Below are 52459 nucleotides of genomic sequence, written 5' to 3'. Positions count from 1 at the left end.
GCCACCCATTGGGTGGCGCGCCTTTTTTTGTGCCTGGAATTCCGAGTGATTCCCTCAGGCTCTTGTTTTGATTCTCAATATCATTTAATAATAAATATCATTACCGAATGAGTGTGGATCATGAGTTCTGTCCTGCATGAGGATCCCTACCTGGAAAGCTGGCGTTGGATGAGTCGTCAGATTCGTTGCGGCCTTGCTCCCGACGAGCCCCGCCTGATCGAACATTATCTGGCCGAAGGCCGGTACCTCGCCTGTTGCACTGCGACCCACCCGTGGACCATCGGCGAAACCTCATTCCGCCTGCTGCTGGACACCGCCTCCGACATCGCCTTGCCCTGGCACTGGCGGTCCATGTGCCTGGACCAGGCTTGGCGCCCGTTGCGCGACCTGGAAAAACTTTCCCACTGTGCCTGCCGCCTCAAGCGCTGGCAGACCTTTGCCTGGCAATTGGCGACCTGCGAATTGCTGCCATCGATTTCTCACTCTGACCTGGTGCAAGGATCTTCCGATGAGTAACACCCGTATCGAACGCGACAGCATGGGCGAACTGCAAGTGCCCGCCGAGGCCCTGTATGGCGCACAAACCCAGCGTGCGGTGAACAACTTTCCCATCAGCCACCAGCGCATGCCGGCGCAGTTTATTCGTGCGTTGATCCTGGCCAAGGCTGCCGCCGCTAAAGCCAACGTCGAGCTGAAACAACTGAGCGAAGCCCAGGGCAAGGCCATCGTTGATGCCGCCCAAGGCTTGCTGGAAGGCGATTTCATGCAGCATTTCCCGGTGGATATCTTCCAGACCGGTTCCGGCACCAGCTCCAACATGAACGCCAACGAAGTGATTGCGACCCTCGCCAGCCGCTTGCTGGGCGAGCCGGTCAACCCTAACGATCACGTCAACTGCGGCCAGAGCAGCAATGACATCATCCCGACCACCATTCACGTCAGTGCGGCGCTGGTGCTGCATGAGCAAACCCTGCCGGCGCTGCTGCACCTGGTCCAGGTGATCGAGCACAAGGCCGAGGAGGTGCACCGTTTCGTCAAGACCGGTCGGACGCATCTGATGGACGCCATGCCGGTGCGCATGAGCCAGGTGCTCAATGGCTGGGCGCAGCAGCTCAAGGCCAATATCGGCCATCTGCAAGACCTGCTGCCGAGCTTGCAGGCGCTGGCCCAGGGTGGCACTGCAGTCGGCACCGGGATCAATGCGCATCCGGAGTTTGCAGCGCGCTTCAGCCAGCAACTGAGCAGCCTGACCCACGTCCAGTTCACCCCAGGCAAGAACCTGTTCGCGCTGATCGGCTCCCAGGACACGGCCGTCGCGGTCTCCGGACAGCTCAAGACCACCGCCGTGTCCCTGATGAAAATCGCCAACGACCTGCGCTGGATGAACTCCGGCCCATTGGCGGGCCTTGGTGAAATCGAGCTGGAAGGCCTGCAGCCGGGCTCTTCGATCATGCCCGGCAAGGTCAACCCGGTGATCCCGGAAGCCACCGCCATGGTTGCCGCACAAGTCATCGGCAACGACACGGTGATTACCATCGCCGGCCAGTCCGGCAACTTCGAACTCAACGTGATGCTGCCGATCATTGCCCAGAACCTGCTCGGCAGCCTGGAGTTGCTGGCCAACTCCAGCCGCCTGCTGGCCGACAAGGCCATCGCCAGCTTCAAGGTCAACGAAGCCAAGCTCAAGGAAGCGCTGTCGCGCAATCCGATCCTGGTGACCGCACTCAACCCGATCATCGGTTACCAAAAGGCCGCCGAAATCGCCAAGAAGGCCTATCAACAAGGCCGTCCGGTGATTGATGTGGCGCTCGAACATACCGACTTGCCCCGCAGCCAACTGGAAATCCTGCTGGATCCGGAAAAGCTCACGGCTGGCGGCGTGTAATCACCGACCCTGCTTTGGAGGCTCACCATGGAGCACTGGAAACGCACGATCGAACGGGCCAATCGCTGCTTTATGGCGGGCGAGCTGGTAGATGCCCGCGAGGCCTACCTGCAAGCCCTGGCCCTGGCTCAAGTGTTGTTTGAGCGCTGGGCGGATGCCGACGAAGCGGTGGCGGCTTGCGTCATTTCCCATCACAACCTGGCCGACCTGCACTTGCGCCTGAACCAGCCGGAAGAAAGCGCGGAATACCTCTGCGCCATTCACCAGCGCCTGTTGCAGACCATGCAAGACACCCGTCTTAACCCGCTATTGCGGGAAGCGGCCCTGCGCCAGAGCAGCAAGACCTACGTCGAACTGCTGAATTTCATCAGCGATCACGGTGAGTACCCACGTACCCACCGCCTGCTGGGCAGCAACGTGGCGCCATCGGATGCGTCGACCCGCAACAGCCCTTTTTATGGAGCTCATTGATATGTCCTACACCTTGCCGGCCTTGCCTTACGCCTACGATGCCCTTGAACCGCATATCGACGCGCAAACCATGGAGATCCACTACACCAAGCACCACCAGACCTACATCAACAACCTCAACGCAGCCGTCGAAGGCACCGAGTTTGCCGCTTGGCCGGTGGAGAAACTGGTGTCCAGCGTCCAGCAACTGCCGGAAAAACTCCGGGCGGCGGTGATCAACCAGGGCGGCGGCCACGCCAACCACTCGTTGTTCTGGGCTGTCATGTCGCCCAAGGGCGGCGGCAAGCCAGACGGCGCGCTGGGTGACGCCATCGACGAGCAGTTGGGCGGTTTCGACGCCTTCAAGGAGGCCTTCACCAAAGCTGCCTTGACCCGTTTCGGCAGCGGCTGGGCGTGGTTGAGCGTGACGCCGCAAAAGACCCTGGTGGTGGAAAGCAGCGGCAACCAGGACAGCCCGTTGATGAACGGCAATACGCCAATCCTCGGCCTGGACGTCTGGGAACACGCTTATTACCTGCTGTACCAGAACCGTCGTCCGGAATACATCAATGCGTTCTACAGCGTCATCAACTGGCCGGAAGTTGCCGGCCGCTACCAGGCTGCGCTGGGCTGAAACTCCTCTATAACAAGATCTAAGGCCGACTATGGGCACTGAAACACTGGCGATCAGCAGCGTGCGAATGTTTCGTTATGCGTTTGGCTCGCTGCTGCTATTGGCAGGAACTGCATTGCTGGTGGCCCAAGGGCTGGCCTGGCTTGACCTGGAACCGCGCATCCTGCGTGCCTTGCAGGGCGGGGCCATCTGCGCGCTCGGCACCGCCCTGGGTGCCGTGCCGGTACTGGTGATCCGCCGGATGCCATTGGCGGTGAGCGACACGCTGCTGGGCTTCGGTGCCGGGGTGATGTTGGCCGCTACGGCATTTTCGCTGATCGTGCCGGGTATTGCGGCTGCCCAAAGCCTGGGGCTGACGCCATGGGGCGCCAGTGGATTGATCAGTTTCGGCATCATGCTGGGCGCGTTCGGGCTGTATCTGGTGGACCGCAAGGTCTCCGGCGCCACCCCGGAAATGCTGGTGGGCAGTCCGGATCATCCGGTGATACCGCCGCGTATCTGGCTGTTTGTGTTCGCCATCATTGCCCACAACATTCCCGAAGGTATGGCCGTGGGTGTCTCGGCAGGCGGCGGCATGCCGGATGCCGACAGCCTCGCCATGGGTATTGCCTTGCAGGATGTGCCGGAGGGACTGGTGATTGCGTTGGTGCTGGCCGGGGCAGGGATGTCGCGGGTCAAGGCGTTCCTGATCGGCGCAGCGTCAGGGCTGGTGGAGCCGGTGTTTGCGGTACTGTGTGCCTGGCTGGTGAGCCTGGCTCAGGTGCTGTTGCCGCTGGGGCTGGCGCTGGCGGCCGGGGCAATGCTGCTGGTGGTGACTCACGAAGTCATTCCCGAGTCGCGGCGCAATGGCCATGACAAGCTCGCCAGCCTGGGGCTGTGTATCGGGTTTTGCTTGATGATGGTGATGGATACGGCGTTGGGCTGAGGCTGTCGCACTTCTACAAGAAGCGCTTGCGGTAGTCGCTGGGGGTAACGCCCAGGCGGCGAACGAAGGCGCGCCGGAACCCATCAACATTGGCATAGCCGACCTGATCGGCCAGGCGTTTGAGCGAGACATTCGAGCCTTCGATCAGCCGCCGTGCCTGGTCGATACGTGCCAGCTCCACGAACTCGGCAGGGGTGAATCCACCCTCGGCCTTGAATACCCGGGCAAAGTTGCGTTCGCTCATGTCAGCGCGCTGGGCCAGCAATGCCACGCTCAGGTCTGCGGCCAGGTTGTCGACGATATAGGTCTGTATCTGGCGAATGTTCGTGCGTTCTGCGGTCTGTGCCGCCAGTTGGGCGCTGAACTGTGACTGGCCGCCCGGCCGTTTGAAGTACATCACCATTTCCCTGGCCACACTGAGCGCCAAATCACGGCCGTGGTCCTCCTCGACTAACGCGAGCGCCAGATCCATACCGGCCGTCACACCGGCGGAGGTGTACAGGTTACCGTCGCGGATAAAAATGCTGTCCGGTTCGACCACGGCATCGGGGTATTGCCTGGCCAGCAATGCACTGGAATTCCAGTGCGTGGTGACGCGTCGCCCGACCAGCAAGCCAGCAGCCCCCAGCACAAAAGCGCCACTGCAAACCGAGCCTATCCGCCGCACGCGCGTGGCCTGGTAGCGCACCCAGTCCCGCAGGTGGGCGTCGTGTGTCACGTCATTCACGCTGGGGCTTCCTGCGATCAGCAGCGTATCGATAGCCCCCTTGAACGTATCGATAGAGTCATCCGTGGCCAGGCGAAGCCCATTGGTTCCCTTGATCTGCCCCGCGACGGTACCGATGACCGAGATCCGGTATGCACGGGAATTGCCCAATTGCCTGGCCGCTTCAGCGAACACATCGGCAGGGCCCACGACATCCAGCATTTGCACACGGGGAAACGCCAGGAGGGCAATTCGCATGGTGTCTGTCTCCGTAGTGGAAATGGCTGAAATCGTCGTTAAGCGACACTATAGGACAGAGGGGAGGTAGGCGACACTGTCCGTCACGTGCTTTATCGTCAACCGGAGACCCGCATGAGCATCTGTAACGCGCCACTTCCCCCCTTCGCTGTCGAATCGAGCGAGCGGTCGGGGTCCATCAAGAACCTTCCCATCAATTTGTTTGGCGCCGTGATGGGGTTGGCCGGCCTGAGCCTGGCCTGGCAGTCCGCCAGTGAATATGTGGCTTACGCGCAAATGATCGGAGCGGTCATTGGTGGGTTTGCCATTCTGGTGTTTATCGCACTGGTGGCGGGGTATCTCACCAAATGGGTTAAATACCCTGCGGCGGTCAAAGCCGAGTTCAATCACCCGATATCAGGAAATTTCTTTGGCACGGTGACGATCGCGTTGCTGCTGCTGTCGGCAGTCGTAGGTTCAGCTAGCACCCTGATCAGCCAGGGGCTTTGGATGTTGGGTAGCCTGCTGACCATGATCCTGGCGGCAATTGTGCTCTCGCGACTGTTGTCCGGTAATCAGGAGTCGCAATATGCGGTGCCTGCCTGGCTGATCCCGGGGGTGGCGGCGCTCGACATCGCGGTGACAGGTGCCCACATGCCCATGGCGTGGGCATACGAGTTCAATCTGTTCGCGATGGCGGTAGGGAGTGTGATTGCGCTGGTGTTCTTCACGCGAATTTTTTCACGTCTGGTTCACGAGCCGGTGATGGCCAAAGGTATGACACCTTCGCTGATGATACTTATCGCCCCCTTTGAAGTCGGCTTTCTGGCTTACACCAACTTCTTTGGCAGCGTCGACTATTTTGCCAGCGTGCTCTTCTACTTTGGCCTGTTCCTGTTTGGGGTGCTGGCATTCAAAGTATTCCGTCAGGCCGCGCCTTTTTCTCCTGCCTGGTGGGCAATCAGCTTTCCGATTGCGGCATTGAGCAACGCTGCGTTGAAATATGCCGATGCCAAAGGAAGCGTGATCCTGGAAGCGATTGCCTATCTGATCCTGGCTTTCCTGACGATCGCGCTGGCCGTACTGACGGTCAAGACGTTGAAGATTCTGTTCAACGGCAAACTGCTGTCCAACTGACGCAGGGGAGGGGCGATTACCTACTCGCCCTCATCAAAGAAATTATTGATCAACGCTACCAGGGCATCCATCGCTTCCTGCTCTTGCTCGCCTTCGGTCTTCAAATGAATCTTCGTGCCCTTGCCCGCAGCCAGCATCATCATGGCCATGATGCTTTTGCCGTCGACCATGGATTCCGGGGTGCGCCCGGCGCGGATCTGGCAAGGGAACTGCCCGGCGACGCCGACGAACTTGGCCGAGGCCCGGGCGTGCAGGCCCAGCTTGTTGATGATTTCAATTTCCAGAGCGGGCATCGCGGGGGTGTTCCTTTCAGCTGAGGTCGCGGTGGCGAACCTGGACGTTCTTGAGGGTTTGTTGCAGCACCTTGCCCAGGCGTTCGGTCAGGTAGACGGATCGGTGGTGGCCGCCGGTGCAGCCAATGGCGATGGTGACATAAGCCCGATTGCTGGCCGCAAAACGCGGCAGCCATTTGAGCAGGTAGCTGGAGATGTCCTGGTACATTTCCTCGACATCCGGTTGCGCCGCCAGGTACTCGGCCACAGGTTGGTCCAGCCCCGACTGATCGCGCAGTTCCGGCTTCCAGTACGGGTTGGGCAGGCAGCGCACATCGAACACCAGGTCGGCATCTACCGGCATGCCGCGCTTGAAACCGAACGACTCGACAAGGAACGCCGTGCCTGGCTCCGGCTGGTTCAGCAGACGCAGCTTGATCGCATCCCGCAGTTGATACAGGTTCAGGCTGGTGGTGTTGATCTTGAGGTCGGCCAGGTCAATGATCGGCCCCAGCAGTTTGGTCTCGTCCTCGATGGCTTCGGCCAGGGAACGATGAGGGCTGCTCAACGGGTGGCGGCGACGGGTTTCAGAGAAGCGCTTGAGCAGGGTCTCTTCGTCGGCGTCCAGGTACAGCACATCGCAATGGATATGCTTGGCCCGCACTTCTTCGAGCAGTTCAGGAAAGCGTGTGAGGTGGCTGGGCAGGTTGCGGGCGTCGATCGACACGGCGACCAGCGGTTGCGCCAACTCGGTATGAATCAGCGCGCGTTCCGCCAGTTCCGGTAGCAGGCCGGCGGGCAGGTTGTCGATGCAATAGAAGCCGTTGTCCTCAAGAACATTGAGGGCCGTGCTTTTACCTGAGCCGGAACGGCCGCTGACGATGATCAAACGCATGATTAATGCCCGTTTTGTTCATCCAGGACAACCTGGTAGAGCGCCTCATTGCTTGAGGCACTACGCAGTTTGTCGCGTACGTCCTTGCGGTCGAGCATGCTGGCGATCTGCCGAAGCAGTTCCAGGTGCGCATCGGTGGCAGCTTGCGGGACCAGCAGCACGAACAGCAGGTCGACCGGCGCGCCGTCGATGGCGTCGAAATCGATAGGGGCGTCCAGGTGCAGCAGGGCGCTGACTGGAGACTCACAGCCTTGCAGGCGGCAGTGAGGAATGGCGATGCCGTTGCCAAAGCCGGTGGAGCCGAGCTTTTCACGGGCGATCAGGGCCTCGTACACAGCTTGCGTATCCAGTTCGGGCACTTCGCGGCCGATCAGGTTGGCAATTTGTTCGAGGGCGCGCTTTTTACTGCCGCCCGGCACGTTCACGAGGGAACGGCCGGGGGTCAGGATGGTTTCAAGTCGGATCATGGGTGGGGAGTGTTAGCGGCCAGTGCCTTGAAGAAGGCTCTGCTGCTTTTCCTTATGCTTTTTAAGTTGGCGGTCAAGCTTGTCTGTGAGCAAGTCGATTGATGCATACATGTCTTCATGTTCGGCATTGGCGACCACTTCGCCACCGGGTATCTGAAGTGTCGCTTCGATTTTCTGCTGAAGCTTGTCGACCTTCATGATGACCTGCACGTTGGTGATCTTGTCGAAATGGCCCTCAAGCTTCTTCAGCTTCAGCTCGACGTATTCGCGCAATGGAGGGGTGACTTCTACATGGTGTCCACTGATGTTGACTTGCATACAGCTTCTCCTTCGTTGCCAGTGCATAAAGCGGCGGGTAGGAATACCCGCCACTGGAACGCTATGGCCCGCCCGTCACATCAAACGCTTACGCTCGCTGGAAGGCGCGATCCCTAGGGACTCGCGGTACTTGGCGACGGTTCGACGGGCGACCTGAATGCCTTGTGCCTCCAGTAAACCAGCGATCTTGCTGTCACTCAACGGCTTTTTCTGATTTTCCGCGGCAACCAGTTTTTTGATGATCGCGCGGATCGCCGTGGACGAGCATTCGCCGCCTTCGGAGGTGCTGACGTGGCTGGAGAAAAAGTATTTCAGCTCATATATACCCCGTGGGGTATGCATGAATTTTTGCGTGGTCACCCGGGAAATCGTTGATTCGTGCATGCCCACCGCCTCGGCGATGTCGTGCAGTACCAGCGGCTTCATTGCTTCATCGCCGTATTCCAGGAAGCCGCGCTGGTGCTCGACGATCTGGGTGGCGACTTTCATCAGGGTTTCGTTGCGGCTTTGCAGGCTCTTGATGAACCAGCGGGCTTCCTGCAGTTGGTTACGCATGAAGGTGTTATCGGCGCTGGTGTCGGCGCGGCGCACAAAACCTGCGTATTGCGGATTGACCCGCAGGCGCGGCACCGATTCCTGGTTCAGCTCCACCAGCCAGCGTTCGTTGTCCTTGCGCACAATCACGTCGGGCACGACATATTCGGCTTCGCTGGACTCGATCTGCGAGCCCGGGCGTGGGTTGAGGCTCTGCACCAGCTCGATGATCTGGCGCAGGTCATCTTCCTTGAGCTTCATGCGGCGCATCAGCTGGCTGTAGTCGCGGCTGCCCAGCAGGTCGATGTAGTCGGTGACCAGGCGCTGCGCTTCGCTCAGCCAAGGCGTCTTGGCCGGCAATTGGCGCAGTTGCAGCAGCAGGCACTCGCTGAGGTTGCGGGCGCCGATGCCGGCCGGCTCGAATTGCTGGATGCGGTGCAGGACGGCTTCGATTTCGTCCAGTTCGATGTCCAGTTCCGGGTCGAACGCCTCGAGGATCTCCTCAAGGGTCTCGTCCAGGTAGCCCTGGTTGTTGATGCAATCGATCAGGGTCACGGCGATCAGGCGATCGGTATCGGACATCGGTGCCAGGTTCAGCTGCCAGAGCAAATGGCTTTGCAGGCTCTCGCCGGCTGATGTGCGGGTGGTGAAGTCCCACTCGTCGTCATCGTTGCTGGGCAGGCTGCTGGCGCTGGTCTGGTAGACGTCTTCCCAGGCGGTATCCACGGGAAGTTCGTTGGGAATGCGTTCGTTCCATTCGCCTTCCTCAAGGTTATCCACCGTGGGGGCGGTTTCCTGATAGGAGGGTTCCTGTACGTCGGGGTTGGGCTTTTGCTCGATGTTGTCGGCCAGCGGGTCTGCATTATCGAAGTCGTCGCCTTCTTCCTGGCGTTCGAGCATCGGATTGGACTCCAGGGCCTCCTGGATTTCCTGTTGCAGGTCCAGGGTCGACAATTGGAGCAGGCGGATGGCCTGTTGCAGCTGCGGTGTCATCGTCAGCTGCTGGCCCATTCTCAGGACTAGCGATGGTTTCATGGCAGGGGCTTAACACCTTATTCGCCGGCGCAATGCGCCATCCACGACAGGGCGCGTGAGCGCCAAACATAAGCAAATTATATGCCTGATATCGGGGGCTTTGCCTAGAGCGCGGTAACAATAAAAATACTGAGGTTTTTATTGACTACCGCGCTCCATGGCGAATGGCCTGATACCACCGTGTTTACAGGCGGAACTCGTGACCCAGATACACTTCCTTGACCAGTTCGTTGGCCAGGATAGTGGCAGAGTCACCTTCGGCAATCAGCTGTCCATCGTTGACGATGTAGGCGGTTTCGCAGATATCGAGTGTCTCACGGACGTTGTGGTCGGTGATCAATACACCGATGCCCTTGGCCTTGAGATGATGGATGATCTGCTTGATGTCGCCGACCGAGATCGGGTCGACACCGGCGAAAGGTTCGTCCAGCAGGATGAACTTGGGCGCCGTGGCCAGCGCACGGGCGATTTCCACACGACGACGCTCGCCGCCGGAAAGGCTCATGCCGAGGTTGTCGCGAATGTGGTTGATGTGGAATTCCTGCAGCAGGCTTTCCAGCTCTTTCTTGCGCCCGGCGCGGTCGAGTTCCTTGCGGGTCTCGAGGATGGCCATGATGTTGTCGGAAACCGACAGTTTGCGGAAGATCGATGCTTCCTGGGGAAGATAGCCGATACCCGCCTGCGCACGGCCGTGCATAGGCTGGTGGCTTACGTCCAGGTCGTCGATCAGGACGCGGCCTTGATCGGCCTGCACCAGGCCGACGATCATGTAGAAGCAGGTGGTCTTGCCGGCACCGTTGGGGCCGAGCAAGCCGACGATCTGGCCGCTGTCGATCGACAGGCTGACGTCACGCACGACCTGACGGCTTTTATAAGCCTTGGCCAGATGCTGGGCTTTCAGGGTTGCCATTAATTCGCCTTCTTCGCGTCGGGTTTCGGCGCCGGCTGGGCTGCGCCCGGTTTCTGCTTCGGCTGGATAACCATGTCGATACGCGGCTTCGGCGTGCTGATTTTCGAGCCGGTAGCACGGCCGGCCTGGGCGATCTGCTTCACCGTGTCGTAGACGATTTTTTCGCCGTCGGTGGTGTTGCCGTCATTGATGACCCGGGCCTGGTCGATCAGCACGATGCGGTTTTGCTGGGCGTGGTACTGGATCGTCTTGCCATAGCCTTTGACCGGCGTAGGGTCGCCCACTTTCTGCAGTTGTTCGAAATACGCCAGGTTGCCCACCGAAGTGACCACGTCGATATCGCCTGCCGGGGTACGAGTCAGTGTCACGGTGTTACCCGTCACTTTCATCGAGCCCTGGGTGATGATCACGCTGCCTGTGTAGGTCGCGATACCTTGCTTGTCATCCAGCTGCGCATCGTCAGCCTGAATGTGGATCGGTTGCTGGCTATCGTTCGGCAGAGCCCAGGCGCTCACGCTTCCCAGTGCTGCGCCCAGGCCGAGCAAAATAGGGAGGGTTTTAACGAGCCTCATACTGTCCTCTTACGTTCGATAGCAGGTGTATCCTGCTTTCTTTCAAATACGCTTTCATTCCCTTGCCAGTCGATACACCGCCAGCGCCGTCAATTCTAACGTCTTGCTCGGTCTGCGCATATTGCTTCTGTGGGAATACGGTCATGCGACTGCTGGTAATAATGGTGTCGCGGTTCTTGGCGTCAGTGCGGGCTACCCGCACCGAGTCAATCAGTTCCACTTGGGTGCCGTCCGGGTTGACCTCGCCACGCTCGCTGGTGACGTGCCACGGAAATTCGGCGCCGCGGTACAGGTTCATGTCCGGCTTGGTCAGCAAAGTGACCTCGGATGCCTTCAAGTGTTCGACCTTGTCGGAGGTCATTTCATACTGGACCTTGCCATCGGGCAGGTACTGGATGCTGTGGGCGTTGATGGCGTAATAGTCGATAGCACTCTCGTCAACCTGTGCAACCGGCTTGTCGAGGAAGCGCTCCGGGCTGATATTCCAGTAGCCGACCGCGAGGAAAACCGCGGCGATGACTGCAAGTATCAGGAAATTGCGAATCTTTTTACTCAGCATAAAACGCTCTATAGGTAGGCGGCGTGGGCCGCTTCAAGGCTGCCTTGGGCGCGCAGAATCAACTCGCAGAACTCGCGGGCGGCGCCTTCGCCGCCGCGGGCGGTGGTTACACCATGGGCGTGTTCGCGAACGAACGCCGCCGCATTGGCCACGGCCATGCCCAGGCCGACCCGGCGAATCACCGGCAGGTCGGGTAAATCGTCACCCAGGTACGCAACCTGCTCATAGCTTAGGTTGAGTTGGCCAAGAAGCTCGTCCAGAACCACCAGTTTATCCTCGCGGCCCTGATACAGGTGAGGAATACCCAGGTTTTGTGCGCGGCGTTCCACAACCGGGGTCTTGCGACCGCTGATGATGCCGGTTTGCACGCCCGCCGCCATCAGCATCTTGATGCCCTGGCCGTCGAGGGTGTTGAACGTCTTGAATTCGCTGCCGTCTTCCAGGAAGTACAGGCGGCCATCCGTCAGCACACCGTCGACGTCGAAAATCGCCAGCTTGATGTGCTTGCCCCGTTGCATCAGGTCGGTGGTCATCTACATCACTCCCGCACGCAGCAAGTCGTGCATGTTCAGGGCGCCAACCGGACGGTCGTCGCTGTCGACCACCACCAGCGCCAGGATCTTGTGGTCTTCCATGATCTTCAGTGCTTCGGCCGCGAGCATGTCAGGGCGTGCGGTCTTGCCGTGAGGCGTCATGACTTCGTCGATGGTGGCGGTCTGGATGTCGAGGTTGCGGTCCAGGGTGCGGCGCAGGTCGCCGTCGGTGAAGACCCCGGCCAGCCGCCCGTCGGACTCCAGGATTACGGTCATGCCCAGGCGCTTGAGGGTCATTTCCATCAAGGCATCTTTCAGCAAGGTGCCGCGTGGCACTTGTGGCAGCTCGTCGCCGGCGTGCATGACGTTTTCCACTTTCAGCAGCAGGCGACGGCCAAGGGCGCCGCCCGGGTGGGAAAACGCGAAGTCTTCGGCGGTAAACCCGCGGGCTTCCAGCAATGCCACGGCCAGCGCATCGCCCATGACCAGGGCGGCGGTGGTGGAGGAGGTCGGTGCCAGGTTCAGCGGGCAGGCCTCGTGGGCAACGTGCACGTTCAAATTCACTTCGGCGGCTTTTGCCAGCGTCGAGTCCGGGTTGCCGGTCACGCTGATCAGCTGGATACCCAGGCGCTTGATCAGCGGCAGCAGGGTCACGATTTCGTTGGTGGTGCCGGAGTTGGACAGTGCCAGGATGATGTCGTCCCGGGTGATCATGCCCATGTCGCCGTGGCTGGCTTCGGCCGGATGCACGAAGAACGCGGTGGTCCCGGTGCTCGCCAGGGTGGCGGCGATCTTGTTGCCGACATGCCCGGATTTGCCCATGCCGACCACCACTACGCGGCCCTTGCTGGCCAGAATCATCTCGCAGGCGCGCACGAAATCCGCGTCGATATGGGCCAGCAAGCCTTCTACGGCTTCAAGCTCGAGGCGGATGGTGCGTTGTGCGGATTGAATAAGGTCGCTGGATTGGCTCATGTCTGAAATCGTATAGCCTGACGAAAAGTCGGCGATTATAACGGTAATGATCAATTCCCTCACACAAGTTCGTCAGGCTTTATTCAATCCACCTGTGGTTGAGATTGAACCTCAGCCAGGATTTTTTAGCTGTCCTGTTTCTGAACAAGCTCTGTTCCGGCCTTGGGGGCGCTGTACCAGCAGTGATATAGTTCGCGGCCAGTTCGGTCCGCACGGCCTTTTTGTCTATTCGGCGCAAGCATTTGTCGAAAACAAAGTGTCTGATTGAAAGGCTGCATCCCAAGGAGTTTAGATGAGTGCCGATAACGCCTACGCGGTCGAGCTGAAGGGCCTTTCCTTCAAGCGCGGTACGCGCAGCATCTTCAATAATGTGGATATTCGCATTCCCCGCGGCAAAGTCACGGGCATCATGGGGCCTTCCGGCTGCGGCAAGACTACGCTGCTGCGCCTGATGGGCATGCAATTGCGCCCCTCCGCCGGTGAAGTCTGGGTCAATGGCCAGAACTTGCCGACCCTTTCGCGCAGTGATCTGTTCGATGCCCGCAAACACATGGGCGTCCTGTTCCAGAGCGGCGCGTTGTTTACCGATCTAGATGTTTTCGAAAACGTGGCGTTCCCGCTGCGGGTGCATACACAGCTGTCCGATGAAATGATTCGTGACATTGTGTTGCTGAAATTGCAGGCCGTCGGGCTGCGCGGTGCTATCGATTTGATGCCCGACGAGTTGTCCGGAGGCATGAAGCGTCGTGTCGCCCTGGCGCGTGCCATCGCCCTCGACCCGCAGATTCTCATGTACGACGAGCCTTTCGTTGGCCAGGACCCGATTGCCATGGGGGTGCTGGTACGCTTGATCCGCCTGCTCAATGATGCGTTGGGTATCACCAGTATCGTGGTTTCCCACGACCTGGCCGAGACCGCGAGCATTGCCGACTACCTATATGTAGTGGGCGATGGCCAGGTGCTGGGGCAGGGCACGCCTGAAGAACTGATGAACGCAGACAACCCGCGCATTCGCCAATTCATGACCGGCGATCCCGATGGCCCGGTGCCTTTTCACTTTCCGGCAGCGGACTACCGCTCAGATCTTCTGGGGAAGCGCTGATGCGCAAGACATCATTACTCGAAAAGGTTCGCCTTTTCGGTCGCTCCGGCATCGATATCATCGGTGTGCTGGGGCGTTCGACGATTTTCCTGTTTCATGCCTTGCTCGGCCGCGGCGGTATTGGCGGCGGTTTCGGCCTGCTGATCAAGCAATTGCACTCCGTGGGCGTGATGTCCCTGGTGATCATCGTGGTCTCCGGGGTGTTCATCGGCATGGTGTTGGCGCTGCAAGGCTTCAATATCCTCTCCAGCTACGGGTCCGAGCAGGCTGTTGGGCAGATGGTTGCCCTGACGCTGTTGCGTGAGTTGGGCCCGGTGGTGACCGCGCTGCTGTTTGCCGGGCGCGCCGGTTCTGCGCTGACGGCCGAAATCGGCAACATGAAGGCCACCGAGCAGCTGTCCAGCCTGGAAATGATCGGCGTCGATCCACTCAAGTACATTGTTGCCCCGCGCCTGTGGGCCGGCTTCATTTCCCTACCACTGCTGGCGATGGTGTTCAGCGTGGTCGGGATCTGGGGCGGTTCATGGGTGGCGGTTGACTGGTTGGGCGTCTACGACGGCTCCTACTGGGGCAACATGCAAAACAGCGTGACCTTCAGCGGCGACGTGCTCAACGGCATCATTAAAAGCATCGTCTTCGCCTTTGTAGTGACCTGGATCGCCGTATTCCAAGGCTATGACTGTGAGCCCACCTCAGAAGGGATCAGTCGCGCCACCACCAAGACCGTTGTGTACGCCTCGCTGGCGGTACTGGGCCTTGACTTCATTTTGACCGCCTTGATGTTTGGAGATTTCTGATGCAAAACCGCACTGTGGAAATCGGTGTCGGCCTTTTCTTGCTGGCTGGCATCCTGGCTTTACTGTTGCTCGCCCTGCGAGTCAGCGGCCTATCGGCCAGCCCCACCGCCGATACTTATAAACTTTACGCCTACTTCGACAATATCGCCGGTTTGACTGTCAGAGCTAAAGTGACCATGGCGGGTGTAACCATCGGCAAGGTCACGGCAATCGATCTGGACCGCGACAGCTTCACCGGCCGTGTGACCATGCAGGTGGACAAGAAGGTAGATAACCTGCCGACTGACTCCACTGCGTCTATCCTCACCGCTGGCCTGCTGGGCGAGAAGTACATCGGCATCAGCGTCGGCGGGGAATCTGCCCTGCTCAAGGATGGTTCGACCATTCATGACACACAGTCGTCGTTGGTGCTGGAGGACTTGATCGGTAAATTCCTGCTCAATACCGTCAATAAAGACGCCAAATGAGGAATGTGTTCATGATCTCTACTTTGCGACGTGGCCTGTTGGTACTGCTCGCGGCACTGCCGTTGATGGCTAACGCCGCTGCTGGCGGCTCTGCACATGACCTGGTGCAGGACACCACCAACAAGATGTTGGCTGACCTGAGTGCCAACAAGGAAAAGTACAAGCAGGACCCGAGTCAGTTCTATAACGCGCTGAACACGATTGTCGGGCCTGTTGTCGATGCTGAAGGTATTTCCAAAAGCATCATGACCGTCAAGTACTCGCGCAAGGCTACGCCTGCGCAGATGCAGACTTTCCAGGAAAACTTCAAGAAGGGCTTGTTCCAGTTCTACGGCAATGCCCTGCTGGAGTACAACAACCAGGGGATTACCGTCGCCCCTGCCGGGGATGAGTCGGGTGACCGCACCAGCGTCAACATGAGCGTCAAGGGCAACAACGGCGCGGTCTACCCTGTGCAGTACACGCTCGAGAAGGTCAACGGCGAGTGGAAACTGCGTAACGTGATCATCAACGGCATCAACATTGGCAAGCTGTTCCGTGACCAGTTCGCGGATGCCATGCAGCGCAATGGCAACGACCTGGACAAAACCATCAACGGTTGGGCTGGTGAAGTGGCCAAGGCCAAGGAAGAAACCGACAAAGCTGCCGGGAAGCCTGCCCAATGACCGAGTCGGCCATTCGCCTTGGCGAGTCCGGTGAGCTGTTGCTCAGCGGCGTGCTGGATTACAGCACTGGGCCCGCCCTGCGCAAGCAGGGCCAGGCGCTGATCAATGCCAGTACCGCTCCTGCGCTGGTGCTGGATTGCTCGGCGGTGGTGAAGTCCAGCAGCGTCGGCTTGTCGTTGCTGCTGTGTTTCATGCGCGATGCGCAGGCCGTCAAAAAGCCGGTGAGCATTCGTGCATTGCCCGAAGACATGCGTGAAATCGCTGAGGTTTCCGGTCTGACCGAGCTGTTGGCGCATCCTTAATACACATTATTAAAGAAGCCCCCCGTCAGAGTCCTGCTATGCGGGGTTCGCAGGCGCGGGGCTTTTTTGTATGATGTGCGACCCGCGCGCACTGGGCGCCCATAGAGGTTGATCATGCAGGCCCTAGAAGTTAAAAGCTTCCTTGAAGGAAAGCTGCCCGAAACTAATGTTGAAGTTGAGGGCGAAGGCTGCAATTTCCAGCTGAACGTGATTAGCGATGAACTGGCGGCATTGAGCCCGGTCAAGCGTCAGCAGCAGATCTATGCCCATTTGAACCCGTGGATCACCGATGGCAGCATCCATGCGGTCACTATGAAATTTTTCAGCCGCGCGGCCTGGGCCGAGCGCACCTGAGCCCCCAAGGCGTCGAGATTCTTATGGATAAATTGATTATTACCGGCGGTGCTCGTCTTGATGGCGAGATCCGTATTTCCGGGGCGAAGAACTCCGCCCTGCCGATCCTGGCAGCGACCTTGCTGTGCGATGGCCCGGTTACCGTGGCCAACCTGCCGCACCTGCATGACATCACCACCATGATCGAGTTGTTCGGTCGCATGGGCATCGAGCCGGTGATCGACGAGAAACTCAGCGTCGAAATCGACCCGCGCACCATCAAGACCCTGATCGCACCGTACGAGCTGGTGAAAACCATGCGCGCCTCGATCCTGGTACTGGGCCCGATGGTTGCCCGGTTCGGCGAAGCCGAAGTCGCACTGCCTGGCGGTTGCGCCATCGGTTCGCGTCCGGTGGACCTGCACATCCGTGGCCTCGAAGCCATGGGTGCAACCATTGACGTCGAAGGCGGCTACATCAAGGCCAAGGCGCCGGAAGGCGGCCTGCGTGGCGCAAACTTCTTCTTTGATACCGTCAGTGTGACCGGTACCGAGAACATCATGATGGCCGCTGCCCTGGCCAATGGCCGCAGCGTGCTGCAAAACGCCGCGCGCGAGCCGGAAGTGGTCGACCTGGCCAACTTCCTGATCGCCATGGGTGCCAACATCACCGGCGCCGGCACCGACACCATCACCATTGATGGCGTGAAACGCCTGCATTCGGCTACCTACAAGGTGATGCCGGACCGCATCGAGACCGGTACCTACCTGGTCGCGGCTGCCGTCACCGGTGGCCGTGTCAAGGTCAAGGACACTGATCCGACCATCCTCGAAGCCGTCCTGGAAAAACTCAAGGAAGCCGGCGCCGAGATCACCACCGGTGAAGACTGGATCGAGCTGAACATGCATGGCAAGCGGCCAAAAGCCGTTAACGTGCGTACCGCTCCGTACCCGGCGTTCCCGACCGACATGCAGGCGCAGTTCATTTCCCTGAACGCGATTGCCGAAGGCACCGGTGCCGTGATCGAGACCATCTTCGAAAACCGCTTCATGCACGTGTACGAGCTGCACCGCATGGGCGCCAAGATCCAGGTCGAAGGCAACACCGCCATCGTGACCGGTATCGAGAAGCTCAAGGGCGCGCCAGTGATGGCTACCGACCTGCGTGCCTCCGCCAGCCTGGTGATCTCGGCGTTGTGCGCTGACGGCGACACCCTCATCGACCGCATCTACCACATAGACCGTGGTTACGAGTGCATCGAAGAGAAGCTGCAGATGCTCGGCGCGAAAATCCGCCGCGTACCGGGCTAGTTCCAGGAACTGCAAACACGTTCATTGTGGCGAGGGAGCTTGCTCCCGCTGGACTGCGCAGCAGTCCCAGTCTTTTTAAACAAAGATCAGGGCCGCTTCGCGCCCCAGCGGGAGCAAGCTCCCTCGCCACATGACGATGTATGCTGTTAGCTGATTTGTTTCAAGTCGAGGCTGTAATGGCCTCGATCTGTGTCTGGCGCCGATTGCGACCGGACAGCAATAGCCTGATGAAGGACTGACGTTTCCCATGTTGACCATCGCACTGTCCAAGGGCCGCATCCTTGACGACACTTTGCCGCTTCTGGCTGAAGCGGGCATCGTGCCGACCGAGAATCCGGACAAGAGCCGCAAGCTGATCATCCCCACGACCCAGGACGACGTTCGCCTGCTGATCGTGCGTGCCACCGATGTGCCAACTTACGTTGAACATGGCGCGGCCGACCTCGGCGTCGCTGGCAAAGACGTGTTGATGGAATATGGCGGCCAGGGCCTGTACGAGCCGCTGGACCTGCGTATCGCCCTGTGCAAGCTGATGACCGCCGGCCGTGTCGGTGACGTCGAGCCTAAAGGCCGCCTGCGGGTGGCGACCAAGTTCGTCAACGTTGCCAAGCGTTACTACGCCGAGCAAGGCCGCCAGGTCGACATCATCAAGCTTTACGGCTCGATGGAGCTGGCACCGCTGATCGGCCTGGCCGACAAGATCATCGACGTGGTCGACACCGGCAACACCCTGCGCGCCAACGGCCTGGAGCCCCAGGACTTTATCGCCGACATCAGCTCCCGGCTGATCGTCAACAAAGCTTCGATGAAAATGCAGCACGCCCGTATCCAGGCGTTGATCGACACCCTGCGCAAGGCAGTGGAGTCTCGACACCGCGGTTGACTCACCCGCGCGGCCCCAAGCCGCGCCCGTCTATCCGCCTCATAGCCAGAATTCTCAGGTGCCCAAGCGGATCGACTGCTAACTTTCGGCGCCTGAGCATTTTTGCCATTCCTATGAGGCCCTCGCTATGACCACGTCCACTGCAATTGCCCGACTCAACGCTGCCGACCCGGATTTCGCCCATCATCTGGATCATCTGCTGAGCTGGGAAAGCGTGTCCGACGATTCGGTCAATCAGCGGGTGCTCGACATCATCAAGGCCGTGCGCGAGCGCGGTGACGCGGCGCTGGTTGATTTTACCCGGCAGTTCGATGGCCTGGATGTCGCCTCCATGGCCGACCTGATCCTGCCCCGCGAACGCCTGGAACTGGCCTTGACCCGCATCACCGCGCCCCAGCGCGAAGCCCTGGAAGTGGCGGCCGCGCGGGTGCGCAGCTACCACGAGAAACAGAAACAGGATTCCTGGAGCTACACCGAGGCCGACGGCACCGTACTGGGCCAGAAGGTCACGCCGCTGGACCGTGCTGGCCTGTACGTGCCGGGCGGCAAAGCGTCGTACCCGTCCTCGGTACTGATGAACGCGATTCCGGCCAAGGTGGCCGGCGTGACCGAAGTGGTCATGGTGGTGCCTACCCCGCGCGGCGAAATCAACGAACTGGTGCTGGCAGCGGCCTGCATCGCGGGCGTTGATCGCGTGTTCACCATCGGTGGCGCCCAAGCGGTAGCGGCCCTGGCCTACGGTACCGAAAGCGTGCCGAAGGTCGACAAGGTGGTTGGCCCGGGCAACATCTACGTGGCCACGGCCAAGCGCCATGTATTTGGCCAGGTCGGCATCGACATGATCGCCGGCCCTTCGGAAATCCTCGTGGTGTGTGACGGCCAGACCGACCCGGACTGGATCGCCATGGACCTGTTCTCCCAGGCCGAGCACGACGAAGACGCCCAGGCGATCCTCGTCAGCCCGGATGCCGAATTCCTGGACAAGGTCGCCGCCAGCATCGCCAAGCTGCTGCCGACCATGGAGCGCGCCGAGATCATCGAGAAGTCGATCAATGGCCGTGGCGCCCTGATCCTGGTCCGCGACATGGAGCAGGCCATCGAAGTGGCCAACCGTATCGCCCCGGAACACCTGGAGTTGTCCGTCGCCGACCCACAAGCCTGGCTGCCGCTGATTCGCCACGCCGGCGCGATCTTCATGGGCCGCCACACCAGCGAAGCCCTGGGCGACTACTGCGCAGGTCCCAATCACGTGCTGCCCACGTCGGGCACTGCGCGGTTCTCCTCGCCGCTGGGCGTATATGACTTCCAGAAGCGCTCGTCGATCATCTTCTGCTCGCCAGAGGGCGCGTCGGAGTTGGGCAAGACCGCTTCCGTGCTGGCCCGTGGCGAGTCGCTGACCGCCCACGCCCGCAGCGCCGAATACCGCATCGTTGACGATAAGCAGGGGAACTGAAACATGAGCAAATTCTGGAGCCCGCTCGTCAAGGATCTCGTGCCTTACGTGCCCGGTGAGCAACCGAAGCTGACCAAGCTGGTAAAACTCAACACCAATGAAAACCCCTACGGCCCATCGCCCAAGGCGCTGGCTGCCATGCAGGCCGAGCTGAACGACAATCTGCGTTTGTACCCGGACCCCAACAGCGACCTGCTCAAGCAGGCGGTGGCCAAGTACTACGGGATCGACGCGGGCAAGGTGTTCCTCGGCAACGGCTCCGATGAAGTCCTGGCGCACATCTTCCACGGTTTGTTCCAGCACGACCTGCCGCTGCTGTTCCCGGACATCAGCTACAGCTTCTACCCGGTGTACTGCGGCCTGTACCGCATTGCCTTCGACGCAGTGCCGCTGGATGAACAGTTCCAGATCCGCGTGTCGGACTACGCCAGGCCCAACGGCGGGATCATCTTCCCGAACCCGAACGCGCCGACCGGTTGCGTGATGGCGCTGGACGCCGTGGAGCAAATCCTCAAGGCCAGCCCGGACTCGGTGGTGGTGGTCGATGAAGCCTATATCGACTTCGGCGGCGAGACCGCCATCAGCCTGGTGGACCGTTACCCGAACCTGCTGGTGACCCAGACCCTCTCCAAGTCGCGCTCCCTGGCCGGTTTGCGGGTGGGCCTGGCCGTGGGCCACCCGGACCTGATCGAGGCGCTGGAGCGGGTCAAGAACAGCTTCAACTCCTACCCGCTGGACCGTCTGGCGATTGTCGGCGCGGCCGCCGCTTTTGAAGACCGCGAATACTTCCGGAACACCTGCAAGTTGGTGATCGATAGCCGTGAAAAACTGGTGGCGCAACTGCAGGCCAAGGGGTTTGAAGTACTGCCGTCGGCGGCCAACTTCATCTTTGCCCGGCATCCAGGGCACGACGCTGCCGGGCTGGCGGCCAAGGTGCGGGAGCAGGGGGTGATTGTGCGGCACTTCAAGCAGGAGCGGATTGCCCAGTTCCTGCGGATCAGTATTGGCACGCCTGAGCAGAACCAGGCGCTGATCGATGCGTTGGGCGAGCTGTAAGCCACACTGAAACTCAAAAAAATGTGGGAGCGGGCTTGCTCGCGAATGCGGTGGTTCAGTCACTGATGTGCTGAATGACACACTGCATTCGCGAGCAAGCCCGCTCCCACATTGGTTTTGCGTTGGCAGTTAGATCAGCGGCTCATCCGGCTTCTTGTTCTTCCAGCCGTCATTGCCCGGCAGCAGCAGATTCAACGCAATCGCTACCACCGCACACAGGGCGATGCCCTTCAGGCCAAAGTCATCCGGGCCAGTGCCGGTGCCTACCAGCACACCGCCAATCCCGAACACCAGGGTCACCGACACAATCACCAGGTTGCGCGCTTCGCCAAGGTCGATCTTGTGGCGGATCAGGGTGTTCATCCCCACTGCGGCAATCGAGCCGAACAGCAGGCACAGAATCCCGCCCATTACCGGGACTGGTATGCTTTGCAGCAGCGCGCCGAACTTGCCGATAAACGCCAGGCTGATGGCAAACACCGCCGCCCAGGTCATGATCTTCGGGTTGTAGTTCTTGGTCAGCATCACCGCGCCCGTCACTTCCGCGTAGGTCGTGTTGGGCGGGCCGCCGAACAGGCCGGCAGCGGTGGTGGCGATCCCGTCACCCAGCAGGGTGCGGTGCAGGCCAGGCTTCTTCAGGTAGTCGCGACCGGTCACGCTGCCCACCGCAATCACACCACCGATGTGTTCGATCGCCGGGGCCAGGGCCACCGGGACGATAAACAGGATCGCCTGCCAGTTGAATTCCGGCGCGGTGAAGTGGGGCAGGGCGAACCACGGTGCGGCGGCGATCTTCGCGGTGTCGACTACGCCGAAGTAGAACGACATGGCGAAACCCACCAGCACGCCGGAGATGATCGGCACCAGGCGGAAAATGCCTTTGCCGAACACCGCCACGATCAGCGTGGTCAGCAGCGCCGGCATCGAGATCAGCATGGCGGTCTGGTAGTGGATCAACTCACTGCCGTCACCGGCCTTGCCCATCGCCATATTGGCCGCAATCGGCGCCATGGCCAGGCCAATGGAAATGATCACCGGCCCGATCACCACCGGCGGCAGCAGCCGGTCGATGAAACCGGTGCCCTTGATCTTCACGGCCAGGCCCAGGAAGGTGTAAACGAAGCCGGCCGCCATCACGCCGCCCATGGTCGCCGCGAGGCCGAACTGGCCCTTGGCGAGAATGATCGGGGTGATAAACGCAAAGCTCGACGCCAGGAACACCGGTACCTGGCGCCCGGTAACCACCTGGAACAACAAGGTGCCCAAGCCTGCGGTAAACAGGGCGACGTTTGGATCGAGACCGGTGATCAGCGGCATCAACACCAGCGCGCCAAATGCTACGAAGAGCATCTGTGCGCCAGACAGGATCTGGCGCCAAAGCGGGTCGTTGAACTCATCCTGCATGGTCACGCGTCCTTCTGCTTGGTACCGAAGATCTTGTCGCCGGCATCGCCCAGGCCCGGGATGATGTAGCCATGTTCATTCAGGCGTTCATCGATGGATGCGGTGTAGATCAACACGTCCGGGTGGGCTTTCTCGACGGCGGCGATGCCTTCGGGAGCGGCCACCAGCACCATGGCGCGGATGTCCTTGCAACCGGCTTTTTTCAGCAGGTCGATGGTGGCAACCATGGAGCTGCCGGTGGCGAGCATCGGGTCGATGATCATCGCCAGGCGCTCGTCGATTTCCGGTACCAGTTTTTCCAGGTAGGTGTGGGCCTGCAGCGTCTCTTCGTTGCGGGCCACGCCTACGGCGCTGACCTTGGCACCCGGGATCAGGCTGAGCACGCCTTCGAGCATGCCGATACCGGCACGCAGGATCGGCACCACGGTAATCTTCTTGCCGGCGATTTTCTCGACCTGGACGGGACCACACCAACCGGCGATCTCATAGTTTTCCAGGGGCAGGTCTTTGGTCGCCTCGTAGGTGAGCAGCGCTCCGACTTCCTGAGCAAGCTCACGGAAGTTCTTCGTGCTAATGTCGGCGCGGCGCATAAGGCCGAGTTTATGTCGGATCAGCGGATGGCGGATCTCACGGATGGGCATGGGGAAAGGCTCCGGCGGCGGGCAAAAAAACCGGCCTAGATTAATCTATCCGAGGGTGTTGTCCTATAGACATCTAGTACGTTAGTCCATTAAGGCTTGAACGTTGCGCCTCACATGCGTACCTTTGCCCGCTTTTCTTGCCACAGCACCCCCTTGGAGAGCGCCATGTCCGCTGATCTCGAGCATATCCGTCAAATCATGCGCGAGGCTGACTGCCTGTACACCGAAGCGCAAGTCGAAGAGGCCATCGCCAAGGTCGGCGCGCACATCTCCCGTGAAATGGCCGACACCAACCCGGTGGTCTTTTGCGTGATGAACGGTGGCCTGATTTTCGCCGGTAAATTGCTCACCCACCTGCAATTCCCGCTGGAAGCGTCCTACCTGCACGCCACTCGCTATCGCAATGAAACCAGTGGCGGCGACCTGTTCTGGAAAGCCAAGCCGGAAGTCTCGTTCATCGACCGCGACGTGCTGATCATCGACGACATCCTCGACGAAGGTCACACCCTGGGCGCGATCATCGACTTCTGCAAACACGCCGGCGCGCGCAAGGTGCACACTGCCGTGCTGATCGACAAGGACCACGACCGCAAGGCCCGTCCGGACCTGAAAGCCGATTACGTGGGCCTGCCGTGCATTGACCGTTACATCTTCGGTTACGGCATGGACTACAAAGGCTACTGGCGCAACGCCAATGGGATCTACGCCGTCAAAGGGATGTAAGCGGGATTCAGGCGCAGGGTTGTCATGCTATCGTGCTTGGCCCCTGCGTCTGGAGCTGTTCATGAGCCTGTTGATTCGCACCTGCGCCGCCCTGGCGCTGACCCTCAGTTTGCCCCTGGCGGCTGCTCCGGCGCCGCTGCACAGCCAATTCCTGCCGCCCGACGACCTGACCCTGCGCGCCGAAACCCCGGACCAGCAGCAATTGCTGCAAGTCACCGAGTATTCGGTGGTGGTGGGTAACCAGCGCCAATCCACCCAGCAGCCGATCCCGGTGACCTCGCCGTTGATGATCCGCCTCAAGGGCAAGTCCCTGAACAAAGGCGCGACCATCGCCCAGGTGATCCTCAACTTTGATGCTGAAAGCAAAAGCCTGAAAAAGCCGGTGTTCGACGACAAAAGCAAAACCCTGACCTTGTCGTATCCGGTGACCCAGTATCGGGTGATCGTCGACTTGTTGCGCAATGACACGGTCTATGTGCAATTCCTCACTTACGCCAACGGCCATATCTGGGCCGATTTGCACACCGGGGCGGTGCGCGCCAAATAATCCAGCCGACGCGCATTCGGCGGTGTAAATACAGTCAATGTGGGAGCTGGCTTGCCTGCGATAGCGGTGGGTCCGTTGGCCCATCTGTTACTGATGCACCGCTATCGCAGGCAAGCCGGCTCCCACATTGGTTCGCGTAGCTTTCGAAGCCGCGGTGCCGCAGGTAAACTGCTTTTCCCGTGTAAATGTCTGCAGGCTGGAGTCGGTAATGCGTAAAGATAAGAAACAGGTGATTGGTGATGAAATCGGCGACGAGCAAATCAAGCTGTTCCTGGATTTCGAGCCGGTAGACGCCACTTCGCCGTCCCTGCACAAACTGATCAAGGCCTACCGCGGCCTGCGTATCGACGACTTCGAACGCTTCCTGGTTTTCTTCAAGGAAGCCGGCCTGGACCTCGATGGCAAGGACGAGCATGGCCTGACCTTCGTTGAAGTGATCAAGGACCAGCGCAACGCCGCCGAGTACATCGAGCTGATCGAACAAGCTCGCGGCTGATTGTTGCGGACGAAAAAAAACGCCCCGTTAGGGGCGTTTTTCGTTCCCACGCTCTGCGTGGGAATGCATCAACTGACGCTCTGCGTCACGACGCTCAAGCGTAGCTTTCGGTCTCGCTGCTCTGCTCAACCAGTTCCAGGCTGATGTTGTTCTGCGTGTTGATCTTGCGATACAGCTCGGCATCGGTCTCCAGGACCTTTTCCCGAGCCGGGAAGATCTCGTGCAGCTTGGCGGCCCACTCACCGGCGGCTTTCGTCGGGAAGCAGCGTTCGATCAGTTCCAGCATGATCGATACGGTCACCGAAGCACCTGGAGACGCGCCGAGCAGGGCGGCCAGCGAACCGTCCTTGGCCGCAACCAGTTCGGTACCGAATTGCAGCACGCCGCCTTTCTTCGGGTCTTTCTTGATGATCTGCACCCGTTGGCCGGCCACTTCCAGGCGCCAGTCTTCGGCTTTCGCCTCAGGGTAGAAGCGACGCAGGGATTCCAGGCGCTGCTCCATGGACTGGCGCACTTCGCTGACCAGGTACTTGGTCAGGTCCATGTTGTCCCGGGCCACGGCCAGCATCGGGCCGATGTTGCCGGCACGAATCGACATGGGCAGGTCAAGGAACGAGCCGTGCTTGAGGAACTTGGTGGTGAAACCGGCGTATGGCCCGAACAGCAGGGACTTCTTGCCATCCACCACGCGGGTGTCGAGGTGCGGCACCGACATCGGTGGCGAACCCACGGCTGCCTGGCTGTAGACCTTGGCCTGGTGGTGCTTGACCACTTCCGGGTTGTCGCAACGCAGCCACTGGCCGCTGACCGGGAAGCCGCCGAAGCCCTTGCTTTCCTCGATGCCCGAGGCTTGCAACAGCGGCAGGGCCGCGCCACCGGCGCCGAGGAACACGAACTTGGCGTCCACATCACGGGAATTGCCGCTGTTGACGTCCTTGATGCTCACGGTCCAGCCGGCGCCGTTGCGCTTGAGGCCGGTGACGCGCTTGCTGTACTTGACCTGGGCATCCGGGGCGCTGGTCAGGTGCGAGAGCAACTGGTTGGTCAGGGCGCCGAAGTTGACGTCGGTGCCGTTCATCACGCGGGTGGCGGCGATTTTTTCGTCCAGCGGGCGGCCGGGCATCATCAGCGGCATCCACTCGGCCATCTCGCTGCGGTCTTCGGTGTAGTGCATGTCCGAGAACGCGTGGTGCTGGCTGAGGGTTTCAAAGCGCTTCTTGAGGAACGACACGCCTTTATCGCCCTGTACGAAGCTCAGGTGCGGCACGGGGCTGATAAAGGATTTGGACGAGCCAAAGGTGCCTTTCTTGGTCAGGTACGCCCAGAACTGCTTCGACACCTCGAATTGGGTGTTGATGTGCACGGCTTTCTTGATGTCGATGGAGCCGTCGGCGGCCTGCGGTGTGTAGTTCAGCTCACACAGCCCGGCGTGGCCGGTACCGGCGTTGTTCCACGGGTTGGAACTTTCCGCGGCACCCGAATCCATCAGCTCAACGACTTCCAGCTTGAGGCCGGGGTCGAGCTCTTTGAGCAGTACGGCGAGGGTGGCACTCATGATGCCCGCACCTACCAGTACTACGTCGACTGCTTCGTTATGCGCCATTTAACGCGTCTCCAAAATCTGCAGCACCAAATTGACGGCATGGCTGCCAGGAGTGACGGGGCGGTTCACGTGATGCCCCAGGTTACCCATGGCCAGGATCGCCATGTCCGATTCTTCGCAATTTATCGCAAGCGGACGCTGCCGACCGGGCCTGATCTGCGTATGAACGCATTTAAGGGCGCCTGTGGCAATTCGACTTATGGTCAAGCTCGTCCGATCGTGCAACCAAATCCGTAGCGGACAGGCTTCAAGCTCCGGTTCTTGAGGAGTGCTCGGTCCTGTGTGGTGGGGCTGTTCCAGACGCTGATGGTGCTTGTACAAACGCAAAACTATTCATTTGCTCGCCACACTCTTGTGAAGTTGTGAAAACCCGTTTTTTTCACGCTCTTTTGAAGACGTGAACCTCAAAAAAGGGCTGCCCCAGCCTGGCACCTGGCCCGAAATCACTGCCGGCAAGCGGCAAAACGGGCAAACAACTCAAGTGGCCGAGCGCATGGCAGCTCTGGCAGATTCGGGTAAAGACGATGGTTTGCAGAGAAAACAGCAAGCTCGCCAGCTTCACACGATCTGTGTGGGCGGCTCTCTGTGGGCGGTGCGGGGGAGCTAATACAAGTGCATTAGCGATGCTGCGAGGCCCGATCAGGAGACGTCCTTATAATCGGGGGGAGATTGTAGCGAAGAAATGCGCGCAAATGGACGTGTTTAATGACTTTTATTAGCAGTCTGGTCAGGAGGCCAACGCGTGCCGCGCCTGTGGCTGCGAAACCCGAAGGCTGACGCGGGCGCTGGCGGGCAGCGGACGGTGCATCCAGCTCAGGCGGGTCTCTTCGACTTCGACCCAGCCTTCACCGACGGGCGGCAGGCTGCACTGCTTGAAAGCCTGGCAGCAGCCTTGGGCGTCGAGCAGGGCAAAGTGGCGATGGCTGGCGTGGGAAAAGAACAAAGATTTGAGAAGGCGCATGGCTGTGTACCCGGTTCGTTACATGCTGCGAAGGTTGGCAGTCTGGCATGACATTGAGGTGACGGTTCTGTGTGAAAATTGTAATTTCGCCGACAGTTCAGGCGCCGTTCAGGAATTCTGGTGAGTGGCGAGCGCTCACCGTTATACTGGCGCCCTGTTTGCATCTAGTCCTGGAGAAATGAGTATGTTGCAACGCCTGTTGTTCGGTTTGATCACTGTGACCAGTTTGACCCTGGTTGGCTGCGCCCACAGCCCGCAACAACTCAGCCCGCAACCGAAAATCACCACCCAGCTGGCGCCTGTCGGCCATGGCCAGCCGGTGTCGGTGCGTGTGGTTGACGGGCGTCCGTCGCCGACCCTCGGCACCCGTGGCGGCCTGTACCCGGAAACCAGCGCCATCACGGTGACCGGTGCGGACGTGCTGCCCAAGCTGCAAGCCCAGGCCGAAGCGGCCGTGCGCCTGTTGGGCTTCACCCCTTCCAACTCGCCAGGTGCGCCACAACTGACCATCACCCTGGCCGAGCTGAAGTATCAGTCGCCCAAAGAAGGCCTGTACGTGACTGAAGCCACCATCGGCGCGACCTTCAAGTCCGACGTGACTGCCGGTACCCGTCGCTACAGCGGCCGTTACGGCGCATCCCTGGACCAGCGCTTCGGCATGGCGCCGAACCAGGAAACCAACACCAAGCTGGTCAGCGACGTGTTGAGCGATGCCCTGACGCGCCTGTTCAAGGACCCGAGCATCGGTTCGCTGCTCAGCTCGCAGTAACCGTCAGGCGGGCGCGGAGCGCCCCAGTCGGCATTCCTTTGCGGCGCGTGGGAACGATCAAAAAACCGGGCTCATCACTGAGCCCGGTTTTTTTACGCCTGCCGTTTTCATGCAGCCGTTTCGACATAAAAGTCCAGCACACTCACGCCAGTGAGCAAGTCCAGCTCCGGCAGGTCGGCATGTTGATGCCCGCCGAGGGCGCAATACACCAGCCAGTGGCGGTCCTGCACATTGAACGCGAGGCCGCCCACCAGGGCCTCTTGCTCATCACTTGGGGCAATCAGATACAGCCGATCCTGGTTCTGCGCGTGCAACATGACAAGCTCCCGGGCTTTCGAAGGGCAACAGAGTGGCTTGTTAAGGTGACGTTCAGGTGACGCTGTAAATTACTGGATACATTAGCCGTCAATGGGGAAGGAGTAATGACGCGCAGGCGGCGCATATCATTCAGGTTTGTATCTGGATTGATACCAAGACACTGATACATCGAGGTTTGCGATGTCGCTGACCGCACTACTGCTCAATTCCCTTGCCCTGTTACTGGCCTGCCCGGCGGCATGGCTGCTGTTTGTCACGCGCCTGCATGAACAGCGCGCGATGGCCCGCCTTGCCGCGCAAAGCGAACTGCGTGCCATTGATCAGCCGATGCTGTATCTGGACGTGTTGACGCAGCGTACCTATCGCCTGTTCTACCGGTTGGGGTTTGCCTGTCTGGGGCTGGCGTTGCTGGTGTCCTTTCTTAGTACCCGATTGTAGGAACACCCTAAAAACAACTGTGGGAGCGGGCTTGCTCGCGAAAGCGCGGTGTCAGTCAATACATGATTGGCTGATCCACCGCCTTCGCGAGCAAGCCCGCTCCCACATTGGGTTTGCGCTGTTGCTGGTACCGGGTTACAGGGCAATCCCGGCCTTGACCCGGTACTGATTCCTCACCGGCGTCGCGTATTGCAATACCAGATACGGCCGATGCTCGGCCGGGCACGCATTCAAGCGCCGCTCCCACTCTGCCTTTGCCTTGGCCAACTCGTCCGCCGGGAATACCTCGGCTGCGGTCGGTACCTGCAATTGCGGATCGGCATCGCTCCATTGGGCGTACGCCAGGTAATGCACCGGGAACAACCGATACCCACCCAGGATCTGCCGGTCCATTTCGATCGCCAACAGCTTGGTGTCTTCGAACGCCTCGGTGATCGGCGGCGCGAAGTTGACGTGTACCCGGCCCTTGTAGCCGGTGATGCCCAGGGCGATGCTCACGTCATCTTCCCCCGGCGCCTTGCTGTAGGTGCCGGTGGTGGCGCGGATGTACAGCTCGCGGGCCTTGGCTGCGTCGCACGGGTCGTATTCGTAGCTGATGGACACCGGCGTCAGGTTCAGTGACTGGATGACTTCGGCGAACGGCTCGTCCTTGCGGCTCATGTGGAACATCTTGAGGATCGCCGACTCGGTGCGATCATCCCCATCCTTGGCGCGGCCTTCGGCCTGGGCGATCCAGATCGACTGGCAGTCGTCGCGAATCGAATGGTTGATGTAGGCCGACAGCAACTGGTAGGCCGCCATCTTCTCTTTGCGCCCGGTGATCGAGCGGTGCACGATGAAACTCTTGTTCAGGCGCATCAGGTCGCTGACAAACGGCTTTTGCAGCAGGTTGTCGCCGATGGCGATGCGTGGCGTCGGCAGGCCGGCGTGATACACGGCGTAGTTGACGAAGGCCGGGTCCATCACGATGTCGCGGTGGTTGGCCAGGAACAGGTAGGCGCTGCCGGACTTGAACTGCTCCACGCCGGTATAGGTCACGCCGTCGGTTGCCCGCTCGATGGTGTGGTCGACGTAAAACTCGACTTTGTCCTGCAGCGTGGCCACGGTAGTGACGCCGGCGAACTCACGGCGCAGTTTATGAGCGATCATCGGCTTGAGCAGCCAGCCGAAAGCGCCGGCAAAGCGCGGGAAGCGAAAGTGGGTCAGGATGTCCAGAAAGGCCTTGTCACTGAACAGTCGGGCCAGCACTGCCGGGACTTCGCTGTCGTTGTAAGGTCGGATGGTATCGAATTCGCCCATCATGCTCTCTTGTTAGAAACGGCTAGGGTAAGTAAAGGTTTGGAACAATAAATATCAGGGCGTGGTCCGGGCAATTGGCCGGGACGAAAAATAGCCCTGTAAATAGACCGGCGATTATACGCACAAGTCACCTTGGAGACCGCGATGGAAGAGGAGTCGTACGAATGTCCTTATTGTGGAGAGGTAGTCACGGCGCTACTGGATCTGTCGGCGGGCGATCAGGAATATATTGAGGACTGCCCGGTGTGCTGCCGGCCTATTGTTTTCGAGCTGCAGGTTCATGACGGCGAATGGATGCTCAACGTACGCAGCGAGAACGAATAAAGGTACGCCCATGCAGCGAATCTACGAGCCGGAAAACCTGATGGAAGGTGAGCTGCTGCGAGGCATGCTCGAAAGCGAGGGCATCACCGCGCACCTGGTGGGGCGCGATTTGCTCGGGGGTACCGGCGAACTGCCGATCTATGGCCTGCTGGCGCTGGCGGTGGAGAACGACCAGGCCGCCTACGCCCGCGAGCTGATCACCGCCTACAACGGTGCGCAACCACTGCCCGGTGATGAACCCGACAGCTTTCCCGACGTGCTGGTCTGTTAGGCTGTCGGCCAGTTTCTCCAAGAGTCGTGTTGCCCCATGTGTGGACGTTATGCCCTGTTTCGCTGGAACCCCGCGTTTGCTGCCTTGCCGGGCTTCCCGGCCGACCAGCAGGCCCAGTGGAACATCTCTCCCAATGACTCGGTGCTGATCCAGCGCCTGAGCGACGGCCAGCACACCCTGGCGCGGGCGCGCTGGGGCCTGACGCCGCCCTGGCTGACCGATCTCTCTCGTACACCGGCCCATGCCCGGGCGGAAACCCTTGCCGAACAGCCGATGTTTCGCGAAGCGTTTCGCCAGCGCCGCTGCCTGCTTCCGGCCAATGGTTTCTACGAATGGCGCGGCACCCAGCGCAAGCGCCCGTACTGGCTGACGCCGGGGGAGGGCAGCACGCTGTTCTTTGCGGCGATCTGGGAGGCGTATCCGGTGCAGGAGCAGGTTTGGTTGAGTACGGCGGTGGTGACCCAGGCGGCGCAGAGTCAGCGCCGACCGTTGATTCTGGATGCGGCGGGGCAGGCAGCCTGGCTGAACCCCGAGACCCCGCTGCACACCTTGCAGGCCTTGTTGGCCAGTGAACCCACCGCGTTGCGCGAGCGGGTGCTGGCCAATATGGTCAACGATCCGAAGCTGAATGGACCGGAGTGCCTGACGCCGGGTTGAGCGTTGTGTTGAATCGGCCGGCCTCTTCGCGAGCAAGCCCGCTCCCACATTTGATTGCATTTCAACTGAAGGAATGCGATCGAATGTGGGAGCGGGCTTGCTCGCGAAGGCGCCCGAAAGGGCGCCGCTTGACTCAAACCTTGAACTGATTGATCAACCGCCGCTGCTGTTCCGCCAGCTTGGTCAGGTCTGCGCTGGCCGCGCTCGACTCATCCGCTCCGCCTGCCACTTCATTGGCCACCTGTCCGATATTGATCACGTTACGGTTAATGTCCTCGGCCACCGCGCTCTGTTCCTCGGCGGCGCTGGCGATCTGGGTGTTCATGTCGTTGATCACCGACACCGCCCGGGTAATGGTCTCCAGCGCCTGAGCCGCCTTGGCCGCGTGCTGCACGCTTTCATCGGTGCGATTCTGGCTGTCTTCCATCACCCGCACCACGTCGCGGGTGCCCTGCTGCAGTTGCTGGATCATGGCCTGGATTTCTTCGGTAGCCTTCTGGGTCTTCTGCGCCAGGTTGCGCACCTCGTCGGCCACCACCGCAAACCCGCGCCCTTGCTCACCGGCCCGTGCTGCTTCGATTGCCGCGTTGAGCGCCAGCAGGTTGGTCTGCTCGGCAATCCCGCGAATCGCCGTGAGGATGGCATTGATGTTCTCGCTGTCCTTGGCCAGCGCCTGCACCACACCGACCGCCTTGCCGATTTCCTCGGCGAGGGCGCCGATGGAGGTGGAGGTGTCGCGCACAATCTGCATGCCCTGGCTCGCCGCTTGATCAGCGTGGCTGGCGGCCTGTGCGGCCTGGGTGGCGTTGCGCGCCACGTCCTGTGCGGTCGCGGTCATCTCGTGCACGGCGGTAGCCACCTGGTCGATCTCGACCATTTGCTTGTGCACGCCCTGGTTGGTACGAATCGCGATGTCGGCGGTGTGCTCCGACGAGTCGCTGACCTTCTGCACCGAACTCACCACCTGGGTAATCATCCCCTGCAACTTGGCCAGGAATGTATTGAAGCCGCTGGCAATCGCCCCCAGTTCGTCGGCGCGATCACTGGTCAGGCGCCGGGTCAGGTCGCCTTCGCCCTGGGCGATGTCATTGAGCATCGCCACCATTTGCTTGAGCGGCCGGGCAATGCCGTGGCCCACCAGCCAGATCACCAGCAAGCCGATGCCGGCGATCAGCAGCCCGGCCACGGCCATGCCGAAAATATCGGTTTTGCGCTGGGCGTCGAGGTCGTGCTGCATCGCCTGCAGGTCGGCCATTACCGCACTCAGGGGCAGTTGCAGGAGCAGGGTCCAGCGGGCGTCGGTCTGGCCGATGTTGAACGGCAGGAACAGCTCGATATGCCCGTGTTGCTTGTCCACGTCGTAGCGCACTTCGCCGATCTTCAGTTGGCCGAGGTTGGCCAGTTCGTTGCTGTCCAGCAGGTCGCTGGCCTTTTCCCCGAGCTTGCTGGCGTCCTTGGTGTAGGCCACCAGGCGACCGTTGCTGGAAATCAGCGCCAGTTCACCAGCACCGTTGTACAAATTCTGATCGGCCTTGGTGAGCATTTCCTGGATGAAGTTCACCGACAGGTCGGCGCCGACGATGCCCTGGAAGGTACCGTCGATCATGATTGGTTCGATAAACGAGGCGAGCATCACCATCGCATTCCCGACTTTATAAGGGGCCGGATCGATGGCGCAGGGCTTTTTGCTTTCCTTGGAACACAGGTAGTACTCACTGGCGCGCACGCCGGTGGACAGGATGGTCTGGTCGGCCACGTCAGCCAGTTTATCCAGGCCCAGGCTGCCGTCGGCATTGCGGAACCACCACGGCAGGAAGCGGCCGTTGGTTTCGATGCCCACCACCGGGCTGTTCACGTAGGCAGCATCGTTGTGGTCGATGGCGTTGGCTTCCCAGCCTATATAGGCGCCAAGAATCTTCGGGTTACGCACCACGGTTTCGTGGATCAGGTTGATCAGTTGTTCACGGGAGACCGCCAGTTGCGGGTTGCCGTTGGCGTCTTTCATGCCCATCAGGGCGTTGGCGGTGGCCAGGCCCTTGGCCGTCACCAGCGGTGCTTCGAGTTCGCGCTGGATCAGCGTCGCCTGGGTTTGCGCCAGGGCGGTCAGGCGCTGCTCGATGATTTGTTCGAATTGACCCTGGGTGCGTTCCTGCACCATCTCCTGGGTGCGCGCCCCGGCGAACAAGGCATACAGCACCAACACCGCCACCACGCTCAGGACAATGGCCCCGGCCAGTGCCGCGACAGAAAATTGAATCGACTTGAACTTCATGACGGCTCCGAACGCAGGGGGAGATTGGCTGCTTGTGTATATCGGCCGCGGGCGGGGGAGACATGAGGGCCATTACCTCAAAATGGCTGTGCCGGATGGGCGAATGTCGTAAATGGAATGGTTGCCAGCGTTTGTGAATTTTTTGCGGCAGTGTGGGATGTATCTGAAATCAGGTGGCTATACGTCTGTTGTATCTGGCGTCGATACAATTGGCCGACTACGATACGCGCCATGTTTTCAGGGAGCAGGTTGATGAAAAAGACAGTGGCGGTATGTGCGTTGGGCGCGGCTTTGTTGCTCGCCGGTTGTCAGTCGGTCAACACCACCAGCGGCGGCGCCGTGGGCGTTGAGCGCAAGCAGTACATGTTCAGCATGTTGTCGAGCCAGGAAGTCGACCAGATGTATGCGCAGTCCTACCAGCAGACCCTGGGTGAAGCCAGCGGCAAGGGCCTGGTGGACAAGACCAGCGCCAACGCCAAGCGCGTGCAGGCGATTGCCAACCGCCTGATCGCCCAGGCGCCCACCTTCCGCCCGGATGCGGCGCAGTGGAAGTGGGAAGTGAACCTGATCAAAAGTGACGAGATGAACGCCAACTGCGGGCCTGGCGGCAAGATCTTTGTCTACAGCGCGTTGATCGACAATCTCAAGTTGACCGACGACGAACTCGCCGCCGTGATGGGCCATGAAATTGCCCACGCCTTGCGTGAGCACGGCCGCGAAGCCATGTCCAAGGCCTACGGTATCGAAATGGCGAAGCAGGGGGCCGGTGCGTTGTTCGGCCTCGGTCAGGACAGCTTGGCGCTGGCCGATACCGTGGCCAACTACGGCATGACCTTGCCCAACAGCCGCAGCAATGAAAACGAAGCGGACCTGATCGGCCTGGAGTTGTCGGCGCGTGCCGGTTACAACCCGAACGCGGCGATTACCCTGTGGAACAAAATGGCCAAGGCTTCGGAAGGCTCGCCACCTGAATTCATGAGCACCCACCCTGCCTCCGACAGCCGGATCGCCTCGTTGCAGGCGGCGATTCCGAAGGTGATGCCGTTGTATCAGCAGGCGAAAAAATCCTGATTTATAAGGCTGAAATGCAAATCTGACTGTGGGGGCCCGGCTTGTGTGGGAGTCGGGCTTGCCCGCGATGCAGGCACCTCGGTGTGTCAGTTGCACCGAGGTGATGCTATCGCAGGCAAGCCAGCTCCCACCAAAGCCCAGCTCCCATATGGGGTTACGTTTAGATCCAGCCACTGCTCTGCATGGCCTTGTACACCGCAACAATGGCCAGGATGAAGAATGCCGTAGCCGCCAGTCGACGAATCAGCGTCAGCGGCAATTTGTCCGCGGCAAAATTACCCGCCAGCACCACCGGCACGTTGGCAATCAACATGCCCAGGGTGGTGCCGATAATTACCAGCCACAGTTCCGGGTATTGAGCCGCGAGCATCACGGTAGCGATCTGGGTCTTGTCGCCGATTTCAGCGAGGAAGAATGCGATCAGCGTGGTCAGGAAGGGCCCGAACTTGCGGGAAGTGCTGGCTTCGTCATCGTCGAGCTTGTCGGGCACCAGGGTCCACAGCGCCGTGGCGCAGAAGCTCGCCGCGAGTATCCAGTGCAGCACCGCATCCGAGAAGAAACTCCCGAACCAGGCCCCCACGGCACCGGCGGCCGCATGGTTGGCCAGGGTCGCGGCGACGATGCCGGCGATGATCGGCCAGGGTTTGCGAAAGCGTGCAGCGAGAATGAGCGCGAGCAGTTGCGTCTTGTCGCCAATTTCGGCCAAGGCAACGATTGCGGTAGGGACGAGCAGAGAATCCAGCATCAGGTAAGTTCCAGGGGCGGGTCGACACGGCTATGACACGTACAGCCTTCCCGCCCCGGGTAAGGTGTTCGTGTCATAGGTCTTGTCAAACCCCGGTCCGTCTGTGCGGACTCCTGGGTCGCATACGCCATGGCCTGTTGACCAAGTATGTTGACGTATGCCGGACGAGCGTGGCGCTCGTGGGAGACTACTCCCCTAGGACGGAGCGGATTCTGCCTAGGCAAAATCCATTCGGCAAGCCTTCTTTTGGAAAAAGACCTCAGCCGCGCTTGGCACGGTAAATGCGAAAACCCTGGCCTTCTGCCTTGATTGCGCACACCCCAAGATGCTCTTCAATCAGCGGCTGATACTTCAGGAAGCTGTTGGCGACCAAGCGAAGTTCGCCGCCTTTTGCCAGATGTTTGGCCGCTTTTCGCAGCAGGTTCTCGGTGGCGAAATAATCGGTGTGCACCCCGACGTGGAACGGCGGGTTGCTCAGAATCGCGTTCAGATTCATCGGAGCAGCGTCGATGCCATCACCGGTCAACACCTCGGCTTCCAGGCCATTGGCCGCCAGTGTCAGGCGACTGCTGGCAGCGGCAAAGGCATCCACGTCGAGCATTGTCACCGTGTTATGCGGGTAGCGACGCTTGACCGCTGCCCCGAGCACACCCGCGCCACAACCGAAATCCAGCAAGTGACCGCTCGGCAACTTGTCCAGATGCTCCAGCAGCAATGCGGTACCGCGATCCAGCCGACCGTGGCTGAACACGCCCGGCAGGCTCACCACCTTGAGCGGGCCCTCAGCCAGCGGCACCTCGAACACCTGCGCCAGGCTCTCCAGTTCTACCGGCTCGGGGGCGTTGGCCACCGTCACCAGCCACAACTGGCAGTGCCGCGCGTTGTCGAGCTTGCGCGGCTTGCCGAACGGATTCAGTTGCTTGGCCGCGCTTTCGATGCCGCCTTTCTTCTCCCCCACCAGGTACAACTCCTTGCCGGGCAAACGCGCCGCCACGGCATTGAGCAGGTAGTCGGTGAGGTCCTTGGACTTGGGCAGGAACACCACCGCGGTCTCGAACGAACGCTCGGGCACGTTCACACCGAACTGGCTGCGCTCGGCAAAACGTGCGTCCAGTGCGGCCTGGTCGCCGGCGTGCCAGCTCCAGCCATGGGCATTGGGCAGGCGGCCCAGCAGGTCGTCGGCGGGCAAGCCCACCAGCAGCACGTCGCCTTGAAAAAGTTCGGCCTGGCGAAGCAGTACTTCACTGCGCGGATCCATGGTCTGCTCCTTGAAAAGGGGCGCAGTTTATCAACTGACGACGCGCAGCGGGGCGCCGCTGAAAAAGCCCTCGGCGTTTTCGATCAATTGGCCAACGATCCGCTGCCGCGCTTCGCGACTGCCCCAGGCGTTGTGCGGGGTGACGATCAAGCGCGGGATGTCGCCGGCCAGCAGCGGGTTGCCGTTGACTGGGGGTTCGACACTCAACACATCGGTCGCCGCGCCGCCCAGATGACCGCTGCGCAGGGCATCGGCCAGGGCCTGTTCGTTGATCAAGCCACCACGGGCGGTGTTGACGATAAACGCGCCGGGCTTGAGCAAGGCGAGTTCACGGGCACCGATAAAGTCGCGGGTGTGTTCGTTGAGCGGGCAGTGCAGGGTCAGCGCGTCGACCTGCGCCAGCAACTCATCCAGCGGCACGCGATCGGCACGGGCCGGACGGCCTGGAATGGCGCCCAGGATCACGCGCATGCCAAAGGCTTCAGCCAGGCGCGCAACGGCACCGCCCAATTCGCCATGGCCCAGCAGGCCGAGGGTTTTGCCTTCCAGTTCGACGATCGGGTAGTCCAGCAGGCAGAACTGCTTGGCTTGTTGCCAGTGCCCCGCCTGCACATCCCGTTGATAGTCGTTCAGGCGCGTCGCCAGGTTCAGCAGCAGCATGATCGTATGCTGCGCCACCGATGGCGTGCCGTAACCCTGGCAATTGCTCACGGTAACGCCGTGGGCGCGGGCGGCGGCGAGGTCGACGTTGTTGGTGCCGGTGGCGGTCACCAGGATCAGCTTCAGCTCGGGGCAGGCCGCCAGGGTCTCGGCATTCAGCGCGATCTTGTTGCTGATGGCCACCTGCGCGCCTTGCAGGCGTTCGATAATGTTTTCGGGTGTGGTCTGCTGGTGCAGGCTCAGCTCGCTGAAGAGTGCCTGCAACCCGCTGAGGTCCAGGTCCCCGAGGTCCAGGGAAGGGTGATCAAGGAAGACGGCGCGGCGATTGTTCGTCATCAACTGTACCTTTTGCGGCGGGATTCGAAGGCGTAATCTGCCGAGCCTATCAGATGAAATAATCAGTTACTTCCTGGAGTGTGCATGTACCTCACCGAGTTCTTGACCGTGGCACTGATTCACCTGTTGGCGGTGGCCAGCCCTGGCCCGGATTTCGCCGTGGTGGTACGTGAAAGCGTGACCCATGGCCGACGTGCCGGCACCTGGACGGCGTTGGGCGTCGGTTCGGCGATTTTCCTGCACGTGGGGTATTCGCTGCTGGGCATCGGCTTGATCGTGTCCCAGTCCATCGTGCTGTTCAATGCGCTGAAATGGGCGGCGGCGGCCTACCTGCTGTACATCGGCTTCAAGGCCCTGCGCGCCCAGCCGGCCAAGCCTGCCAGTGAAGAAGACCTGCACCTGGAAGCGGGCGAGCGCACCGCCCGTGGTGCGTTTACCTCAGGTTTTGTCACCAATGGCTTGAACCCCAAGGCCACGCTGTTCTTCCTGTCGCTGTTCACCGTGGTGATCAATCCCCACACGCCGTTGGCGGTCCAGGCCGGTTATGGCGTGTACCTGGCCGTGGCGACCGCGATCTGGTTTTGCCTGGTGGCCATGCTGTTCAGCCAGCAACGTGTACGCGCCGGTTTTGCACGCATGGGCCACTGGTTCGACCGCACCATGGGCGCGGTGCTGATTGCCATCGGTGTGAAGCTGGCCTTTACCAGCATGAAATAAGCCGGATGCTGGCTCAAAGCTAGCATTCATTGGGTTCTGCAAATCATTCCTTTGGCTGATTTGGCTGAAACATAAGCGCTCTACAGTGCAGATGTTTCAGCCAAGACCGTGCAGTCAGATAAGGGATTCGTATGTTGCAGACTCGTGTTATCCCGCCCGCCGAAGGCGCCTACCAATACCCGCTGTTGATCAAACGCCTGTTGATGTCCGGGACACGCTACGAGAAGACCCGGGAAATCGTCTACCGCGACCAGTTGCGCTACACCTATCCGACCCTGATCGAGCGCGTCGCCCGCCTGGCCAATGTGCTGACCGAGGCCGGGGTCAAGGCCGGTGATACCGTGGCCGTGATGGATTGGGACAGCCACCGCTACCTGGAATGCATGTTTGCCATCCCGATGATTGGTGCGGTAATCCACACCATCAACGTGCGCCTGTCCCCGGAACAGATTCTGTACACCATGAACCACGCCGAGGACCGCTTTGTGCTGGTCAACAGCGAGTTCGTGGGGCTCTACCAGGCCATCGCCGGCCACCTCACCACCGTCGACAAAACCCTGCTGCTCACCGACGGCGCGGACAAAACCGCCGAGCTGCCCAACCTCGTGGGTGAGTACGAAACGTTGCTGGCGGCGGCGAGCCCCCGCTATGACTTCGAGGATTTCGACGAAAACTCCGTCGCCACCACCTTCTACACCACCGGCACCACGGGCAATCCCAAGGGCGTGTACTTCACCCACCGCCAACTGGTGCTGCACACCATGGGCGTGGCGACCATCATGGGCAGCGTCGACAGCGTGCGGCTGTTGGGCACCAACGACGTCTACATGCCGATCACTCCGATGTTCCACGTCCACGCCTGGGGCCTGCCGTATGTGGCGACCATGCTCGGCCTGAAGCAGGTTTATCCAGGCCGCTACGACCCCGAATACCTGGTGGAGCTGTGGCGCAAGGAGAAGGTCACCTTCTCCCATTGTGTGCCGACCATCCTGCAAATGGTGCTCAACGCCAAGGCCGGGCAGGGCGTGGATTTCGGCGGCTGGAAAATCGTCATCGGTGGCAGCGCCCTCAATCGTTCGCTGTATGAAGCCTCCAAGGCCCGCGGGATTCAGCTGACGGCGGCGTACGGCATGTCCGAGACCGGGCCGCTGGTGTCCTGCGCCCACCTCAATGAAGAACTGATGGTGGGTACCGAAGACGAGCGCACCACCTACCGCATCAAGGCCGGCGTGCCCGGGCCATTGGTGGAAGCGGCGATCATCGATGGCGAGGGCAACTTCCTGCCCGCCGACGGTGAATCCCAGGGCGAGCTGGTGCTGCGCGCGCCATGGCTCAGCGAAGGCTATTTCAACGAGCCGCAGAAGGGCGCCGAGCTGTGGGCCGGCGGCTGGATGCACACCGGCGATGTGGCCACCCTCGATGCCTTCGGCGTGATCGATATTCGCGACCGCATCAAGGACGTGATCAAGACCGGCGGCGAGTGGATCTCCTCGCTGGCCCTTGAGGACCTGGTCAGCCGCCACCCGGCGGTACGCGAAGTAGCGGTGGTGGGGATTGCCGACCCGCAGTGGGGTGAGCGCCCGTTTGCGTTGCTGGTGGTGCGTGATGGCCATGTGATAGGGGCCAAAGAGCTGAAGGAACATCTCAAGCCGTTTGTGGAATTGGGCCACCTGAGCAAGTGGGCGATTCCAAGCCAGATCGCCGTTGTTACGGAAATTCCCAAGACCAGCGTCGGCAAGCTCGACAAAAAACGTATCCGTGTCGACATCATTGAATGGCAGGCCAACAACAGCACCTTCCTTTCCACTCTCTGACGCTGCTTGCCGTGCCCTCGCGGGCACGGCAGCGCTCTAGTCCAAGCCTTCACTTGTGATTTGCCAATTTTCAGCCATCCTTCCGTCGCTGACCTTCGTCAGCATGGCGAAAAGGACTGTGGCAGACGGGTTGGTGATGCAAATCACACTTTAGAGGGATCAAGCGGTACCCCCTGCTGGCTATAGTTCATCCCAGAGTTTTTCAAGGTGCGGTGCTGTGAACCTGGCGGGTTCATCTGTTCGCCCGGCATTGGAATCGTTGTATTCCGGCCGTTACAAGCCCTTAGAAACGACTCACTGCCATAACAATAATGCACATGGAGTAGCGTCGATGATCTCAGCACACCAGTTCTGGCGCCGGGCAAAACTGCCTTTGGCCGTCAGCCTCGCCTCTACGCTCGCCGGGCCTGCATTCGGCGTCAGTTTCAACATCGGTGAAATCGAAGGCAGCTTTGACTCGTCCCTGTCGGTCGGGGCCAGTTGGTCGACGGCGGGTCGCAATAAAGACCTGATCGGTGCCAACAACGGTGGCAGGGGGTTGTCGCAAACCTCGGATGACGGTCACCTGAACTTCGACAAAGGTGATTCCTTCTCGAAGATCTTCAAAGGCATTCATGACCTTGAGTTGAAATACGGCGACACCGGCGTGTTTGTCCGGGGCAAGTACTGGTATGACTTCGCGCTGCAAAACGAAGACCTGGACTTCAAGAATGTCAGCAACAACAACCGCAAAGAGGGCGCCAAGTCTTCTGGCGGGCAGATTCTCGATGCATTCATCTATCACAACTACACCATTGCTGATCTGCCAGGTAACGTGCGGTTCGGCAAGCAGGTGGTGAGTTGGGGTGAAAGTACCTTTATTGGTGGCGGTATCAACTCCATCAACCCGATCGACGTGTCCGCATTCCGTCGTCCCGGGGCCGAGATCAAGGAAGGCCTGATCCCGGTCAACATGTTCTATGTGTCGCAGACGCTGACCGATAACTTGTCGGCAGAAGCGTTCTATCAGTTGGAGTGGGACCAGACGGTGACCGACAACTGCGGGACGTTCTTCTCGCAGCCGGATGTGGTTTCCGATGGTTGTAACAACAACCTGCGGGTGCTGAACAAGCGCTCGACCATTCCAGGCGCTGCACTGCCTACCCTCAACGCCCTGGGCGTGGATGTGAACAACGAAGGTGTGCTGGTGCGCCGTGGGCCGGACCGTGACGCCCGCGACAGCGGCCAGTTCGGCGTGGCGATGCACTACAACTTCGAGCCGCTGGATACCGAATTCGGCGCCTACTTCATGAACTACCACAGCCGTGCGCCGATCTTCAGCGCCCAAGGTGCGCCAGCATCGGCCTATACCCGGCCTTTGGGGCCGCTGGGTGCGCTGCGGCCGCTGATTGTTGCGGGCAGTTCCAACTACTTCATTGAGTACCCTGAAGACATCCGCCTGTACGGCTTGAGCTTCTCCACCACGCTGCCTACCGGTACTGCCTGGAGCGGTGAGTTGAGCTATCGGCCAAATGCCCCAGTACAGCTCAGCACCACCGACATTCTTTATGCGGGTGTCACGCCGATTCCGGGCTACGGGAATGCCTCGGTGCTGAAGGGCACGCCAGGCCAGGATCTGCATGGCTACAATCGCAAAGAAGTGACGCAGTTCCAGACCACCTTTACGCACTTCTTTGATCAGGTCATGGGCGCCAGTCGTTTGACCACGGTCGGTGAAATTGGCGTGACCCACGTCGGTGGCCTGGAAAGCAAATCCGACGCACGTTATGGCCGAGATCCGGTCTTCGGTCCTGGCACGCTGCCAGGCGGGTTCTGTAACGCCCTTAACAACTCGACGGCCAACGGCGCCGGTCTGCCGAACGCCGCTGGCCTGAACACCAACTGCAACAACGACGGCTACACCACGGCCACCTCCTGGGGCTATCGCGCTCGTGCCATCTGGGAGTACCCGGACGTCTTCGCCGGTGTAAACCTCAAGCCCAACGTGGCGTGGTCCCATGACGTCAAAGGCTACTCGCCAGGTCCTGGCGGCAACTTTGAAGAGGGGCGCAAGGCCGTCAGCCTGGGTGTCGATGCCGAGTACCAGAACACCTACACCGTCAGCCTCAACTACACCAACTTCTTTGGCGGCAAATTCACCACGGTGGATGACCGTGACTTTATCGCCTTGAGCGCTGGCGTGAACTTCTAAGCACACTCTCTTTAAGCAGTATGTTTTAAGGAAGAACCAGAACATGAAAATAACTAAAAATCTGTTGCAGGTGGGTGTGCTGGGGCTGTCGATCATGGCGGGTAGCGTCATGGCGGCGGTCTCGGCGGATGAAGCCGCCAAGCTCGGCACGACTCTGACCCCGATGGGCGCCGAAATGGCCGGTAACGCGGCCGGCACCATCCCTAAATGGTCGCCGCTGCCCACCAACGCCGGTGCCGTGGATGCCCGTGGCTTCCTGGCCAACCCGTACGCCAGCGAACAGCCGCAATTCACCATCACCGCGCAGAACGTCGAGCAGTACAAGGACAAGCTGGCGCCGGGGCAGTACGCGATGTTCAAGCGCTACCCCGACACCTTCAAGATGCCGGTCTACCCGACCCATCGCGGCGCCACGGTGCCGGCTGATGTGTTCGCCGCCATCAAGAAAAACGCCACCAGTACCAACCTGGTGTCCGGCGGCAACGGCCTGGAAAACTTTGAAACCGCCGTACCGTTCCCGATTCCGAAAAGCGGCGTTGAAGTGATCTGGAACCACATCACCCGCTATCGCGGCGGCAGCGTGACCCGCCTGGTGACCCAGGCCACGCCGCAAACCAACGGCTCCTTCAGCCTGGTGTATTTCCGTGATCAGTTCGTGTTCCGCGACAAGATGAAGGACTACGACCCGAAAAACCCGGGCAACATCCTGTTCTACTTCAAGCAGCAAGTGACTGCGCCGGCACGTCTGGCCGGTGGTGTGCTGCTGGTGCACGAAACCCTCGACCAGGTGAAAGAGCCGCGTTCGGCGTGGGTCTACAACGCCGGCCAGCGTCGTGTGCGCCGGGCACCGCAAGTGTCGTATGACGGCCCGGGTACCGCCGCCGACGGCCTGCGTACCTCCGACAACCTCGACATGTTCAACGGTGCACCGGACCGCTACGACTGGAAACTGGAAGGCAAGAAGGAACTGTACATCGCCGAAAACAGCTACAAACTCGACGATCCGAAGCTCAAGTATGTCGACATCATCAAGGCCGGCCACATCAACCAGGACCTGGCGCGCTACGAGCTGCGCCGCGTGTGGCATGTGGTTGCAACCCTGAAGGAAGGCCAGCGCCATATCTACGCCAAGCGTGACTTCTTCATTGACGAAGACACTTGGCAAGCCGCAGTCATCGACCACTACGACGGTCGTGGCCAGCTGTGGCGCGTGGCGGAAGCCCATGCCGAGAACTACTACGACAAGCAAGTGCCGTGGTACGCCCTCGAAACCCTCTACGACCTGCAGTCCGGCCGCTACCTGGCACTGGGCATGAAGAACGAAGAGAAACAGGCCTATGACTTCGGTTTCACCGCCACCACCAGCGACTTCACCCCGGCGGCTCTGCGCCAGGATGGTGTTCGCTAACTTGCTGTAAACGAGGCCGCATCCTCGAAGAAGCCCCGACTGGTTCGGGGCTTTTTTTTGCGCGACCACTGTGGCGAGGGAGCTTGCTCCCGCAGGGATGCGTAGCAGCCACAAAAACGGGAGCGCTGCGCACTCCAGCGGGAGCAAGCTCCCTCGCCACAGAGTGTCGGTCGTTACAGAAGAAGTCCGGATATTTTTTGTTGTAGTCTTTTTCAGACAAATGTTGCAAAGATCTACAAAGCTGCCGCTTTTACCGCTAGTCTGCGGACATCTGCAATGCCGACAACAGCCTTCTACAAGAGCCCGGCGATGACTGATCTGTCCCGAATTCAAGGGCCTGCCAGCGCGGTGATTCCGACCCTGGAAGGGCGCTTCTATCGACCCCCACTGCCTGACGGCTACGTGTTGCGACCGCGCCTGTGCGAACGGCTGAGTGAAGGGTTGGCCGGGCGTCTGTTGCTGGTCAGCGCCCCGGCCGGGTTCGGCAAGAGTTCGCTGGCGGTGGAGTTCTGCCAGAGCCTGCCGGCCCACTGGCAAAGCCTGTGGCTGGGGCTCAGTCCTCGCGATAATGACCCGGGACGTTTCCTTGAACGCCTGCTCGACGGCTTGCAGCAATACTTCCCGCAGTTGGGCGCCCAATCCCTGGGCCTGCTGAAAATGCGCCAGCGTCACCAACCCTTCGCCTTTGAAGAATGGCTCGACGGCCTGCTGGATGAGCTGACGGTGCACCTGTCGACCCAGGCGCCGCTGTTGCTGGTGCTGGATGACTACCATCTGGCCCAGGGCCCGGTACTCGACCGCTGCCTGCAATTTTTCCTCAATCATCTGCCCGACGGCCTGCTGGTGCTGGTCACCAGCCGCCAGCGTCCCGACTGGCACCTGGCCCGCCTGCGCCTGTCCCGGCATTTGCTGGAACTGCACGAGCAGGACCTGCGCCTGACTCACGGCGAATCCCTGGCGCTGCTGGATCGCCACAGCAGTTCATTGCGTGGTGAAGCCCTGGATAACCTGATCCGGCGCAGCGAAGGCTGGGTGGCCGGCCTGCGTTTCTGGCTGCTGGCGGCTTCCGAGGCCGGCAGCGAAGGTACGCTGCCCCAGGGTTTGCACGGCGGGGAAGGGCTGATCCGCGATTACCTGCTCGAAGAAGTCATCGACTGTCTGCCCTCGGAAGTCCAGGCGTTCCTCTACGACACCGCGTCCCAGGAGCGCTTTTGCAGCGAGCTGTGCGACGCCGTGCGCGAGGCCCACGACAGCACGGAAATCCTGCGCTACCTGCAAGCCCACCAGGTATTCCTGGTGCCGCTGGACGAGCAGGGCCATTGGTACCGTTATCACCATCTGTTTTCCGACCTGCTGCGCACCCGGCGCGCGAGCAATGCCGTGTTGCCGGCAGCCAGCCTGCACCTGCGGGCCTGCCGCTGGTTCAATGCCCAGGGCTTGATCGACGAGGCAGTGGAGCAGGCGCTGCGTGCGGGTCACCTGGATGTGGCGGCAAACCTGGTGCAGAACCTGTCCGAAGAGCAACTGCTGGCGGAGCAGAATGTCGGCATGCTGCTGCGCTGGAAAATGGACTTGCCCGACAGTTTGCTGATGAGTACGCCACGCCTGATCGTGCTCTACAGCTGGGCGTTGGGCCTGGCCTGCCAGCTGGATGCGGCGCAGGAACTGGCCAGCCACCTCAGCCGTTTTTTACCGGCCCCGTCGGCCACCGCGCAAAAGTCGATGCTGGCGCAATGGCTGGCCCTCAGCGGGATTATTGCCCGGGGCCGTGGTGATCGTGAGCTGACCCAGTCGTATTGCAGCGAGGCCCTGGAAAGCCTGCCGCACAAACGCTATGGCCAGCGGTTGATGTGCCTGTCGACCCTGTCCAACCTGGCCATTGTCGACGCCGACCTGTGGCGCGCCCGCGGCCTGAACCGCGAATCCCTGGAGTTGGCGCAGCGGGTCGGCAATCCATTGTTTGAAGCGCTGGCCCATTACGACCGAGCGCGTGTACTGCAGGCCCGTGGCGAGATCCTGCGGTCGCTGGATGAAGTGCGCCAGGGCCTGCAACGTTTGCAAGGCCTGGCGCCGCAACGGCTGTACGCAGTGCGCGCGCGCCTGGCGTTGTACGAAGGCTATTTGCTGCTGATGCGCTGCCAGCCTGAAGCCGGGCTCGCTCGGCTGCGTGCCGGATTGACGGAGGCGCGAGCCTGTCGGGATATCAGCGTGTTGATCGGCCACTGTGTGATCGCCAGCTTCGAAGGTCGCCGTGGCGACTTCTCCGTGGCCTTTGCCGAACTGGCCGAGGCCGAGCGCTTGATGCATATCTGGGACGTGCCGCCGATTTTCTATCTGGCGATGATCACCCTGGTCAAATGCGAGCTATGGCTGGCTCAGGGGCGCACCGACCTGGCCGATGCCTGGCTGACGCGGCTGGGGCAAACCTACAACGGTGAACAGGCCGCTGCCGCACCGGAGTTCCACCCGCACCTGCCGCAACATATCGAGTTGCAACAGGCGGCACTCGACGCCATCCGTCATCAGCCGGCGACTTCACTGCAACGGCTCGACGAACTGGCACGCCAGGCCCATAACAGCGGCCGGCAGATGATCAGCCTGATGGCGCTGACCCAGCAGGCACTGTTACTGCTGGACGGTGGCCAGGAAGCCCAGGCCCGCCCGGTGTTTGCCCGCGCGCTTGAAGCGGCTGCCGGTGGCGCGATGCAACCTTTCCAGCGCCTGTTGGAACGCTATCCCGAGTGGACGCGGGAGCAGCTGTCTCGGGATCCCCATGGACTGTTGAACCAGGGCCTGCTGGCACTCTTGCCGGATGTTGCAGTAGTTGAAACCCCACACACACTGGAGACCCTGAGCACCCGTGAACTGGCGGTGCTGCACCTGATCGCACAGGGTTGCTCAAACCAGGAGATCAGCAATCAGCTGTTTATCTCCCTGCACACCGTGAAAACCCACGCCAGCCATATCAACAGCAAGCTCGGGGTGGAGCGGCGCACACAAGCGGTGGCGCGGGCGCAGGAGATGGGATTGCTGGGGTAGAAACCTGGATCAATGGGATCGAAAGCCCCAGACGATTTCCACCACGCGGGCTGCCACCAGCACATAGATCAGGATAAGCAGCAGCTGAAGGACCAGGTGATAACGCAGCTTGGCGAGCCGGCGGATGCCATCGCTCACATTCAGCACCATCAGCAAGCTTGAGACCACGATCAAGCCCCACCCGGCCACGCTTGACGCCAGGATGCCGAGGAACAGCTCATGTTTCCCGGCCAGTGCGTTGGTGCCCGCAGCAAACAACAGCGCGCATACCAGCAGGTTCTTCACATTGTCGAAGACCTGGGTGCTGAAGTCATTCTCCAGCAGTTGCTGATACCACTTCCAGAATGTGCGCATGGCTCGATCCCCTAGATCAATGTTTACCGCACGGCGGGGCACTCACTCGATGACTTGTCGGCGGCCTGGCTGAGCAGCGCGGCAAACCGCTTGACGTTGTTTTGCTGCGCGATCACCAGGTCGTCAATGGTCGGGCCGGATGGCGACTGCACCACCGTGCGACACGTCAGCGGCGTGCGTTCGTCCGTGCCCGTCTGGCGAAGCCGCCATTTGACGTCGAGCAGGGCGTACTGCCCGGGGATCGAGTCAAAGCGCTGGACCTCAATGCGCACCGCCAGGTTTTTCCGGCTGCTGGCGAGTTGATCCACCAGCGCGCTGCGCAACTCATCCACCAGGCTGGCAGCCCACCATTGCGTCTCGAGAATGGCCACGCCGCTGTCACCCTGGCGGATGACAATCTGTGGCCGGTCGACCTGTGGCGGGACCGTGATGCTTTCAATCCGGATCTCGCCCCCCGCGGCCAATGACGCATTGCTGCGCTGCACCGGCGTCAGGGTATGAAATTGAATGGGCTCACTGCGGCACGCCGTCAGCAGCAGCAACCCGGTGAGCAGCGTGATCTTCAGCGGCAAAGCCATGGTGGTTGCTCCTGTGGTCATTTGCGCGGTGGCCCTTGCAGGTCGGAGGGCGCGGCGTTGTCGGGGCGACCGCGAATCAGCGATTCGGGATGGCGTGCCAGGTAGTCCGACAGCTCTCGCAGGGAGCGCGACATGCGGCTCAGTTCGTCCAGGGTCTGGGTCAACTGTTCCCGTTGCGGCGAATCCTCGGCCAGGGTCGAACTGGCGGATTGCAGGGTTTTACTCACGTCGGCCAGCGTGTTTTGCACCCCCGGCAGTGTCTTGGCGTTGAACTGGCCGAGACCCTTGCGCAGTTCCACCAGGCTGCCGTCGAGGTTGCCGGCAATTCGCTCGATTGGCAGTTGGTTGATCTTGTTGACGATGCCTTCGAGTTTTTCCTGCAGTTGTTCCAGGTTGCCGGGGATGGTCGGAATACTGACGGGGCGCAGGTTCGGGTCAAACACGACTTTGTCGGCCTTGGGGAAGAAGTCCAGGGCGATATAGAGCTGGCCAGTGAGCAGGTTGCCGCTGCGGGCCTGGGCGCGCAGGCCGTGTTCGATGAAGCTGCCTATCAGGCGCACACCGCCGGCTTCGTCGTTGGGGTCATGCTTCAAGACCGTGAGCATTTTGGTGTTGGCTTCGCCGAGGCGCTGCGGGTAGATCACGATGCCGACGTTGACCGGGAAGCTGCGTTTTTTCTCGTCGAAATCCAGGTTGATCGACACCACTTTGCCGAATTCGATACCCAGGAATTCCACTGGCGCACCCACCGTAAGCCCGCGCAAGGCCTGGTCGAACCGCAGGTTCAGGTACTGCGCCTTGCCATTGGGCGGGGCCAGCGCGGTTTGCTGGTCGGCGAACAGTTCGTAGGAGTGTTCTTCGTCGGCCGGCTTGTCGTTTGGGCTGTAGGGCGGGGCGAGGAAGGCGATGCCGCCCACCAGCATGGACGACAAGGATTCGGTTTTCAGCGCAAACCCGTTGGCGCCGACACTCACATCAATCCCGCTGGCGTTCCAGAACCGGGTGTTCTCGGTGACGTAGGCGTCATTGGGTGCATGCACGAACACGTCGATGTTCACGCCCTTGCCGTCAGCGTCCAGGGCATAGGCCACCACCTGGCCAACGGGAATCTTGCGGTAGTACACGGGGGAGCCGATATCCAGCGAACCCAGATCCTGGGTGTGCAGCGTGAAGCGCTTGCCCGGTTCGCCATAGGTAATGGGCGGCGGGTTTTCCAGGCCGGTGAACCGGTTGGCGCGGGTATCGGACTGGCCGATATCGGCGCCGATGTAATCCCCGGAGAGCAGCGTGTCGATACCGGAAACGCCACCGGCGCCGATACGTGGGCGCACCACCCAGAACTGCGAGTCTTCACGGGTGAAGCTTTCAGCCTGCTTGGACAGTTTGATCGTGGCGTTGACGCTTTTCTGATCGTCGCTCAACTCCACATCAGTCACCTGGCCGATCACCACGTTGCGGTATTTCACGTCGGTCTTGTTGGCGGTCAGGCCGCTGCCGGTCTTGAAGGTAATGGTAATGCTCGGCCCTTGCTGAAGGATACTGTGCACCACCAGCGAAATGCCCACCAGCACCGCGACAATCGGCACGATCCACACCAGCGAGACGCTGAAGCGCCGCGTCTTGATCGCAGGCGAGCCCGCAGGCTGCGGTTTGTCAGTGGTTTGCGACGCCATCCGGCATCTCCTCGTTGTGTGGGTTTTCCCAGATCAGGCGCGGGTCGAAACTCATTGCCGAGAGCATGGTGAAAACCACCACCAGGCCAAAGAACAGAATGCCCAGGCGCGGCTCGATGGTGCCCAGGGCCTGGAACCGCACCAGGGCGGCCACCAAGGCCACCACGATCACATCCAGCATCGACCAGTAGCCAATCACTTCGACGAAGCGAAACAGCTTCGAGCGCTCCTTGCGCGCCCACTGGTTATTGCGCTGCACGGTGACCAGCAGCAACGTCAATGCGACGAACTTGATACCCGGCACCGCGATGCTGGCGATGAAAATGATCAGGGCGATGTCCCAGGCGCCGTGCTGCCAGAACTCCAGCACGCCGCTCATGATGGTGCTGTCGGCGCCCGAGCCGAGCATCGAGGTGTTCATCACCGGCAGTAAGTTGGCGGGCACGTAAAACGCCAGCGCCGTCAGCATATAGGCCCAGGTACGGGTCAGCGAATGGACCTTGCGCCGGTGCAGCGGCGCGCCGCAACGCTCGCATTCGTCGGGCGCGGTGCTGACGTCGCAAGCCTGGCCGCAGCTGTGGCACAGGCACAGGTTCAGCTCGCTGGCGGTCGGTGGACGGCTCATAAAATGTCCCACAGGTCGCGAATATCACGCCCGGCAATGCGGATCAGCAACAGGCTGAGGGCGGCCAGGGCAAACAGGCCGGTGCCGGGCAAAACATCCAGCATGCCGGCGAGTTTGAACACCGCCACCATGGCGCCCAGCAGGCAGACTTCGAGCATGCTCCAGGGCCGAAGCGCTTCGAGCCAGCGCATGCACAGCTTGAACGCCGGCGAGCGTTGGCCCTTCATCGCAAAGCCCAGCACCCAGATCAACAGCAGCAACTGGAACACCGGCGCGATGATGATGGAAATCGCCGCCACCAGCGCGATGAAGGTGATCGGGCCCTGGGCCAGTGCGACCACCGAATCCCATAACGTGGCGCTGCTTTTCAGGCCTTGCAGGCTGATGCTCATCACCGGGTAGAAGTTGGCGAAAATCCACAGCACGGTGGCGGTCAGGGTCAGGGCCAGGCGTTGTTCCACCGACAGCCCGTTATAACGCTGGAGTACGCCTGCGCAGCGGGTGCAAAGGGTCTTCTGATGTTTGGCGAGCGCGACTTTTTCGTACACGCAATCGCAGTGTTCGCAGATGATCAATGGGCTGAGGGTCGCCATAAGTCCCACTCCATGCGCTATACGTTGCGCGTTGTATGACTGGCGCCAGAGTAGCTTAGCAGTTGCCGGGTTTGACAGCCGTGCGCTCGCGAGCGCTTTCGGATCGGGTGCAGGGTCGAACATACTGTGCGCCAGAATGCAGTACAAAAGAGTGTGCCTTTGAATTTGCAGGAATACCCATGAATATTCAGTCTCCCGCGCTGATCCGCGAAACGTTCCCGGTAGGCCCGTTGCAGTGCAACTGCACGATCATCGGCGACCCCGTCACCAAAAAAGCCATCGTCGTCGACCCGGGCGGCAACCATGAGCTGATCCTGGCGCGCCTCGATGCGCTGGGCCTGAAAGTGGTCAGCATTATTCACACCCACGCCCATCTCGATCACTTCCTGGCCTCCGGGCAGTTGAAGGAAAAAACCGGCGCTACCCTGCACTTGCACAAGGAAGACCAGTTTCTGTGGGACAACCTGGAAATGCAGTGCCAGATGTTCCGCGTGCCTTACACGCCAGTGCCGTCGCCGGATCGTTGGCTGGAGGATGAAGAAGAGCTGGCCTGTGGTTGCGGGGTTGCCTTGCATACACCTGGACACACACCCGGCTCGATGAGTTTCTGGTTCGCCGATGCGAAGTTGCTGATTGCCGGCGACACCCTGTTTCGGCGGGGCGTGGGCCGTACGGATTTGTGGGGCGGTGACCAGGCGACCATCGTGCGCTCGATCAAGCAACGGCTCTACACTCTGGATGAAGCGGCGGTGGTGGTGACAGGGCACGGTCCGGATACGCGCCTGGGAGATGAAATGCGTGAGAATCCGTTTGTCCGCGCGTGAAGGAAAATGTGGGTAGTTTTTCGGATACCAAGTGGCAACTATCAGACGAAACATATAGAGAAAATGACAATCACCGTTCAGGAAGTCTCTGCTAGGGTTTGAGTGTGGTCGGGCTTGTGTGGAGATGGAATTTTTACCGTTTGTCGTGTTCCAAGCTCGGCACAGGTCCAATGCCAATGTCCTCTGCATCACCGAATGCAAAAGTAGGAGCTTCCTTCATGTTCACTTCTCGTCGTCTGCTTGTTGTTGCTACTGCCGTAGCCCTGTTGTCGGGCTGCGCTTCACCTAATCCTTATGACGGCAGCCAGGCACAGGGTGGTGGCTCTTCCGGTGTGAGCAACACCGCCAAGTATGGTGGGCTGGGCGCCCTGGCTGGTGCGTTGGCGGGTGCAGCCATCGACCACAACAACCGCGGCAAGGGGGCGCTGATCGGCGCTG

At 60.6% G+C, this 52459-nt stretch carries 58 protein-coding genes, 1 pseudogene and 1 riboswitch (1 of these 60 running past the window's edge); of the genes and pseudogenes, 32 read left to right on the top strand and 27 right to left on the bottom strand.

Annotated elements, in window-relative coordinates:
• Positions 1-120: 120 nt before the first annotated feature.
• From A462_RS19390 to A462_RS19410, 5 genes are read left to right on the top strand one after another with little or no spacing between them, the layout of a single operon-like run.
• Positions 121-516, top strand: coding sequence for a hypothetical protein (locus A462_RS19390; protein WP_008434319.1), 396 nt, complete (start codon positions 121-123; stop codon positions 514-516).
• The gene (locus tag A462_RS19395) at positions 509-1885 is read left to right on the top strand and encodes a class II fumarate hydratase (RefSeq protein ID WP_008434316.1); all 1377 of its coding nucleotides are present in this window, start codon (positions 509-511) and stop codon (positions 1883-1885) included. The genes A462_RS19390 and A462_RS19395 overlap by 8 nt, the downstream gene beginning before the upstream one ends.
• A gap of 27 nt (positions 1886-1912) precedes the next feature.
• The gene (locus tag A462_RS19400; RefSeq protein ID WP_003216099.1) at positions 1913-2356 is read left to right on the top strand and encodes a hypothetical protein; all 444 of its coding nucleotides are present in this window, start codon (positions 1913-1915) and stop codon (positions 2354-2356) included.
• A 1-nt stretch (position 2357) separates the two neighbouring features.
• Complete coding sequence (locus A462_RS19405; RefSeq protein ID WP_008434313.1) at positions 2358-2969, top strand: superoxide dismutase; 612 nt, start codon at positions 2358-2360, stop codon at positions 2967-2969.
• Between the two features lie 31 nt (positions 2970-3000).
• Entirely contained in the window at positions 3001-3894 is an 894-nt protein-coding gene (locus tag A462_RS19410; RefSeq protein WP_008434310.1) for a ZIP family metal transporter, read from the top strand.
• 13 nt (positions 3895-3907) lie between these two features.
• Here A462_RS19410 and A462_RS19415 read toward each other — a convergent pair whose 3' ends face one another.
• A complete protein-coding gene (locus tag A462_RS19415; protein ID WP_008434308.1) occupies positions 3908-4858 on the bottom strand; it encodes a GlxA family transcriptional regulator in 951 nt (316 codons plus the stop codon).
• Positions 4859-4972: 114 nt separating this feature from the next.
• On the opposite strand from A462_RS19415, the gene A462_RS19420 reads away from it, so the two are divergent.
• Complete coding sequence (locus A462_RS19420; RefSeq protein ID WP_008434304.1) at positions 4973-5974, top strand: SLAC1 anion channel family protein; 1002 nt, start codon at positions 4973-4975, stop codon at positions 5972-5974.
• 20 nt (positions 5975-5994) lie between these two features.
• Here the strand turns inward: A462_RS19420 and A462_RS19425 are convergent, their stop codons facing one another.
• The 10 genes from A462_RS19425 to A462_RS19470 all read right to left on the bottom strand — a co-directional run bounded on the left by A462_RS19425 (position 5995) and on the right by A462_RS19470 (position 13044).
• The gene (locus A462_RS19425; RefSeq protein WP_003216108.1) at positions 5995-6267 is read right to left on the bottom strand and encodes an HPr family phosphocarrier protein; all 273 of its coding nucleotides are present in this window, start codon (positions 6265-6267) and stop codon (positions 5995-5997) included.
• A 16-nt stretch (positions 6268-6283) separates the two neighbouring features.
• Positions 6284-7141: an RNase adapter RapZ gene (rapZ, locus tag A462_RS19430; protein WP_003216111.1), complete on the bottom strand. Its 858-nt coding sequence runs from the start codon at positions 7139-7141 to the stop codon at positions 6284-6286.
• A gap of 2 nt (positions 7142-7143) precedes the next feature.
• Positions 7144-7608: a PTS IIA-like nitrogen regulatory protein PtsN gene (gene ptsN, locus A462_RS19435; RefSeq protein ID WP_003216114.1), complete on the bottom strand. Its 465-nt coding sequence runs from the start codon at positions 7606-7608 to the stop codon at positions 7144-7146.
• A 12-nt stretch (positions 7609-7620) separates the two neighbouring features.
• Positions 7621-7926, bottom strand: a complete 306-nt coding sequence (gene hpf, locus A462_RS19440; RefSeq protein ID WP_003216115.1) for a ribosome hibernation-promoting factor, HPF/YfiA family — start codon at positions 7924-7926, stop codon at positions 7621-7623.
• Positions 7927-8001: 75 nt separating this feature from the next.
• Positions 8002-9495 carry an RNA polymerase factor sigma-54 gene (locus tag A462_RS19445; protein WP_003216117.1) on the bottom strand — a complete coding sequence of 498 codons (1494 nt, stop codon included), beginning with the start codon at positions 9493-9495 and terminating at the stop codon, positions 8002-8004.
• Positions 9496-9679: 184 nt separating this feature from the next.
• Positions 9680-10405, bottom strand: coding sequence for an LPS export ABC transporter ATP-binding protein (gene lptB / locus A462_RS19450; protein ID WP_003216119.1), 726 nt, complete (start codon positions 10403-10405; stop codon positions 9680-9682).
• Complete coding sequence (gene lptA, locus A462_RS19455) at positions 10405-10977, bottom strand: lipopolysaccharide transport periplasmic protein LptA (protein WP_023659193.1); 573 nt, start codon at positions 10975-10977, stop codon at positions 10405-10407. The genes lptB and lptA overlap by 1 nt, the downstream gene beginning before the upstream one ends.
• The gene (gene lptC, locus A462_RS19460; protein ID WP_003216122.1) at positions 10964-11536 is read right to left on the bottom strand and encodes an LPS export ABC transporter periplasmic protein LptC; all 573 of its coding nucleotides are present in this window, start codon (positions 11534-11536) and stop codon (positions 10964-10966) included. Before lptC ends, lptA begins: the two co-directional genes overlap by 14 nt.
• An 8-nt stretch (positions 11537-11544) precedes the next feature.
• Positions 11545-12069, bottom strand: coding sequence for a KdsC family phosphatase (locus tag A462_RS19465; RefSeq protein WP_003216124.1), 525 nt, complete (start codon positions 12067-12069; stop codon positions 11545-11547).
• Positions 12070-13044, bottom strand: a complete 975-nt coding sequence (locus tag A462_RS19470; protein WP_003216126.1) for a KpsF/GutQ family sugar-phosphate isomerase — start codon at positions 13042-13044, stop codon at positions 12070-12072.
• Between the two features lie 292 nt (positions 13045-13336).
• Here A462_RS19470 and A462_RS19475 point away from each other — a divergent pair, with 292 nt between their 5' ends.
• From A462_RS19475 to hisC, 10 genes are all read left to right on the top strand, one after another.
• Positions 13337-14146, top strand: a complete 810-nt coding sequence (locus A462_RS19475) for an ATP-binding cassette domain-containing protein (RefSeq protein WP_003216128.1) — start codon at positions 13337-13339, stop codon at positions 14144-14146.
• Entirely contained in the window at positions 14146-14943 is a 798-nt protein-coding gene (mlaE, locus tag A462_RS19480) for a lipid asymmetry maintenance ABC transporter permease subunit MlaE (RefSeq protein ID WP_003216131.1), read from the top strand. Before A462_RS19475 ends, mlaE begins: the two co-directional genes overlap by 1 nt.
• A complete protein-coding gene (gene mlaD / locus A462_RS19485) occupies positions 14943-15410 on the top strand; it encodes an outer membrane lipid asymmetry maintenance protein MlaD (protein WP_003216133.1) in 468 nt (155 codons plus the stop codon). Before mlaE ends, mlaD begins: the two co-directional genes overlap by 1 nt.
• Positions 15411-15421: 11 nt before the next feature.
• Complete coding sequence (locus A462_RS19490) at positions 15422-16075, top strand: MlaC/ttg2D family ABC transporter substrate-binding protein (protein WP_003216135.1); 654 nt, start codon at positions 15422-15424, stop codon at positions 16073-16075.
• Complete coding sequence (locus tag A462_RS19495) at positions 16072-16377, top strand: STAS domain-containing protein (RefSeq protein WP_003216137.1); 306 nt, start codon at positions 16072-16074, stop codon at positions 16375-16377. The genes A462_RS19490 and A462_RS19495 overlap by 4 nt, the downstream gene beginning before the upstream one ends.
• A gap of 114 nt (positions 16378-16491) precedes the next feature.
• Positions 16492-16731 carry a BolA family protein gene (locus tag A462_RS19500; protein WP_008434291.1) on the top strand — a complete coding sequence of 80 codons (240 nt, stop codon included), beginning with the start codon at positions 16492-16494 and terminating at the stop codon, positions 16729-16731.
• Between the two features lie 23 nt (positions 16732-16754).
• Positions 16755-18020 carry a UDP-N-acetylglucosamine 1-carboxyvinyltransferase gene (gene murA / locus A462_RS19505; RefSeq protein ID WP_003216140.1) on the top strand — a complete coding sequence of 422 codons (1266 nt, stop codon included), beginning with the start codon at positions 16755-16757 and terminating at the stop codon, positions 18018-18020.
• Positions 18021-18267: 247 nt separating this feature from the next.
• Complete coding sequence (gene hisG, locus A462_RS19510) at positions 18268-18903, top strand: ATP phosphoribosyltransferase (protein ID WP_003188599.1); 636 nt, start codon at positions 18268-18270, stop codon at positions 18901-18903.
• A gap of 127 nt (positions 18904-19030) precedes the next feature.
• The gene (gene hisD, locus A462_RS19515; protein WP_008434283.1) at positions 19031-20356 is read left to right on the top strand and encodes a histidinol dehydrogenase; all 1326 of its coding nucleotides are present in this window, start codon (positions 19031-19033) and stop codon (positions 20354-20356) included.
• Between the two features lie 3 nt (positions 20357-20359).
• Positions 20360-21412, top strand: coding sequence for a histidinol-phosphate transaminase (gene hisC, locus A462_RS19520; protein WP_003216145.1), 1053 nt, complete (start codon positions 20360-20362; stop codon positions 21410-21412).
• A gap of 129 nt (positions 21413-21541) precedes the next feature.
• Here hisC and A462_RS19525 read toward each other — a convergent pair whose 3' ends face one another.
• On the bottom strand, positions 21542-22816 hold the full coding sequence (locus tag A462_RS19525; RefSeq protein WP_003216147.1) for a uracil-xanthine permease family protein: 1275 nt from the start codon (positions 22814-22816) through the stop codon (positions 21542-21544).
• Positions 22817-22818: 2 nt separating this feature from the next.
• Positions 22819-23457, bottom strand: coding sequence for a uracil phosphoribosyltransferase (gene upp, locus A462_RS19530; RefSeq protein WP_003216149.1), 639 nt, complete (start codon positions 23455-23457; stop codon positions 22819-22821).
• 165 nt (positions 23458-23622) lie between these two features.
• Here upp and A462_RS19535 point away from each other — a divergent pair, with 165 nt between their 5' ends.
• The 3 genes from A462_RS19535 to A462_RS19545 all read left to right on the top strand — a co-directional run bounded on the left by A462_RS19535 (position 23623) and on the right by A462_RS19545 (position 25223).
• Positions 23623-24180 (top strand): hypoxanthine-guanine phosphoribosyltransferase, encoded by a 558-nt coding sequence (locus A462_RS19535; protein ID WP_003216150.1) that lies wholly within the window; start codon positions 23623-23625, stop codon positions 24178-24180.
• 61 nt (positions 24181-24241) lie between these two features.
• Positions 24242-24727, top strand: coding sequence for a hypothetical protein (locus tag A462_RS19540; RefSeq protein ID WP_008434279.1), 486 nt, complete (start codon positions 24242-24244; stop codon positions 24725-24727).
• Positions 24728-24935: 208 nt separating this feature from the next.
• Entirely contained in the window at positions 24936-25223 is a 288-nt protein-coding gene (locus A462_RS19545) for a PA4642 family protein (protein WP_003216153.1), read from the top strand.
• Positions 25224-25317: 94 nt separating this feature from the next.
• Here A462_RS19545 and mqo read toward each other — a convergent pair whose 3' ends face one another.
• Together mqo and A462_RS19555 are read right to left on the bottom strand one after the other, a co-directional pair.
• Positions 25318-26826: a malate dehydrogenase (quinone) gene (gene mqo, locus A462_RS19550; protein ID WP_008434276.1), complete on the bottom strand. Its 1509-nt coding sequence runs from the start codon at positions 26824-26826 to the stop codon at positions 25318-25320.
• Positions 26827-27553: 727 nt separating this feature from the next.
• On the bottom strand, positions 27554-27787 hold the full coding sequence (locus tag A462_RS19555; protein ID WP_008434272.1) for a hypothetical protein: 234 nt from the start codon (positions 27785-27787) through the stop codon (positions 27554-27556).
• Between the two features lie 184 nt (positions 27788-27971).
• Here A462_RS19555 and A462_RS19560 point away from each other — a divergent pair, with 184 nt between their 5' ends.
• On the top strand, positions 27972-28556 hold the full coding sequence (locus A462_RS19560) for a YajG family lipoprotein (protein WP_003216157.1): 585 nt from the start codon (positions 27972-27974) through the stop codon (positions 28554-28556).
• Between the two features lie 107 nt (positions 28557-28663).
• On the opposite strand, the gene A462_RS19565 is transcribed toward A462_RS19560, so the two are convergent.
• On the bottom strand, positions 28664-28873 hold the full coding sequence (locus tag A462_RS19565; protein ID WP_008434269.1) for a hypothetical protein: 210 nt from the start codon (positions 28871-28873) through the stop codon (positions 28664-28666).
• 181 nt (positions 28874-29054) lie between these two features.
• Between A462_RS19565 and A462_RS19570 the strand changes: the two genes are divergently transcribed.
• Entirely contained in the window at positions 29055-29312 is a 258-nt protein-coding gene (locus A462_RS19570; RefSeq protein ID WP_003216159.1) for a hypothetical protein, read from the top strand.
• Positions 29313-29447: 135 nt separating this feature from the next.
• Here the strand turns inward: A462_RS19570 and A462_RS19575 are convergent, their stop codons facing one another.
• Positions 29448-30611 carry a 1-acyl-sn-glycerol-3-phosphate acyltransferase gene (locus A462_RS19575; protein ID WP_177325573.1) on the bottom strand — a complete coding sequence of 388 codons (1164 nt, stop codon included), beginning with the start codon at positions 30609-30611 and terminating at the stop codon, positions 29448-29450.
• Between the two features lie 144 nt (positions 30612-30755).
• Here A462_RS19575 and A462_RS19580 point away from each other — a divergent pair, with 144 nt between their 5' ends.
• The 3 genes from A462_RS19580 to A462_RS19590 are packed head-to-tail and all read left to right on the top strand — an operon-like array spanning position 30756 to position 31863.
• The gene (locus A462_RS19580; protein WP_003216161.1) at positions 30756-30935 is read left to right on the top strand and encodes a CPXCG motif-containing cysteine-rich protein; all 180 of its coding nucleotides are present in this window, start codon (positions 30756-30758) and stop codon (positions 30933-30935) included.
• Positions 30936-30945: 10 nt separating this feature from the next.
• The gene (locus tag A462_RS19585; RefSeq protein WP_003216162.1) at positions 30946-31206 is read left to right on the top strand and encodes a putative signal transducing protein; all 261 of its coding nucleotides are present in this window, start codon (positions 30946-30948) and stop codon (positions 31204-31206) included.
• A 36-nt stretch (positions 31207-31242) separates the two neighbouring features.
• On the top strand, positions 31243-31863 hold the full coding sequence (locus A462_RS19590; protein WP_003216163.1) for an SOS response-associated peptidase: 621 nt from the start codon (positions 31243-31245) through the stop codon (positions 31861-31863).
• A gap of 133 nt (positions 31864-31996) precedes the next feature.
• On the opposite strand, the gene A462_RS35235 is transcribed toward A462_RS19590, so the two are convergent.
• Both A462_RS35235 and A462_RS35230 read right to left on the bottom strand, forming a co-directional pair.
• The gene (locus tag A462_RS35235) at positions 31997-32740 is read right to left on the bottom strand and encodes a methyl-accepting chemotaxis protein (protein WP_371135980.1); all 744 of its coding nucleotides are present in this window, start codon (positions 32738-32740) and stop codon (positions 31997-31999) included.
• A 114-nt stretch (positions 32741-32854) separates the two neighbouring features.
• Positions 32855-33055 (bottom strand): annotated as a pseudogene (locus A462_RS35230) (HAMP domain-containing protein); the annotation flags it as partial.
• 1332 nt (positions 33056-34387) lie between these two features.
• Between A462_RS35230 and A462_RS19600 the strand changes: the two are divergent.
• Positions 34388-35206, top strand: coding sequence for a M48 family metallopeptidase (locus A462_RS19600; protein WP_003216165.1), 819 nt, complete (start codon positions 34388-34390; stop codon positions 35204-35206).
• Between the two features lie 160 nt (positions 35207-35366).
• Here the strand turns inward: A462_RS19600 and A462_RS19605 are convergent, their stop codons facing one another.
• The 3 genes from A462_RS19605 to A462_RS19615 all read right to left on the bottom strand — a co-directional run bounded on the left by A462_RS19605 (position 35367) and on the right by A462_RS19615 (position 38205).
• Complete coding sequence (locus A462_RS19605; protein WP_003216166.1) at positions 35367-35951, bottom strand: TMEM165/GDT1 family protein; 585 nt, start codon at positions 35949-35951, stop codon at positions 35367-35369.
• A gap of 87 nt (positions 35952-36038) precedes the next feature.
• A riboswitch (yybP-ykoY riboswitch) is annotated at positions 36039-36160 on the bottom strand.
• 50 nt (positions 36161-36210) lie between these two features.
• Positions 36211-37209, bottom strand: a complete 999-nt coding sequence (locus tag A462_RS19610; RefSeq protein WP_008434258.1) for a class I SAM-dependent methyltransferase — start codon at positions 37207-37209, stop codon at positions 36211-36213.
• Between the two features lie 30 nt (positions 37210-37239).
• Positions 37240-38205, bottom strand: coding sequence for a 2-hydroxyacid dehydrogenase (locus tag A462_RS19615; RefSeq protein ID WP_008434256.1), 966 nt, complete (start codon positions 38203-38205; stop codon positions 37240-37242).
• Positions 38206-38289: 84 nt separating this feature from the next.
• Here A462_RS19615 and A462_RS19620 point away from each other — a divergent pair, with 84 nt between their 5' ends.
• The 5 genes from A462_RS19620 to A462_RS19640 all read left to right on the top strand — a co-directional run bounded on the left by A462_RS19620 (position 38290) and on the right by A462_RS19640 (position 47374).
• Positions 38290-38922: a LysE family translocator gene (locus A462_RS19620; RefSeq protein ID WP_003216169.1), complete on the top strand. Its 633-nt coding sequence runs from the start codon at positions 38290-38292 to the stop codon at positions 38920-38922.
• A gap of 131 nt (positions 38923-39053) precedes the next feature.
• Positions 39054-40736 (top strand): fatty acid--CoA ligase, encoded by a 1683-nt coding sequence (locus A462_RS19625; RefSeq protein WP_008434254.1) that lies wholly within the window; start codon positions 39054-39056, stop codon positions 40734-40736.
• Positions 40737-41067: 331 nt separating this feature from the next.
• A complete protein-coding gene (locus A462_RS19630; protein WP_008434252.1) occupies positions 41068-42927 on the top strand; it encodes a DUF1302 domain-containing protein in 1860 nt (619 codons plus the stop codon).
• Positions 42928-42970: 43 nt separating this feature from the next.
• Positions 42971-44335, top strand: coding sequence for a DUF1329 domain-containing protein (locus A462_RS19635; protein WP_008434250.1), 1365 nt, complete (start codon positions 42971-42973; stop codon positions 44333-44335).
• Between the two features lie 309 nt (positions 44336-44644).
• On the top strand, positions 44645-47374 hold the full coding sequence (locus tag A462_RS19640; RefSeq protein ID WP_008434248.1) for a LuxR C-terminal-related transcriptional regulator: 2730 nt from the start codon (positions 44645-44647) through the stop codon (positions 47372-47374).
• 9 nt (positions 47375-47383) lie between these two features.
• On the opposite strand, the gene A462_RS19645 is transcribed toward A462_RS19640, so the two are convergent.
• The 5 genes from A462_RS19645 to A462_RS19665 are packed head-to-tail and all read right to left on the bottom strand — an operon-like array spanning position 47384 to position 51197.
• On the bottom strand, positions 47384-47728 hold the full coding sequence (locus tag A462_RS19645) for a hypothetical protein (protein WP_003216175.1): 345 nt from the start codon (positions 47726-47728) through the stop codon (positions 47384-47386).
• A gap of 23 nt (positions 47729-47751) precedes the next feature.
• Complete coding sequence (locus A462_RS19650) at positions 47752-48306, bottom strand: PqiC family protein (protein WP_008434246.1); 555 nt, start codon at positions 48304-48306, stop codon at positions 47752-47754.
• 17 nt (positions 48307-48323) lie between these two features.
• On the bottom strand, positions 48324-49979 hold the full coding sequence (locus tag A462_RS19655) for a PqiB family protein (RefSeq protein ID WP_003216179.1): 1656 nt from the start codon (positions 49977-49979) through the stop codon (positions 48324-48326).
• Entirely contained in the window at positions 49960-50604 is a 645-nt protein-coding gene (locus A462_RS19660) for a paraquat-inducible protein A (RefSeq protein WP_003216181.1), read from the bottom strand. Before A462_RS19660 ends, A462_RS19655 begins: the two co-directional genes overlap by 20 nt.
• Positions 50601-51197: a paraquat-inducible protein A gene (locus tag A462_RS19665; RefSeq protein ID WP_008434242.1), complete on the bottom strand. Its 597-nt coding sequence runs from the start codon at positions 51195-51197 to the stop codon at positions 50601-50603. The genes A462_RS19660 and A462_RS19665 overlap by 4 nt, the downstream gene beginning before the upstream one ends.
• Before the next feature lie 179 nt (positions 51198-51376).
• On the opposite strand from A462_RS19665, the gene A462_RS19670 reads away from it, so the two are divergent.
• Entirely contained in the window at positions 51377-52021 is a 645-nt protein-coding gene (locus tag A462_RS19670) for an MBL fold metallo-hydrolase (protein WP_003216184.1), read from the top strand.
• Between the two features lie 218 nt (positions 52022-52239).
• On the top strand, positions 52240-52459 hold the 5' portion of the coding sequence (locus A462_RS19675; protein WP_032899265.1) for an OmpA family protein. The gene runs 551 nt beyond the window's last position; only the first 220 of its 771 coding nucleotides appear in the window; the start codon lies at positions 52240-52242; its stop codon lies beyond the right edge, outside the window.

This window comes from Pseudomonas sp. Ag1 (genome assembly GCF_000278565.1).
Lineage (GTDB): Bacteria > Pseudomonadota > Gammaproteobacteria > Pseudomonadales > Pseudomonadaceae > Aquipseudomonas.
Note: the sequence above shows the minus strand (reverse complement) of the source record. Positions and strands in the feature narration are given on the sequence as shown.

What these genes read in the sequence shown, in the direction of transcription:
- A462_RS35235 (WP_371135980.1), bottom strand. Translation starts at nt 32,740, where the DNA reads ATGGTCGAGATCGACCAGGTGGCTACCGCCGTGCACGAGATGACCGCG.
- hisG (WP_003188599.1), top strand. Translation starts at nt 18,268, where the DNA reads ATGTTGACCATCGCACTGTCCAAGGGCCGCATCCTTGACGACACTTTG.
- A462_RS19610 (WP_008434258.1), bottom strand. Translation starts at nt 37,209, where the DNA reads ATGGATCCGCGCAGTGAAGTACTGCTTCGCCAGGCCGAACTTTTTCAA.
- A462_RS19640 (WP_008434248.1), top strand. Translation starts at nt 44,645, where the DNA reads ATGACTGATCTGTCCCGAATTCAAGGGCCTGCCAGCGCGGTGATTCCG.
- hisC (WP_003216145.1), top strand. Translation starts at nt 20,360, where the DNA reads ATGAGCAAATTCTGGAGCCCGCTCGTCAAGGATCTCGTGCCTTACGTG.
- hisD (WP_008434283.1), top strand. Translation starts at nt 19,031, where the DNA reads ATGACCACGTCCACTGCAATTGCCCGACTCAACGCTGCCGACCCGGAT.
- A462_RS19670 (WP_003216184.1), top strand. Translation starts at nt 51,377, where the DNA reads ATGAATATTCAGTCTCCCGCGCTGATCCGCGAAACGTTCCCGGTAGGC.
- A462_RS19490 (WP_003216135.1), top strand. Translation starts at nt 15,422, where the DNA reads ATGATCTCTACTTTGCGACGTGGCCTGTTGGTACTGCTCGCGGCACTG.
- A462_RS19470 (WP_003216126.1), bottom strand. Translation starts at nt 13,044, where the DNA reads ATGAGCCAATCCAGCGACCTTATTCAATCCGCACAACGCACCATCCGC.
- A462_RS19630 (WP_008434252.1), top strand. Translation starts at nt 41,068, where the DNA reads ATGATCTCAGCACACCAGTTCTGGCGCCGGGCAAAACTGCCTTTGGCC.
- A462_RS19580 (WP_003216161.1), top strand. Translation starts at nt 30,756, where the DNA reads ATGGAAGAGGAGTCGTACGAATGTCCTTATTGTGGAGAGGTAGTCACG.
- A462_RS19535 (WP_003216150.1), top strand. Translation starts at nt 23,623, where the DNA reads ATGTCCGCTGATCTCGAGCATATCCGTCAAATCATGCGCGAGGCTGAC.
- A462_RS19560 (WP_003216157.1), top strand. Translation starts at nt 27,972, where the DNA reads ATGTTGCAACGCCTGTTGTTCGGTTTGATCACTGTGACCAGTTTGACC.
- A462_RS19425 (WP_003216108.1), bottom strand. Translation starts at nt 6,267, where the DNA reads ATGCCCGCTCTGGAAATTGAAATCATCAACAAGCTGGGCCTGCACGCC.
- A462_RS19475 (WP_003216128.1), top strand. Translation starts at nt 13,337, where the DNA reads ATGAGTGCCGATAACGCCTACGCGGTCGAGCTGAAGGGCCTTTCCTTC.
- lptA (WP_023659193.1), bottom strand. Translation starts at nt 10,977, where the DNA reads ATGAGGCTCGTTAAAACCCTCCCTATTTTGCTCGGCCTGGGCGCAGCA.
- A462_RS19565 (WP_008434269.1), bottom strand. Translation starts at nt 28,873, where the DNA reads ATGTTGCACGCGCAGAACCAGGATCGGCTGTATCTGATTGCCCCAAGT.
- rapZ (WP_003216111.1), bottom strand. Translation starts at nt 7,141, where the DNA reads ATGCGTTTGATCATCGTCAGCGGCCGTTCCGGCTCAGGTAAAAGCACG.
- mlaE (WP_003216131.1), top strand. Translation starts at nt 14,146, where the DNA reads ATGCGCAAGACATCATTACTCGAAAAGGTTCGCCTTTTCGGTCGCTCC.
- A462_RS19655 (WP_003216179.1), bottom strand. Translation starts at nt 49,979, where the DNA reads ATGGCGTCGCAAACCACTGACAAACCGCAGCCTGCGGGCTCGCCTGCG.
- mqo (WP_008434276.1), bottom strand. Translation starts at nt 26,826, where the DNA reads ATGGCGCATAACGAAGCAGTCGACGTAGTACTGGTAGGTGCGGGCATC.
- A462_RS19390 (WP_008434319.1), top strand. Translation starts at nt 121, where the DNA reads ATGAGTTCTGTCCTGCATGAGGATCCCTACCTGGAAAGCTGGCGTTGG.
- A462_RS19575 (WP_177325573.1), bottom strand. Translation starts at nt 30,611, where the DNA reads ATGGGCGAATTCGATACCATCCGACCTTACAACGACAGCGAAGTCCCG.
- A462_RS19620 (WP_003216169.1), top strand. Translation starts at nt 38,290, where the DNA reads ATGTACCTCACCGAGTTCTTGACCGTGGCACTGATTCACCTGTTGGCG.
- mlaD (WP_003216133.1), top strand. Translation starts at nt 14,943, where the DNA reads ATGCAAAACCGCACTGTGGAAATCGGTGTCGGCCTTTTCTTGCTGGCT.
- A462_RS19395 (WP_008434316.1), top strand. Translation starts at nt 509, where the DNA reads ATGAGTAACACCCGTATCGAACGCGACAGCATGGGCGAACTGCAAGTG.
- ptsN (WP_003216114.1), bottom strand. Translation starts at nt 7,608, where the DNA reads ATGATCCGACTTGAAACCATCCTGACCCCCGGCCGTTCCCTCGTGAAC.
- A462_RS19570 (WP_003216159.1), top strand. Translation starts at nt 29,055, where the DNA reads ATGTCGCTGACCGCACTACTGCTCAATTCCCTTGCCCTGTTACTGGCC.
- A462_RS19625 (WP_008434254.1), top strand. Translation starts at nt 39,054, where the DNA reads ATGTTGCAGACTCGTGTTATCCCGCCCGCCGAAGGCGCCTACCAATAC.
- hpf (WP_003216115.1), bottom strand. Translation starts at nt 7,926, where the DNA reads ATGCAAGTCAACATCAGTGGACACCATGTAGAAGTCACCCCTCCATTG.
- A462_RS19400 (WP_003216099.1), top strand. Translation starts at nt 1,913, where the DNA reads ATGGAGCACTGGAAACGCACGATCGAACGGGCCAATCGCTGCTTTATG.
- A462_RS19645 (WP_003216175.1), bottom strand. Translation starts at nt 47,728, where the DNA reads ATGCGCACATTCTGGAAGTGGTATCAGCAACTGCTGGAGAATGACTTC.
- A462_RS19495 (WP_003216137.1), top strand. Translation starts at nt 16,072, where the DNA reads ATGACCGAGTCGGCCATTCGCCTTGGCGAGTCCGGTGAGCTGTTGCTC.
- murA (WP_003216140.1), top strand. Translation starts at nt 16,755, where the DNA reads ATGGATAAATTGATTATTACCGGCGGTGCTCGTCTTGATGGCGAGATC.
- A462_RS19605 (WP_003216166.1), bottom strand. Translation starts at nt 35,951, where the DNA reads ATGCTGGATTCTCTGCTCGTCCCTACCGCAATCGTTGCCTTGGCCGAA.
- A462_RS19585 (WP_003216162.1), top strand. Translation starts at nt 30,946, where the DNA reads ATGCAGCGAATCTACGAGCCGGAAAACCTGATGGAAGGTGAGCTGCTG.
- upp (WP_003216149.1), bottom strand. Translation starts at nt 23,457, where the DNA reads ATGCCCATCCGTGAGATCCGCCATCCGCTGATCCGACATAAACTCGGC.
- A462_RS19545 (WP_003216153.1), top strand. Translation starts at nt 24,936, where the DNA reads ATGCGTAAAGATAAGAAACAGGTGATTGGTGATGAAATCGGCGACGAG.
- lptB (WP_003216119.1), bottom strand. Translation starts at nt 10,405, where the DNA reads ATGGCAACCCTGAAAGCCCAGCATCTGGCCAAGGCTTATAAAAGCCGT.
- A462_RS19660 (WP_003216181.1), bottom strand. Translation starts at nt 50,604, where the DNA reads ATGAGCCGTCCACCGACCGCCAGCGAGCTGAACCTGTGCCTGTGCCAC.
- A462_RS19540 (WP_008434279.1), top strand. Translation starts at nt 24,242, where the DNA reads ATGAGCCTGTTGATTCGCACCTGCGCCGCCCTGGCGCTGACCCTCAGT.
- A462_RS19415 (WP_008434308.1), bottom strand. Translation starts at nt 4,858, where the DNA reads ATGCGAATTGCCCTCCTGGCGTTTCCCCGTGTGCAAATGCTGGATGTC.
- A462_RS19590 (WP_003216163.1), top strand. Translation starts at nt 31,243, where the DNA reads ATGTGTGGACGTTATGCCCTGTTTCGCTGGAACCCCGCGTTTGCTGCC.
- A462_RS19465 (WP_003216124.1), bottom strand. Translation starts at nt 12,069, where the DNA reads ATGACCACCGACCTGATGCAACGGGGCAAGCACATCAAGCTGGCGATT.
- A462_RS19615 (WP_008434256.1), bottom strand. Translation starts at nt 38,205, where the DNA reads ATGACGAACAATCGCCGCGCCGTCTTCCTTGATCACCCTTCCCTGGAC.
- A462_RS19410 (WP_008434310.1), top strand. Translation starts at nt 3,001, where the DNA reads ATGGGCACTGAAACACTGGCGATCAGCAGCGTGCGAATGTTTCGTTAT.
- A462_RS19650 (WP_008434246.1), bottom strand. Translation starts at nt 48,306, where the DNA reads ATGGCTTTGCCGCTGAAGATCACGCTGCTCACCGGGTTGCTGCTGCTG.
- A462_RS19635 (WP_008434250.1), top strand. Translation starts at nt 42,971, where the DNA reads ATGAAAATAACTAAAAATCTGTTGCAGGTGGGTGTGCTGGGGCTGTCG.
- lptC (WP_003216122.1), bottom strand. Translation starts at nt 11,536, where the DNA reads ATGCTGAGTAAAAAGATTCGCAATTTCCTGATACTTGCAGTCATCGCC.
- A462_RS19500 (WP_008434291.1), top strand. Translation starts at nt 16,492, where the DNA reads ATGCAGGCCCTAGAAGTTAAAAGCTTCCTTGAAGGAAAGCTGCCCGAA.
- A462_RS19600 (WP_003216165.1), top strand. Translation starts at nt 34,388, where the DNA reads ATGAAAAAGACAGTGGCGGTATGTGCGTTGGGCGCGGCTTTGTTGCTC.
- A462_RS19420 (WP_008434304.1), top strand. Translation starts at nt 4,973, where the DNA reads ATGAGCATCTGTAACGCGCCACTTCCCCCCTTCGCTGTCGAATCGAGC.
- A462_RS19665 (WP_008434242.1), bottom strand. Translation starts at nt 51,197, where the DNA reads ATGGCGACCCTCAGCCCATTGATCATCTGCGAACACTGCGATTGCGTG.
- A462_RS19525 (WP_003216147.1), bottom strand. Translation starts at nt 22,816, where the DNA reads ATGCAGGATGAGTTCAACGACCCGCTTTGGCGCCAGATCCTGTCTGGC.
- A462_RS19405 (WP_008434313.1), top strand. Translation starts at nt 2,358, where the DNA reads ATGTCCTACACCTTGCCGGCCTTGCCTTACGCCTACGATGCCCTTGAA.
- A462_RS19555 (WP_008434272.1), bottom strand. Translation starts at nt 27,787, where the DNA reads ATGCGCCTTCTCAAATCTTTGTTCTTTTCCCACGCCAGCCATCGCCAC.
- A462_RS19445 (WP_003216117.1), bottom strand. Translation starts at nt 9,495, where the DNA reads ATGAAACCATCGCTAGTCCTGAGAATGGGCCAGCAGCTGACGATGACA.